This window comes from Marinobacterium aestuariivivens (genome assembly GCF_042661465.1).
In the GTDB taxonomy this organism is placed as follows: Bacteria; Pseudomonadota; Gammaproteobacteria; order Pseudomonadales; family Balneatricaceae; genus Marinobacterium_A; species Marinobacterium_A aestuariivivens.
Genome location: NZ_JBHSWE010000001.1, coordinates 2,045,201 through 2,102,510 on the forward strand (window position 1 = coordinate 2,045,201; position 57,310 = coordinate 2,102,510).

The window sequence follows — 57,310 nt, forward strand, 5'->3', positions numbered from 1 at the left end:
CTGCTGCGTATCGCGCTCGGTGATATGTACACCGGCATCCACGGCGTCGCGGCGGTCAATGCCGCGCTCTTGGGACGGGTGCAGTCCGGCAAGGGACAGCATATCGATTTGGCGCTGTACGATACCCTGGTATCGATGCATGAATACGCCGTGCAGTGTTACACACTGTCCGGTGGTAAGGATATTCCCGAGAAGACCGGTCAGGACCTGCCCACATCGACGCTGTACGGCGCATTCGCGGCGCAGGACGGTGATCTTGTGATCGCGGCTCAGGTGGATGACGCCTGGAAGCGCCTGGCCACGCTGATCGGAGAGCAGCTCGGGCAACCCGAGTTTGCCGTCGACAACCGATTCCATACCTCGGCGGGTCGTAACGAACATCGCCTCGACATCCTGCCCGTGGTGCGCCAGTGGGTGGCGAGTAAAACGGTCGGGCAGTGTCTCGCTGACCTGGAAGCGATCGATGTTCCCTGCGCCAAGGTGCAGACCATCGACGAGGTGATGGCCGATCCCCAGATCCAGGCACGCGGCATGCTGATCGAACAGGAACACCCGGTGGTGGGTAAGGTGCAACTGGCGAACCTGCCGTTCCGCTTTTCAGGCTGCGATACCAACCCGCAGAGACCGGCACCGCTGCTGGGCCAGCATAATTGCGAGATTGCGCAGGGGCTGGGGTATGACTTGAACCAGATCGACGAGCTGTTTGCAGACGGTGTGCTGTACAGCGAGCCGACTGTCAGTGAGCTTTGAACACAATTAGAGGATAAGTAGCGATGAGCGATAAATACGGACTGATCGGCAATCCACTGAGCCATACCAAATCACCGATGATTCATGGCACCTTTGCCTCCGACAGCAAGCAGTATCTGACCTATACCGCGATCGAAGCCGAGACGGATGCCTTTGTCGCTACCGTTGACCAGTTTCGGGCTGCGGGGGCTGTGGACTGAACGTTACCGCGCCGTTCAAGGTGGAGGCGTTTGAATACGCGACCGACCTGTCAGAACGGGCACGCCTGGCGGGTGCCGTCAATGCCCTGAAATTCGAGGGAGAGCGTATCTACGCCGATAACTTCGACGGCGTCGGCCTGGTCAACGATATCCAGCGCAACTTAGGTTTCAGTTTAGAGGGGCGGCGCGTGCTGCTGCTGGGCGCCGGTGGCGCTGCGCGCGGCGCGGTGTTGCCCATTCTGGAGCAGTCGCCGGCGACGCTGGTGATTGCCAACCGCACGCTGCAACGCGCAGAAGCCTTGAAGATGCAGTTTGCCGGTGACGACCGGATTCAGGTCTGCCGCTTGCAGGATCTGGCCGAGCAGAAGTTCGACGTGGTACTGAACGCGACCTCCGCCAGCTTACGCGGGGAGCTGCCGGCGGTCCGGGCGGATATTTTCTCTCCTGATGGGCTGGCTTATGAATTGGCGTACGGCAAAGGGCTAACACCTTTCCTGCGCCTGGCCAAAGGCGCTGGTGTCACCCAGCTTGCGGATGGCGTCGGCATGTTGGTGGAGCAGGCGGCCGAAGCGTTCGAGTGGTGGCGTGGCGTACGGCCAGACACCAAACCGATGATCGAGGCGTTGACCATACCGCTGGTCTGAGCATCACCTTATTCGGATACCCCTGCGCGGTTGCTACCACGCAGGGCGCTTTGAGACATGCGGCTAGTTCAGGTCGGTCATCCTTTCCCCCGAGGCTCCCGAGGCCATGTCTTCATAGACATGGTTCCCCTCTACCCCAGCGCCGATCAACGCATCGCGTTGCAGACCCATCGCCTGGGACCCGTACGACTTGGACACCCGCATGTAACCGATCAGCAAAATAGCCCTTGTCACATAAACGTTCGATTATGTGACATTCTTCTGCATAGCAGTCTCTACTTGAAAATTCGTCACATAACCCGTTATTTATTGTATGACTCGCAAATATATAAATTTGATCATTCTGTGACACCAACCGACAGCAAGTGGGTACCGCCATCCTTGGCAACAGATGGACTAGTGCAACCGCGTCCGCAACCAAGTGTTCGCAGCCTTCCGGCCCGCATTCTCGCGCTGATACTCCTTCAGGTCTGGCGCAGCAGCGGCTGCCAGCCATTGGTTCCGGTACTCGGCCAAAAGCTGGTGGCGATCGTTAATGGACCGGAACGCCAGCAACTGATCGACAAATACCCGGTCGTCCCAGAGCAGCGACAAGTCAAGGTCGGCGGCGTGCTGCAGAAAGGGCAGCGGAAGATCGATATCGAGTTGCTGGCGCAGCTCCTCGATCAACCGCTGCTTGTTGGCCAGGATGAAGTTACGCTGCTCTTCGGTCAGCGGTTGCGCCGAGCCAACCAGCAGCCGCTCACCTTCCAGACGCAACTCGATGCCATGTTCGGCGATCACTGAGGCCAGTCCCATTAGAACGCCTCCCAGGTCCTGGTTTCACGCTTGCCATTTACCACCGGTAGCGCTGGTATCGGCAGTAGCACCTCAGTAACGGCTGGGGCTTGGGCCGCTACCGCCTCCCGATCCAGGCCGGTAGCACTGGTAGCGGATTGGCTACTGCCCATCAATGCGTTACCACCAGCTACCACCGATTCGTTGCCCGTCGTAGCACCGGTATCCTGCTTCGTTCCTGCGCTGATACGGGTGTTACCGTTGCTACCAACTGCTTCGACAAGACTGGAGAGAATCGCTGCTTTGACCGACACAACAGTCACACACTGACCCTCGACTCGAATGACGCTGCTCAGACCCTTGGAAATATGCAGCAGCCCCGCATCGAGCAGAGCTCGCTTTACCTTGGTGGCATCAGCGCCAGCACAGGCCTCCCTGAAGGCTGCAGGCGTGAAGTGATATAGCTGATCACGCTTCCATCCCGCACGGTCACGCGGCGGCGGCGCCTCGCAACTCGTTTCGAACCGGCTTTCCTGCGCCATCACAAAGTTCGCCACAGCACAGATACCGCGATCGGTATCCGACACGGTGGACACCTGACCCAACCAGATTGCATAAGCAAGACGGACGCACTCCATAATCTGTTCTTCCGTCCAGGGCAGCACCTGGGCACGCGCGGCCAGACACCCCGTATGCAGCACCAAACCGAATCGCTTGCGTGCCCGTACGGCAATGGGAGATGCTGCCGGCCCGAGCAGCGACAGATCGAGCTTCTTCCAGCCCGACGCCAGGTCTGCGACACGCCTCAAAAACTCCGGCCCCGCGTGGCCGTAGTGGTCGGCGCAGTGCTCTTTCATGGCGTCAGCCTGGTCGCCGTCCGCGAACAGGGCGGGGGCATAATCCAGATTGATATCGATCATGCGCACCAGCTGCCCGCCCTTGGCCTTGCCGCCTCCCTGCTCGATGAAGTCGGACACCGCCAGCTCACCGGCGCTCAGGATCGAGACACGCCAGCTTTTGGAGTCGCGGAGGCCCCCAGTCTGTTCACTGCGATCACGTCCCGTTCCGGAGATGATGCGGTAGATGGTGCGACCGAACTCCCGGGTATCCCCTCGCCGATCTCGTCGACCACCATCGGCAGATCGTTGTGTAGTTCGGCTTTGGCTTCCAAGGCGTTGGCAGTAGCGTTCCAGCGGCTGATATAGGTTTCGGCGCCACCCGCCCGCTGCGGATCCACCCCGCTCCCCCAGCAGCTTGCCGCAGCCTGCAGAGCAGTAGTTTTGCCTCGAGATGTCTCATCATAGATATGGAACCCGCCTGCCTCGACGCCCACTGGGTAGCGAACCGGCGCGCTAAGGCTGGCGCAGATCAGGAAGCGAACCATCGGTGAGGCATCCAGTACCCCGGCCTGCCACTGCTCGAGAGTACCGTTTCGGCGCATGGCGCGGGCATGATTCGACAGCCCAGTCGGTTGATAGACGATGCTCTCTCCTGCTGGCGCATTAATCGTCTCGTTCGGCAGGACAAAGGCATTTCGCAGCCAGCCGGTGCAGCTCGCTGCCACGAGGCGCTGCTGAACATTGAACATCGCCAGGTAGGTCAGCAACTTGCGTTCTTTCCCCGGCACAATCGGCAAACCACCGTCAGCCAAACGCTGTGCTAATTCGGTACCCTGAGCATGGAACAGACGCTTCGGGATGGCGATCTCGTGGGGGCGGTCATCCTGATCCAGCCACCAGACCAGCACGCCCCAGTTGTTGCCTTCGGTATCCCGCGTGCCGGCCTTCACGGTTACCGGCTTCGTGGTGATCGTTTCGCTCTTGTCGTCATCCCCAAGCAGTTGGACCCCTTGTTGTTGCAGACATAGCCTTTAGGGATGTGCTCAAACCTCTCTTTCGGCTGCAGCTGAATCAAGTTGCTCAAGCCGCCACCTCCTGCGCACGCTCGCACTGCGCGATGTCATTGAAATCCGAGCAACGGCACCCATTACCGCACGATTCCGGCCAGGTGAGGCTTGCGCCGACTGCGGCGGCAGCCTCCCGCCCTTTGGTGATTCCGGGGTTACCGCCCGTTTGACGGTCGTTGTCGGCACAGATCGTGATCTTACCTACCTGGTCGGTCAGAGCAGTGCAAACGGCCAGCAGATTGCCAGCATTCATGGCACAGACAGTCGGCAGGCCGCTGTGCTGGTGGACGGTAGCTCCGGTCGCCATGCCTTCGCAGACGTATACCGAATCGCCGTCCAGCGGTCCGAACAGGGCAAAGCAGCCTTTGACCCGACCGTGAGCAAGGAAGCGCTTGGTGCCATCGGGGAAGATTCGCTGCAGGTTCCAGATCTCACCGTCAGCGTCGATCAGCGGCACCAGCAGCGTATCGCCTACCTGGCGCAGGTGATGCGGCCGGATCTTCTTGCGGATCAGATAGGGGTGCAGGGGATTCGCGTTGGTGGATTTGTTCCAGAGCTTTTTGGCGGCGATGGCAGTTTGTTGCTGGCGCCGCTCAACCTCGGCTTCACGCTGCTGACGCATTCGCCGCAAGCGGTCGCTATATTCCACTCGCTCGGTTGCGGTCATCGTCTCCGGTGCACGAGCAGACCAGGTGCCGGTACTGCCAACTCGCCAGCTGCCGAAGGCGCCGGCGGGGAAGCCATCGGTGTACAGCACGTACCAGCCATTTCGCGTGCCGTGCTTGTCACCATCGACGTGGACACGGTGAATCTGGCCATCATCGAGCGGCAACTCGCTGATGACCAGGCCGTGTTCTTCCATATAACGCTGAAAGGCCGAACGGAGTTCAATGACCGCCATCATGCCAGTCCTCCCACTTGAGCGAAGTACAAAAACACCAAGGCCATTTCCGGGGCCATTCCGGCCAGCCGCGGCACCAGCACAACCAACTGGTGTCGCATGCTCCCTACGGAGGTAAGAGCTTTCTTCAGCAATGGTCACCTCCCTTAGGCTGCGGTCTGCGCGGTGCAGTTGCCCTTCGGCAGCTCCGCCACCCAGGCGTCCAGATCGGTCCTGGTGTATAGCACTGTCCGCCCCATCTTGATGTAGGCCGGCGCGGCCCTGCCGCACAGGATGCCGGTGACGCGGGACTTACGGAGCGTGGACTCCGCCACCAGCAGGTAATTTGCTGCGGCCTGGGACTTGAGGTGATTGTTCGGTGTGGTTGCGCTATGCATCGTTGCGTACTCCTTAGTTGATATTTGCAACAGGAGCACTATCCGGTGATGCAGTTGATGAAGGTTCCAGCTGGAAAATCAGAGGACAGAGAAGTTGGTGAGATAATGATGTTAGCGGACGAGCTGGAGCCCGCGTTTGATACGTTCGCTGAGCGAGGACTTGGACAACCCTTGCATGTCTTCGGTGATGTGCGGGGCCAACAACACTTCATAGCCCCGACTGACATTGGGCTTTTCAGCATCGCCAAATTGCTTACCACCCTGATGGGCAAGTGCCTTGGCCATAATAGCAATCGTCTTCAAGTGGCCATCCTCAACTCTCGGCGACATTTCCAAGGGTGTATCCGATCGCTCGTTGATGAATCGCTGAAGCTCGCTTTGGCGAATAACAAGCATTGCATCATCCGGTATCCTCTCGATCGGAAAGTAGCCAACGTCTCGGCTATAGGTCTGCAGAGAGGCCACGATTTGACGGGTTTCATCTAGCAATAGCACGTCATCGAGCGTATTCAGCTCGACCGCCGGCCCATCAAGCTCATCCATGAGCCTCCTTTCGATGTCCAGCCTCTCGGCGCCGTACAGAGAAAGGTCCCATACACCCGATATGGGGTGAACCTTCGAGTAGTCTATCTCGACCACAGCGGAGTCATCAGGCACGAGCATGCCCGACAGGGTGGCGCCTGTGCTCGCATCGGATGGATAGCGCTCGGAAATGAAGCCTGCAAGGGCACACCTGTTATCCTCGGACAGAGGCCTCCCAATCTGAGCAGCCCTGATCACTTCTCTGATCGATTCCGGTATGTCTTCGTTCATGGTGGGCAGGTAGTCAGAACCGGCGTGAATCCAGACCGCCGCCTGATCGACAGGGACCACTGCGCCCAGACGCGCATAACCATGGTTTACAAGATTGACAGACAGTTTTAGCTGCCCTTCGAGCGCGAACTGGAACAGATCTGCCTCGGTAACATCTTCCTCGAACACTTCCGACAACTGTGCAGCAGCCTTCTGTAGCGTTACCCATTTCTTTAGTGTGTGCAGCCGACTCTTCGACATTGCGTCTTACAACCCCTGAGCGATTAAAAATCAAACACATATCGACCATATCAGACGAGGCAGGGATTGCATGCAGTAGCTGTTGCTGAAAGCTTCAGGCGAAGCTCACCACGTTTCCGGAATTGGAGTCGGGGCTTAGAACATGGGCGGTCAACCAGCGCTCCCACTTCTGCATCGCGGCACGTTTTTCCCGCCAGTAGTCGTAACGATCGTAGTGCTTGCCACTAACGTCACTGACCGCGTGATTCTGCAGGTGATCACGGATCTCCTTACTGATTCCGGCCTTGCCCATTAGCGTTTTGACTGTACGCCGAATGTCTCGAGCCGTGAAGTGCTCTACATCGACGCCACTACGCAGCCTGGATACCTGGTTGGCCACAACGCTGACACGAGCATAGATATCAGACTTGGGATCACGGCGGAGGGAGGGGAAAAGCGCCTCCTCGCCGAGCCGTCCACCCACAAGCGGCAACAGTTCGGCGATCGCATACTGATTCAAGGGAATCAGGTTCGGCGCGCCGGTTTTCGTTTCGATCATATAGATGGCGCACTCTTTCAGATCCACATCCTTCACGGTCAGCCGCAGCAGCTCGGCCGGGTGGAAACCAGTACAGACCATCAGTCGGAACAGGGAAGAATAGACACTGCTCATATGCTCGGGCGCAGCGTGCCAAACCGTTGATAGCTCCTCGGCACTTAGATTGCGGGACAACGCCCGCTCCCACCTCTTCTGAGCCGGCACGCGGGCTACTGGGTTGTGATGGATTTCGAAGCACAGGCCCACCTTGCTGCGTAGCGTCGGGTTGTAGTCGTACTTCAGACCAACATTGAAAGCGGCATGGAGATCACCTCGGGTGCGATTGACATGCGTCGTAATACCCTTGGCGATCATGGCCGCCAGGATGTCCGCAATGCTGTCGCTGGTAATCTGATTCGCCTTGCGCATGGCAAGTTCGGGGTAGGGGTCCAACACATATCGATGCAGAGCGTCGTCAACCTTCTTCCAGGACGAGCGCCCCTCCGATTGCATCTTGTCTACATAAACCTTGCAGAGGTCTGCCAAAGTACCCAGTGAATCCGCACGCTCTTTGGCGCGCTTAGCCGCCTCCTCAGCGGCTTCACGCTCGGCACGCTCCTGCTCGAGCCTGAACTTGAGATCACTCACTTCGCTGGCTTTCACGGCCAGCTCTCCCGCCTTCTTGCGGGCCGCCGCCAACGGTAGCTGGGGATAGGTGCCAAGCTTGACGTTGGTCTCTTTCTCACCCTTCTGGCGCTTGCGGTAATAGAACTCCTTGGCGCCTGTGCTTTTCTTGCACCAGATCACCAGTGACCCGCCCAGTTCTACCGACTCGCTGCGTCGGTCGCCGTCCGTCATGCCCCTGATCTGAGTATCGGTCAGCCTGCCCATGCAATTCTCCTGTTGGTCTAAGCGCGACTTCCAAAGGGAACCAGGTTCCCCCTCAGGTTCCCTTTCGCAGAATACTGCCGCGCACAATCAGGAACAACAAGAAATAAACAGGCCGAATACTTTTGTTTTATTTCAATGCCTTATGATGTTTACGCTTGTTCTTGGTTGTTGATGGAAATTGACACTTTTAGAGTTTCCGATCCTGTTGGTCGGGGGTTCGAATCCCTCCGGGGCGCCATCTTTTCCAAGTCAGCCACTGCATCAAGCTCACTGCCTTAACGTAATCGTGCTCCATCGCCCGGAGGGTGAGAAGCCCCGATGGGTTCGAGTCGAGCGCAGCGAGACAACGTTGCCGAAGGCAACGGCCCGCAGGGCGAGGCGTAGCCGAGTAATCCCTCCGGGCGCGCCATCTTTTCCTTCTCTTGCAAGTCCTTGATTGCCTTCGGGCAGCGCTACGCCATCCTTCTGGGCCACGGGCGCGCGGTTGTCTCTGTTCTATCTTTTCCGTTGCGACTGGTCACGATCTGATCACACTGGATCAGTTTGTCGCATCAAAGCGCTCAACTTGAGGTTATCCCGATCTGGTTGGTGATCGTCTGCCCTTCATTGCTTAGCCGCAGCCTACGGGGCCTTTCTGCCGGTGCGTCTTTTTCTACCGAAACAAATGTGAGTTATCTCATTCACCGCTGATTTATCGATAACGTCATCTCGGCCGCCCGGTCGAGCGATGAGGACGGGCAGCGGAAGTCGAAACGGCGTTCGTTGTAGGCCTGTCGCCCGTCATCACCTGGTTCGTCGTAGCGTCGGCATGGATGCTGGTTACTCGACCGGAGGGTGCGTCGCCAATCGTGACACTGCCGATAGTGGTTTCCTTGATCGTGGGATCTATACTTTTTATCTAGCCGAATAAGGAGTTTGCCCCATGCCTAGCAAAAGAATCAGGCTGCAGATTCCGATCCTTGCGCTGAGCTGTCTGATCGTCGCCGGTGTCGAGCAACAAGCGACAGCAGCAGATCAGGGCGTGGATCAAACCCAGAGCACGGAACAGGAACGGCCGGATACGCCGGCAGGGGTGCCGCTCTACGACAACCTCGGGGACCACCACTACCCCATCAGCACCGATATTCCGCAAGCACAGGTCTATTTCGACCAGGGACTGCGCCTGTATTACGCCTTCAACCATGCCGAGGCGATTCGGGCATTCCGCGAAGCGCAGAGACTGGACCCGCAATGTGCAATGTGCTGGTGGGCCGAAGCACTTGCCTGGGGCCCCAACATCAACCTGCCCATGGATGAGCCTTCGGGCCGGGCGGCCTATGCGGCAGTGCAGGGGGCGCTAGCCCGGCGAGAACATGCCAGCGAAAGGGAACAGGCCATGATCGACGCGCTGGCGGTTCGCTATGCAAAGGAACCTCCGGAGGATCGTGCGCAGCTGGATCAAGCCTATGCAGACGCGATGGCCCGGGTGGCCGCGACCTATCCAGACGATCACGACATCAAGGTGCTGTACGCCGAGTCGCTGATGGACCTCCGTCCCTGGGATTACTGGGAGGAGGACGGCACCCCGAAACCCGGTATCGCCGAGGCATTGAAAAATCTCGAGACTGTCATCGAAAAGAACCGGAATCATCCGGGCGCGTGCCACTTTTTCATCCATGCGGTGGAAAAGCTCTACCCCGAGCGTGCCGTGGCCTGTGCCGAACGCCTCGCCAACCTGATGCCGGGCGCGGGTCACCTGGTACATATGCCGGGGCATATCTACATCCGGGTCGGGCGCTACCAGGATGCCGTCAAGGCCAACCAGCATGCGATACACGCGGACGAGACCTACATCCGCGACCAGAATCCGGCCACGGGCATGTACACCGCCGGCTATTACCCGCACAACTATGATTTCCTCGCCTTCGCCACAATGATGATTGGCCAGAGCGAGGCCTCTATCGAGGCCGCGGAAAAGGTCACTGCGCTGCTCCCCAGGAACTGTTCGGCGCGCCCGGGATGGACTTCCTGCAACACTGGTCCAGCCGCCCCTGGCTGATGCGAATCCGCTTTGCGCGCTGGGACGAGATACTCGACACCCCGGCACCGGATGCGGCTTTACCACACTCGACAGCGATGTGGCACTATGCCCGCGGCCGTGCCTTTGCAGCCACCGGCGATAGTGAAGCGGCTGCAGCCGAACTTGACGCGCTGAGAAAAATCCTGTCGAGCAATGCGCTTGAGGGCGTCAAGATGGAGTTCAATCAGTCAACCGACCTGTTGCGCATAGCCGAAAAAGTACTGGCCGGCTGGGTGGATGCGGCGGCTGGTCGATTCGATGAAGCGGAAAGTAACCTGCGCGAGGCCGTCGCTCGTGAAGACCGTTTGCTGTACGGCGAACCACCGGAGTGGACCATCCCTACTCGCCAGGATCTCGGCGCCCTGTTGCTGAAAGCCGATCGTTACCAGAAGGCGGAACAGGCGTTTCGCGAGGATCTTGCACGCTTTCCCCAAAACGGCTGGTCCCTGTATGGCCTGGCAACGGCACTCAGAGAGCAAGACAGGGAGGCTGAGGCGGCGGCTGTCGAGGCCGATTTCAGGGAAGTCTGGAAAACCGCGGATGTGGACTTGTAAGTCCTTGATTGCCTTTTGGGCCCCGCCCAGGCCACGGGCGCGCAAGGTAGCACTCGGAAACGACATCAAAGTGTTCGATGGCGGGTGACCAGCCCGGCATGCGGCTAAACCCGAAGCGCTTGTCCCTCTGCTCCAGCACCCGGCCCGCAGTATCACCTTCATCAGCCTGCAACAGTCCCGGCCGATAATCCCGGGTTTTGAATTCGGCGCCGCCCGCTCGGACGAGGGCCCGGCAACGCAGAGCGAGGTATTCAGGGTGGGGCAACCGCAATCCGGCAAGCACGGCAAAACCACGGGCGGTATCGTCCACCCGCTTCGCTCGGGCATCAACCGCTTCTGGAACAGGCTCCTCCAATGGGGGCAGCGGGCTCTCGAAGAGCACAACGAGCTGTGTCGATGGGAGCAAGAGAGCGAGAGGCCGCTCGCGCGCGACCGCTGACGGGCAGCCAGAAACTCCAGCCTCTCGGCACCCGCCAATCCCACGCCTCAGTTCACCGCAGCCCGCGAATTCTCGCTCGACGTATAACATCCGTCCTGAACAATTCCGCGTTCAATATCACCATTGTTATGGCAATTACGAGCTCGATCCTTGGCGTGCAGCCCAGGGGAGCCGCGAACAAGTCCCAACGAGTCTCTGACTTTCAGCGCGAGCCGGGCTCGCGTTGCATCTTTGAAGGCATGTTGGGCGCCTGTCGAGATGCTGCACAAAGAGTCCGGCTCGCGCCAATGGCGACACATCAAGCCTGCCGGTACAGGTAAGTTCTGATTAATCAATCACTTAACAGCACTATTGCGTTGACGTGGGTACCGATGCACCTGGATGAACCCTGCGATAGCTTCATCGGTGCCGACCGGAAACCGAAACGGCAGCACTGGCGAGCCAACGTAACCGAGATGTTACATGGCACCTGTGTTCAGCCACTCGATCCGATTGTTATACTGCTTCGAGCCTTCGAGAAGGCCCGATACTAATAACAACAACAGCAGTGAAACGCATGCCGGACGCGCACAAGAAGCATATCGTGGTCGTCGATGACGACAGCGAAATCAGGGACCTGTTATCGGAGTATCTCGGAGTTCAGAACTTCCGCGTCAGCGTCGCTGCCGATGCCGTGGAGCTGGACCGGATCCTGGCATCCGGAATTCCGGACCTGATCGTCCTCGATATCATGCTGCCGGGCGAAGACGGCTTTTCCATCTGCCGGCGTCTCGTTACCCAGGCCCAGATACCCATTCTGATGCTGACCGCCAATTCAGACGATACGGATCGCATCATCGGCCTTGAGCTGGGCGCCGACGATTACATGGAAAAGCCTTTCAACCCCCGGGTACTGCTGGCCCGCATTCGTGCCATCCTGAGGCGGGCCGATCCCGAGACGGCTCCACTCGTTGCACCTCAAGGCAAGCATACGGCGCTTGGGGACTGGACCCTCGACCATCAAAGCCGGGTTCTGCTCTCGAAGACCGGTCAACGCTGGAATATTTCGGGTTCCGACTTCAACCTGCTGATGATCCTGATCGAAAACCGTAACCGGGTTGTCAGCCGCGAAACGCTCTATCACTCGATCAAGGGCCGGGAGCCGTCCCCGTACGATCGCAGCCTGGACGTACAGATTTCCCGCATCCGACAACGTCTGGGCGACGACGGCAAGAACCCCCGACTGATCAAAACCATAAGAGGTGTCGGGTATGTTTTGGCCGAGCAACTGGAAGCTCGATAAAACGCGGCTTTTGTCCTGGCTGATTCCGGACTCCCATCGCGGCCGGATACTGCTGATCATGCTGCTTGGCCTGCTGATGACCCAGTTGGCGAGCTACTGGGCATGGCGTCACCAGGTCCAGGCGGGGCAGATCGACCTTGTGGACAAAGTGTCCAACAACGTTGCCTATTCCGTAGCCTCGACGGTCAAGTTCTTTACCGATCTTCCCAGGCAATACCGGCACATGGTGCTGGACCAGCTGCGGAAAATGGGGGGACCCGCTTCTATGTCAGCCTCAACAGGGAGCGGATCCTCATACACGAAGTCGGGCTGGACCCGCAGAAAAAGCAAGTGGTCGACAAATTCCGCAATGTCCTGAGCAGCGAACTGACCTACCAGCAGCTCTGGGTGCAGTTTTCGGAGCCCGAGACCCTGCATGTGCATACCAACGACACCCTGCTGACGGAGATTCCCGAACGCTGGTCGCAACGTCTGCTGATCGATGACCTTTCACCGCCGATCCTGGTCATTCAGCTACAGCTTGCCGAAGGAGAGTGGCTGTATGTGGCAACCCTGCTGCCGGTCCCGGACTTTCTCGCGGACATGCAGTTGAGGAGTCCTCAGACCCTGGCGTACCTGCTGGTCTTTCTGGCAGGGGTGATCGGGTTGTCTTTCCTGGTGATCCGGCAGCAGACGCGCCCTCTCACCTTCATGCTTCGGGCAGCTGAAGAACTGGGGCAGGATATCGGCCATGATCCGATTCCGGAAACCGGCTCCCGGGAAATACGCGCCACCGCCCGAGTCTTCAATCAGATGCAGGCGCGGATCCAGACCTACCTGAGCGATCGCGAACATTTCTTCACCGCCATGTCCCACGACCTGAAAACGCCCATCACTCGCATGCGCATTCGCACGGAGCTGTTGGAAAAACCGCAGCATCGAATCAAATTCACCCGCGACCTGGATGAGGTGGAGCAGATGGTGCGGGGCGCCTTGCAGGCCCTCAGGGACACCCACTACGAAGAGGACGCATTGGCGACGGATTTGTCGCAACTGATCGAGGACGTGATCGAGGACGTGGCCGGGCAGGCCCATCCGATTAGCCTGAATGGCTCGGCCGCCCCCTCAAGGTCAAACCCCTGTTGCTTAAGCGGGCACTGACCAATCTGATGGAAAACGCCATTTTCTATGGCGAACGCTGCGATATCCGGCTCACCGAGCGCGAAGATATCGTCAATATTGAAATTCGGGACTACGGGCCCGGAATCCCCGAAGCGGAACGGGAGCGGGTATTCAAGCCGTTCGTGCGTCTGGAGCCCTCCCGTAGCCGCAATACCGGCGGTAGCGGACTGGGGTTGGGCATTGCCCGCAATATCATGCACGCCCATGGCGGCGAACTACGCCTGGACAATCACAACGATGGAGGCCTTGTCGTTAACCTTCTGTTACCCAGGAAGAATCAATGAGACCCAACGGTCAATCCCGGGTTGCCGGCCATGCATGCAGGGCACCGGTAAAGGCCCCGACGTTATGTAACATCCTGTAACGCATCGGCCTAACTCTTTCTTACCCAAGGTTACGTGACTTCGGTACAGCGGGAATCGATAGTAATAGCAGGCCAAGGCACTCAGACCGGGATCCCACCGCCTTTGACCTGGCACTCAAACACGATTCTGCGAGGAAGCAAGTCATGAAAACAATAACAAGAATGTTGGCGGGCGCAGCCCTGGCAACAGCCATTTCCACCCAGGGATATGCCGGCAATGTTGAAGTGCTGCATTACTGGACATCCGGTAGCGAAGCCGAAGCCCTGTCCGTGCTCAAGGAGATGATGGAGTCCGAAGGCCATCACTGGACCGACTTTGCGGTATCCGGCGGTGGCGGCGAGACGGCCATGACGGTACTCAAGGCGCGTGCCATTTCCGGCAATCCCCCTCGGCTTCCATGATAGCCGGACCGGAAATCCAGCAGTGGGCGGAGCTGGGCGTACTGGCCAATATCGATGCTGTCGCAGACAGTAACGGCTGGGACAAACTGCTACCGCCGGCCATCGCCGATATCCATAAATTTGACGGTCACTACGTGGCCGTGCCGGTGAATGTGCACCGCATCAACTGGATGTGGATCAACAAGTCGATCCTGAACGAGGTCAACGGCGGCCGCGTGCCCGAGAACTGGGACGATTTCTTCAGTTTTCTGGATAACGCCAGGAATGCCGGCTATACCGCCCTTGCCCATGGCGGACAGGACTGGCAGGACGCCACGGTATTCGAGCAGGTGGCACTGGGCACCGGCGGCGCGGACTGGTACCAGCAGGCGTTTGTGCAGCTGGACCCCGAGGCGCTGGCAAGCCCGAAAATGATCGAGGCGCTGTCCACCTTCAAGAAACTCAGAAGCTACATGGACGCCGGCATGCCCGGACGGGACTGGAACCTTGCCACCTCCCTGGTCATAGAGGGCAAGGCCGCCGTGCAGATCATGGGCGACTGGGCCAAGGGGAGTTCAGCGCCGCCGGCAAAACGCCGAACAAGGACTACCTCTGTGCCGCCGTTCCCGGCACAACGGATGCCTTTACGTTCAATGTCGACGCTTTCATGATGTTCGGGCAGGAGGGCGAAGACAGCAGGGCCCAGCAAGACCTGGCGAGATTGCTGATGTCGGAACGTTTCCAGGAAGAGTTCAATCTGCAAAAGGGTTCCATCCCGGTGCGGCAGGATGTCCCGCTATCACGTTATGACGACTGCGCCAGGCTCTCCAACCGCGACCTCAAGGCATCGGCAGCCAATCACAAGCTGCTGCCAAGCTTCGCCCATGCCATGGCGATGCAGCCGCAGGTCAGTGGAGCCGTCTTCGACGTCGTAACCCACTACTTCAACGACGATGCCATAAGCGCCGAAGTGGCCGCCCGTGCCATGGCTACCGCCATCAAGGCGGCCCAGTAGCCTTCTTTCGAGGGTTCGATCCGGCCCCGCCCGGGGCCGGATAGTCCGGCACCTGTACGGCAACATTCTCACCGGTTTCAGTGCACCCGACCGGTTCGCGACACCGTCGCGGACCTGACGGGATCGCTGTGCCCGATTTCAGCGCTCGAGGGGCTGAATACGCAGTTGCAGCCCCATCGACTTTCAACTCAGACTGAGAGACTGGTCATGACCACCAAAGCTACCTCAGTAAGTCTGCAGCCAGCCGCCATGCCTTCCAAGTGGCGGGATCGCCTGCAGGACCTCTTACCCAAGCTCATGCTAGGTCCCAGCATGCTGCTCACCCTGGTATTTATCTACGGATTTATCGTCTGGTCCGCAGTGCTGTCTTTTACCAAGTCCAGACTGCTCCCCGATTATGAATTTGTCGGCTTTGCCAACTACGACAGGCTCTTCGACCTCGAGCGTTGGCAGGTCGCCTACAGCAACCTGATCCTGTTCGCGCTGCTGTTTATCGGCATCAGCATCCTGCTGGGTACATTGCTGGCCGTTTTCCTGGACCAGAAAATCCGCCTGGAAGGCGCCCTGCGGACCATCTACCTCTATCCCATGGCCCTGTCACTCATCGTCACCGGTACCGCCTGGAAATGGATCCTCAACCCGGAGACCGGCCTCGAAAAGCTGATGCATGACTTGGGTTATACCGGCTTCGAGTTCAACTGGCTGGTGAGTTCGGACATGGCCATCTACACCGTGGTCATTGCCGCGGTCTGGCAAGCTTCCGGCTTCGTGATGGCGATGATGCTGGCCGGTCTCAGGGGCATCGACAGTTCCATTATCAAGGCGGCACAGATCGATGGCGCCGGTCTGGCAACGATCTACTGGCGCATTATCCTGCCGATCATGCGGCCGATCTATTTCAGCGCCTTCATCATCCTGTCACACCTGGCGATCAAGAGCTTCGACCTGGTACTGGCATTGACGGCCGGCGGCCCGGGATTCTCCAGCGATCTGCCCGCTACCTTCATGTACCAGTACACCTTTGCCAGAAGCGAAATCGGCATCGGCACCGCCAGCGCGATGATCACGTTGATGGGCTTTCTGGCCATCCTGATTCCCTACCTGTACAGCGAACTGCGAGGCACACGCCATGACTAATCCGATCACCCGCTATTCGGAGCATGCCGGTCGCGTAGCGCTCTATGCGACGCTGTTTGCCCTGGCCGCCTATTTCCTGATGCCCCTACTGGTGATGCTCTTTGCGTCCCTCAAGGAGTTGTCCGAAATCCGCGCCGGCAACCTGATCATGCCGCCCATGCAACCGACTTTCGCCCCTGGATCAAGGCCTGGTCGGCCGCCTGCACCGGTATCGACTGCGCGGGCATCGGCAGCTATTTCTGGAACTCCATCCTGATAACCGTCCCCGCGGTGCTACTGTCGTCCGCCATCGGTGCGATCAATGGTTATGTCCTGGCGCAATGGCGCTTTCGCGGCAGCGAGGCGTTCTTCTTTCTGCTGTTAATCGGCTGCTTCATTCCATTCCAGGCGGTGCTGCTGCCGATGGCTCAGACCCTGGGCTGGCTTGGGCTGTCCAACTCCGTCGCGGGATTGATCCTGGTGCACACCATTTATGGCATCCCCTTCACCACCCTGTTTTACCGCAACTATTACGTGGGGATTCCCAGCGAACTGATCAGTGCCGCCAGACTCGATGGCGCCGGCTTCTTTGCCATCTTCCAGCGCATCGTACTGCCGCTTTCCGGACCGATCATCGTGGTCACGCTGATCTGGGAGTTCACCAATATCTGGAATGACTTCCTGTTCGGCGTGATCTATTCCGGCCCGGACTCCAAGCCCGTGACCGTGGCACTGAACAACCTGGTCAATACCAGCACCGGCGTGAAGGAATACAACACCGATATGGCGGCCGCGATCATCGCCGCCCTGCCCACCATTATCGTCTACGTGATTTCCGGCAAGTATTTCCTGCGCGGGCTGATGGCGGGCGCCGTCAAGGGCTGAGCCCCGCTCGACAGAAGCCCTCAGGTGGCAACGGACCAACAAGAACAGGAGCAAGTCCAAATGGCACAGTTACATATCGACAACGTTTCAAAACAGTACGGCGTCACCCCGGTCCTGCACGATATCGATATCAAGATCGATTCCGGCGAATTCCTGGTGCTGATCGGCCCATCCGGCTGTGGCAAATCGACACTGCTCAACAGTATCGCCGGCCTGGACACCATCAGTAAGGGTGAAATTCGCATCGACGACAATGCGGTGACCCACCTTAGCCCCAAGGACCGGGATATTGCGATGGTATTCCAGTCCTATGCCCTTTATCCGAGCATGACCGTTTACGGCAATATCGCCTTCGGCCTGGAGATGAAGAAGGTCCCCAAAGCCGCAATCAGAGCAGAGGTCGACCGTGTCGCCAAGCTGCTGAAAATCGACCACCTGCTGGATCGCAGGCCCGCCGAACTGTCCGGGGGACAGCGCCAGCGCGTCGCGATGGGCCGGGCCCTGGCGAGGGAACCGAAAATCTATCTGTTCGACGAGCCCCTGAGCAACCTGGACGCCAAGCTGCGCGTACAGATGCGCACCGAAATCAAGAAACTACATCACCGGCTCGGTACGACCATCGTCTATGTCACGCATGACCAGATCGAAGCGATGACGCTGGCGGACCGGATCGCGGTCCTGAAAGACGGCAAACTGCAGCAACTGGGCACTCCCGCCGAAATCTACGGCAATCCCGCAAACATGTTCGTGGCCGGTTTCATGGGATCGCCGCAGATCAACTTCATCCGCGCCCGGGTCGTCGGCAAGGACCGGGCCGTTGGCCTCGAGATGAGCGGCTCTTCCGGTCTGGCGGAGACCGTCGTACTGCCCCCCAGGCTCCGGATCTCGACAACCGGATCGGACAGACAGTGATCATGGGCGTGCGGCCGGAACACATCGCCGAACAGGCGACGGCGGAGCCGCATAACGATCAGCCCACATCAGGACAGTGGCTCGTCCGGAACGCCATCGATGTGATCGAGCCCACAGGCCCCGATACGCTCATCGTGACCCGTATCAACGGCCAGGAAGTGACAGGGCGCACGAGCGCTGAGACCCGGGTCTCACCGGGCGATCATCTGCTGCTGCGGGTCGATCTCAACCAGGCGGTGTTTTTCGATCCCGAATCCGAACAGCGCATTTACTGACAATCTCGCCATTGGGCTCTTATCCATTCAATGTCACGGAGAAGGTATGCAGGTAATTATTGCCGGTTCGCCCGGCGAGGTGGCCAGCCTCGCAGCGGACCGAATCGAACGACTACTGGCTAGGCATAAGGCGGCGGTTCTGGGATTGGCGACCGGCAGTACGCCCATCGCCCTCTATCAGGAGCTGATTGCTCGCTACCATCGCAATCAACTGTCGTTCCGGGAGGTCACCACCTTCAACCTGGACGAGTACGTGGGGCTGGCTCCGGAGCATCCTCAGAGCTATCGCACGTTCATGCAACGCCAGCTATTCGACCGGATCGATATCGATCCGCGCAACACCCATATCCCGAACGGGCAGCACTGCCCGACCGAGGAAGCCGCTGCCTACGAAACCCGGATTCGCAGTCTGGGAGGCATCGATTTGCAGGTACTGGGCCTGGGCCGCAACGGCCATATCGGTTTCAACGAGCCCTGTTCCAGCCTGCATTCCCGGACACGGATCAAAACCCTGGCCGAGGCGACAGTGCGCGACAACAGCCGTTTCTTCGAACCCGGCGAGTTCATGCCCAAACTGGCCATCACCATGGGGATCGCGACCATCCTGGAGGCTCGGCAGATACTGTTACTGGCCACCGGCTCGGCCAAGGCTGAAGCCGTCAGGACGATGGTAGAGGGGCCTCTTTCGGCGAGCTGTCCTGCATCGGCGCTGCAACAGCACCCCAATACGCTGGTCATCGTCGACAGCGAAGCCGGCTCGCAGCTGTCGCAGTGCGAGTACCACCGGCGGGTCAAAATCGAAACCGACCGGCTGATGGATGCAGAGAGAAGCAGGCCATGATCCGGTTGATCGAAACCGGCCTGGAATCCAGTCCTTCGGGCAGACATGAATATCTCGTCGGTATCGACGGCGGCGGTACGGCCTGCCGGGCCCGCCTTGCCGATATGGACCTGAGGATACTGGGGACCGGCCAGGCCGGTCCCGCCAACGCTTTCCTGGAACTGGACAGGGTAAGGCAGTCGATCCTGGAAGCGGTCACCCATGCCGTGCTGGATGCCGGCCTGTCCACCGATGACTTCTGCCGTTTGCATGTAGGCATGGCACTGGCGGGCGGCGACGACCCCAGCGTCCGTCAGGCCCTGACCCAGGTGCCCTGGTCATTTGCCTCGGTATGCATCGAGTCGGATGCTTACGGCGCCTGCCTGGGCGCCTATGAGGGCGCTGATGGCGCCATTCAAATTGTCGGCACCGGCTCCTGCGGGCTGTTACTGCAAGATAGCCGGATAAACAAGGTCGGCGGTCATGAGTTCCCCATTTCCGACCTGGGCAGCGGAGCCGTGCTGGGACTGGAAGCCATTCGCAAAACGCTGCTGGCCCATGACGGCGTTATTGCACCCAGTGAACTGACCGATTCGATTTATCGGCAGTTCGACGGCGATATAGACGCCATCGTGCACTGGTCCAAAACGGCACTCCCTGCCGATTATGGCCTTTTCGCGCGGCAACTTTTTGACTGCGCAGAAAACGGCGATCCGCTGGCTGCTGCTATCGTCGAGCAGGGCGTCCGCGATGTCGCCGGGCTTATCCAGGCGCTGTGTGACCGCGGTGCAACCCGGGTAGCGCTGATGGGCTCGGTCGCCCAGCGCATGAAGCCGAATTTGCAGCAGGCATTTGGCGAACTGATCGTGGAACCGCGCCAGGATGCCGTATATGGCGCACTGCTGATGGCAAGAGATTCGGCCGGCGGATAAATCCTTTCGGCAGGAGGTTGTGGATATTCTCTGTGCTGTGCTCCTGCCTGATTCAACGGACGCCCCACGGGCGTTCTCCTTTCTGCATTTCCCCGGGCGGTATCGCTGTACCGCCCATTCGACCACAATGGCAGGACGGACTCAGCCCGCTGTACCAGCCTCAGCCCTTGACAGGGCCCCCATATCCGTCAGTGCGTAACGACCAGGTACTTGCTTTCGCACCATCCAGTGGCAACAGTTATCCACCTGCGGCGGAAGCCATAACCGACTAAGCGTCCGTCCGCTCTGGAGGGTCAGCAGAGCCTTGATGAACACCATATGGGTGACGACCAGTATTTCCTGCCCCTGGTACTGTCTGACAATATTGTTAAAAGCTTGCGACACGCGGGACATAAACTCCGAAAAACTCTCGCCACCTTCCGTCCGGCGGTAGAGATCGGGACGGTGCCAGAAATGCCAGTAATTCTCGGGATCGCGGCGTTTGATGTCCTGCTTGGCCTGTCCTTCCCAGGCGCCCAAGCCTATTTCCCGCAGCTCGTCCCGGGTCTGCAACGGAATGACGCGCCCCTCCAGTATCATTTTTGCGGTCTGCTGCGTTCTGCCGCTGCTGCTGCAAAGTGCATGATCGAAGCTGTATTGAGCCAGTTTGTCGCCGAGCTGGGTCGCCTGGCGTTTACCGAGTTCTGTCAGGGGCGAGTTCAGTTGCCCCTGCATGCGTCCTTGCAGGTTCCACTCGGTTTCCCCGTGCCGCACCAGATGTATGATCGCCATTTGTCGTCTCCAAAGGCCGAGAGCCTTCGGCTCCAGAAGCCTCCCGATCGAGATTGAAAACCCGCCATCAGCAGCCTGCTGACGGCAGGCGTCGTCAGTTTAAAGAGGCAAGCCGAGGCCCTTGCGAACCTCTGCGCGGGCTTCTTCAAAATCCGCCTTGAAAGCAGGGTTGTCCTGCACCATCACCGCGCAGATGGCGCCGAGCATGCGGCCGGCTTCAACGTCGCTGAGATAATGCACGCCTCCGATCATGCGACCAAAGGATTTTTCCCAGCCACGTTGCATGATTTCCTCACGCTTTTCGGGAATCATGTCGGCCAGCACGATAGCGGTGAAATGGGCAAATGCGGAGTGGCCGCTGGGGTAGGAGCCGTAATTCTTGAACTCGCTGACCGCCTGGATATCACTGTTTTTCGACCCTGGCCGCTCACGATTCCATTTGCCTTTGCCCTGTTTGTTCAGGTTGCTTTCGGTCTTGTAAACCTGCTTGAAAAACTGCTTGGCGATCGGAAAGTTGTCTTCGTTCCATTCCGGCCCCAGAATATTGGCCCAGCGAAACACACTCTGCTCGGAATCATCCCGAGCCTGCTTCTCCATCTCCGGCGTACGCAGCTCCTGCCAGCGCACCACTGTGCGCATGTCCTCTTCGTCGTAAAGGCCCTGCGGCGGCGGCGGCAGGAAGCGGGTCGAGTCGAATTCGGCCGGATCGATATAGACCTTGACCCCTTTGACGATCACAGCCCCCTCCATGACGTCGGAAGCCACCGCGGGAACCGTTGCCACCGAGGTCAGGCAAGCCACCAGCACGGCCGAGCGAAGATTTTTGTCCAACATCGAGATTATTCTTTTCATTATTTTAAACTCCAATTAAATATCCATAGCAGGCCCCATCGGTCTCGATGGGCGATTTTCTGAAGACGTGATTTATCTTTTTCTTTCCCAGTACCTCCTTTGCTTTATCGCTTATGTGACTGGCATGGTTCTAAATCTCGATCGCCTCAGAGTCTTCGCCTGAATCAGCCTGCCGCCCGATTACCGCAGGCCCCGAGTAGGGCGCGCACTCCTCGAGCTCTTCTTCGATACGCAGCAGACGGTTGTACTTGGCGACACGGTCGGAGCGGCACAAAGACCCTGTCTTGATCTGGCCGGCGGCGGTACCGACCGCCAGGTCCGCGATGGTGCTGTCTTCGGTCTCGCCGGAGCGGTGCGAGATCACCGCGGTGTAGCCGGCGCCCTTGGCCATCCTGATCGCATCCAGGGTCTCGGACAGCGAACCGATCTGGTTGAACTTGATCAGGATGGAGTTGCCGATGCACTTCTCGATACCTTCCTTAAGGAGCCTGGTGTTGGTGACGAATAGATCGTCGCCGACCAGCTGCACCTTGCTGCCGATCTTGCGGGTCAGGTAAGCCCAGCCAGCCCAGTCGGACTCGTCCAGACCGTCTTCGATCGAGACGATCGGGTAGGTTTCGGTCAGCTGTGCCAGGAAGTCGCTGAAGCCTTCGGAGTCGAAGACCTTGCCTTCCCCGGCCAGGTCGTACTTGCCGTCCTTGTAGAATTCGGAGGCGGCGCAGTCCAGCGCCAGGGTGACGTCCTTGCCGAGCGCGTAACCGGCCTTCTCGACCGCTTCGCGGATCACCACCAGGGCTTCCTCGTTGGACCCCAGGTTCGGCGCGAAACCACCTTCGTCACCGACAGCGGTGTTCAGGCCGCGGGCCTTGAGCACGGCTTTCAGCGCGTGGAAGATCTCGGCACCGCAGCGCAGGGCTTCGGCGAAGCTCGGGCTGCCGACCGGCTGTACCATGAATTCTTGGATATCGACGTTGTTGTCGGCATGCTCGCCGCCGTTGAGGATGTTCATCATCGGCACCGGCATCGAGTACTGACCGGCGGTACCGTTCAGTTCGGCGATATGGGCATACAGCGCAATGCCCTTCTCGGCTGCTGCAGCCTTGGCTGTCGCCAGGGAGACCGCGAGGATGGCGTTGGCGCCGAACTTCGACTTGTTCTCGGTGCCGTCGAGCGCCAGCATCTTGTTGTCCAGCGCGCGCTGGTCGGCCGCATCCATGCCTAGCAGCGCGTCACGGATCGGACCGTTGACGGCCGCAACTGCCTTCAACACGCCCTTGCCCAGGTAACGGGACTTGTCGCCGTCACGCAGCTCGAGGGCTTCGCGGGAACCGGTGGATGCGCCGGACGGCACGCAGGCGCTGCCGATCACACCGGAAGCCATGATCACGTCGGCTTCGACGGTCGGGTTGCCGCGCGAGTCGATCACCTCGCGCGCCCTGATATCAACGATCTCTCTCATTTCTTGCTCCCTTGATCCGCCATGTCCAGGCTCACTGAATGTTGTCGCCGACGGTGAGGATTTTCAGCGTATTGGTGCCGCCCTGGGCGTTGACGTAATTGCCCTTGGTGACGATGACACGATCGCCCGGGGCCACCACCCCCAGCCGTTCGAGTTCGGCGACAGCCTGAGCATTCACCTCCTCGTTCGGCAGCTGGTCGCTGTTAAAAGACACCGACTGCACACCGCGGAATAGGCTGACCCGGCTCTGGGTACGCGGATTGCCGGAGAAGGCAAAGATCGGCAACGGCGAGCGGATACGCGACATCACCAACGGCGTATAGCCGCTCTCGGTCATGCAGATGATGCCCTTGACGCCTTCCAAATGGTTGGCCGCATACATAGCCGACAACGCGACAGACTCGTCGATACCGCTGCATTGCTGGTGGACACGGTGTTTTGACTTGCGGCTGCCAGGATGGCGCTCGGCACCGCGGATCACCCGGTCCATCGCCGCCACCGCGGCCACCGGATAGCGACCCGACGCGGTTTCCGCCGACAGCATCACCGCGTCGGTGCCGTCCAGTACCGCGTTGGCGACATCAAAGACCTCGGCGCGGGTGGGCTGCGGGTTTTGGATCATCGACTCCATCATCTGGGTGGCGGTAATCACCACCTTGTTCGACTTGCGCGCCCGATCGATGAGGTGTTTTTGTACCGCCATCAGCTCGGCGTCGCCGATTTCGACGCCGAGATCGCCGCGCGCCACCATCACGCCGTCCGCGCATTGAATGATCTGTTCCAGCACCGTTGGGTCATTGACGGTTTCCGCCCGCTCGATCTTGGCGATCAGGCCGGCCTGTCCGCCGGCCTGTTCCAGCAGCGCCCGGGCCTGCTCGATATCGGCAGCGGCACGGGGAAAGGAGACAGCCAGGTAGTCGACGCCGATCTGGGCGGCGGTACGAATATCCCGACGATCCTTGTCCGTCAGGGCGGCGGCGGAAAGACCTCCCCCAGACGGTTGATGCCCTTGTTGTTCGATAGGGTGCCGCCCATCGTCACCAGGCAGTGCAGGGCGCCGTCGCCGATGCTTTCGATCTCCAGTTGCAGGCGGCCGTCGTCCAGCAGCAGCTGATCACCCGGACGGCAGTCGTCAGCAAGCTGTGGATAATCGACGCCAACCCGTGAGCGGTCGCCGGCGCCTTTGTCGAGACGGGTATCCAGCACAAAACGATCGCCCTCGCCCAGCGGGATACTGCCGGAGCGGAAGCGGGCGATGCGGATCTTCGGTCCCTGGAGATCGCCCAGTATCGCCACATAAAGGCCGTGCCGGGCGGCCAGCGTTCTGACCCGCTCAGCCCGGGCCTGATGGTCTGCCGGCTGACCATGGGAGAAGTTCAGACGTACCACATTGACGCCGGCGAGCAGCAGCTGCTCCAGCACTCCGGAATCGTCGGTGGCAGGGCCGAGGGTGGCCACGATTTTGGTTCTTCTTGTCATGATTGGGTCTCTGTAAGGAAGCCTCTTGCGCGTGCCAAAGCCCCCGCAGGGGTTGTTAGGGGCCCTTGTACTGCGGTTCAGGCCGTTACCAGGACAGTCTGTTCCATGGCCACATTCAGGGAGACCTCCGCGCCCTCCTCGATGTGCTGTTTGCCGGTGCTGTGCAGCTCGTCGACCGCCACCAGGTGGCCGCAGACATCGATGCCGTAGCGGATCAGGCTGCCGAGAAACTCACGATAGACCACCTTGCCACGGAGGCAGAAGCTGCTGGCCGAAGGCGTCTCGCCACGCTGAATGCTGGTGTTCTGGGGCCGGAACACCAGGCTGCCCGGTCCGCTCTGGGCGGATCCGATCGGCAACTGGAGGCCGTTGCGGCTGACAAACAGCGGCCCCTGTTGCGAGGCCTTTATTTCACCGTCGAGAATATTTGCGGAACCGAGGAAGTCGGCGACAAAGCGGTTGTCGGGACGGTCGTAAAGCTCCAGTGGCCGGCCCACCTGCTGAATCACGCCGTCGCTGAGCACCGCCATGCGATCGGAGGTGGTATTGGCTTCTTCCTGGTCATGGGTGACGAAAATCGTCGTCAGCCCAAGCTTGCGCTGCAGTTTGAGGATATCCCGGCGCATCTGCACCCGCAGGTTGGCATCCAGGTTGGAGAGGGGCTCGTCCAGCAGCAGGACCCGCGGTTCGACCACCACGGTGCGGGCCAGCGCAATCCGCTGCTGCTGGCCTCCGGACAGTTCCGATGGCCGGCGTCCAGCCAATGGCAGCAGGCCGACGAGATCCAGCGCCTCGCTGACCCGGCGGTCGATCTCCTGCGGCGGGACTTTGCGCTCTTCCAACCCAAAGGCAACGTTTTTACGTACGGTCATATGGGGCCAAAGGGCATAGCTCTGGAAAACCATGCCGACATTTCGCTGCCAGGGCGGAAGGTGGGTGATGTCCTGATCGCCGATCAGGATGCGGCCGCTCGGGGCCGGGCCGAAACCGGCGATCGCCCGCAGCAGAGTCGACTTGCCGGAACCTGAGGGGCCGAGGAAGGCGAAGAACTCGCCCGGCTCGATATTCAGGTTGACCCCCTTCAGCACCTCGGTATCGCCAAAGTGGAGGCAAACATTTTCGATCTTGACGCCTTTGGACTGACTCTTGATAGACATGACATTTGCTCCCTTCAGGATTCGCTGCAGCCGGCGCAATCGCGCTTGCTGCGTTCAATGATTTTGTGTGAAGCGAAGGTGCCGAGTCCGACGATAACCACGGCGATAATGCCCAGGGCAGCGCCTGGCCCGCGCCCGGCGGCGGACTGCATGAAGACGTAGATGCCGTAGGCCAGCGGGGCGTCGGTCTCACTGGATACCAGCATGATGGTGGCCGAAAGCTCGACCGCCGCGGTCGCGAAGCTGGTGACGAAGCCGGCCAGGATGCCGCCGCTCATCAGTGGCACGACGATCTTGCGAATAGTGCGCTGCTTGGTGGCGCCGAGGCTTTCCGCCGCCTCCTCGAGCGACACCGATACCTGTTGCAGGGCCGCGACGCAGGCCCGCAGGGCATAGGGCAGCCTGCGCACCGCCAGGGCAATCACGATCACGCCCCAAAAGGTCGCCAGCGGAACATCACTGAATGGCATTTCCACACCGTAGAACATCCGCAGGTAGCCGATGCCGAGCACCACGCCGGGAACTGCGACGGCGCCCATGGCGATGAAGTCCAGCGCCTTGCCGCCCCAGATCTTGGTTCTCCAGACCACATAGGCAATGGCGGTGCCGAGGATGACATCGATCAGCCCGGCGAGGCCCGCATAGAGTAGGGTGTTGGTGATAAAGCCCAGTGCCCCGTTAAAAACCTCCGCATAGTGCGCCAGAGTGAAGCCGTCGGGCAGCGGGCTAAAGGACCATACCGAGCCGATGGACAGCAGGAATAGCGCCATGTGGGGCGCCAGCACGAAGGCCAGAATAGCCAGTATCACGGCGTAACAGCCGATACGTTCCCAGCGGCTCAGGTCCCGTTTCAGCAGGCCGCCGCCGCCTTTCTGGGTGGTGGCGTAGTCCTTGCCCTTCATTGCCAGGAAGGAGACCCAGAGGGAAAACACCGAGAACAGCACCAGGATGACCGAGATCACATAGCCGATCGGGTCGGAGATGCCCACCGAGCTGATCCGCAGGTAAGCCTGGGGCGCCAGCATGTTGTTGACGTTGAGCAGCAGCGGCGTGCCGAGATCGTCGAAGACCTTGAGAAACACCAGCGAGGCACCGGCCAGGTAACCCGGCATCCCCAGCGGAAAGACGATGCGGCGGAACAGACGCATGCCGCTCGAGCCCAGATTCAGCGCCGCTTCTTCCATGGAGCGGTCAATATTCTGCAGACTGGCGGACAGGTTGATCAGGATAAAAGGGAAGAAATGCACCGACTGCACCAAGATCACGCCGTTCAGCCCATCCATAAAGGGCAGGGTAAAGCCGAAGTACTGATCCAGCAGCAGGTTGACGCTGCCGTTGCCGCCGAAAAACAGCTGCATCGCCACCGCGCCTACGAAGGGCGGCATGATCAGCGGAATAACGCCCAGGGTCTGAATCAATGCGGAGCCGGCAAAATTGAAGCGAGTTGTGAAATAGGCCAGCGGCATGGCGATGAGGGTGGCAAAGACCACCGACATGGCCGAGACGTAGAATGAGTTGACGAAGGACTCCCGAAACAGGGCGGCGTTGAAAAAGTCGATAAAGTTATTGATGGTCAGGGCGCCAGTATTCGGGTCCTGAAAGGCCACATAAATGACTTTGGTCACCGGCAGTATCAGCACCACCATCAGGAACAACCCGATCAGCGCAGCGACCATACTGGGCCCCCACTGGGTTGCAGAGAAATCCGGCAGGCGAAGGCTGCCTTTACGAGAAGCGGATACGCTTGTCATATAAAACCTCAACGTATTCGGGAAGCGTCATCGGAACAGCCCATGCAGGCTGTTCCGTTTTCAGCCAAGAAGGTTTTCAGCGGAACCCTTTACAGCAACTCTTGGGCCTGCTCGGCCAGCGCGGCCGCTTCACGATAGTTGTTGCGGGCGAACTCGTCCCACATCGCTTCGATTTCGGCCTGGCGGCCAGTGGTCTTGTCGGTCGCCTTCTTGCGGCTGCTGGTGAAGGCGGCAAGAAACTCTGGATCCGCGGCTTTGTCTTCCGTCACGGGAATCTGGGCGATCAGATCCTTGGCTCTGCCAACCATCTGCGCAGCCTCGACATTGGGCGACTTGGCCAACATCGCTTCGGCATCGTGAATCTGCTTGGTCGCCCGACGCAGATCGTCCATGCGATAGGTGATCATCACGTCGAAAAGGGCATTCACCAGGTTGTAGCGACTCTTGGAGGTATCCAAGTCGAAGTGCAGCGAAGCGCTGAGCTCGCCGTCATTGAAGGGGTTTGGGAAGCCGGCCGGCGCCTTTTCGTAGGTTTTTGGATTCACCGGCAGGCGCCGGATCTTCGGGTCCAGTAGTAGTTCCTGTCCCTTGTCGGAGAGCAGGAATTCGATGAAATCGACCGCCGACTCGCGATTTGGCGCATTTTTGACAATGCCGATATTGGCCGGTACCAGCGCCGTGGTCGAAGGATATTTGAACTCCACCGGGAAGCCCGCGCCCTTGGAGGACAGGCCGAAGAAATCGATCACCACGCCAATGCCGAAATTGCCGCTGTTGACGCCGTCGGGAACCCCGAAACTGCGCTCTGTGACCGACTTGAAGTTGCCCGCCATGCGTTTGAGCGTGGCCCAGCCTTCGTTCCAGCCTTCGCCCTGCAGGATGGTTTCCACCGTCAGATGAGTGGTGCCGGAACGGGAAGGGGCCGACATTCCCACATGCTCAAAGTAGACCGGTTTTTCCAGATCGCTCCACTCGGCGGGGGCCGGCAGGTTCTTGGCTTTCAGATAGCGCTCGTTCCACATGATGCCATAGCCGGCAGCGGCAAAGCCCGAGTAATAGCCGTCCGGATCGTGAATCGGGAAAGCGCCGATGGTCTCGGGGATGCCCGTGGCCCGGGTCCGGTACTGCTCCAACAGCTCCTTACCCTTCAGCACCTCGAAGGCGTCCGGGGCCGACGCCCAAAACAAGTCGCTCTTGTTGTTACCGGCGGTTTCTTCGATGTACTTGATGCTGGCGCTGGTTTTCTTGTTCAGCACTTCCAGCTCAATCCCGGGATTCTCGGCTTCGAACGCCGCCTTGAAGATTTTGGTCAGATCGGACGGAAAGGAGGTGACGACGACCAGCTTGCCGTCCGCCGCCAGGGCAAGGGGCGACAGGCTCCCGACCGCAGCCGCCAGGGCGGAAACAGCCATCAGTTTTCTCGATTGGAAGAACAGTTTTTTCATTATTGTTAGCTCCTTGGTTGTTCAAGAATCCCCGTCTAGTGCGGGAGACAGCCTGATTAACAGCAAGGGCTGTACCAAGTCACAAAAAAACCATTATCTTATTGAATATAAATAACTTTATATTTTTAGAGAAAGACAGATCGACAGAAGTTGGGTCAACTGTAACACGCTCCGGAAAGAACTGACGTGTCACTTTTGACCCGTCAGCCGGATCCCCACGAATACCTTGAGAGAGCTAGTCCCCGTCGACCGCAAAGCGGGCCTTTTCGATGCCATGGCGCTGCATTCTCAGATACATTTTCTTGCGCGGAATGCCCAGTTGCTCGGCCGCGTCAGTGATCCGCCCTTCGCTACGCGTCAGTGCTTCGCACAGCAAGCGTTTCTCGTAAGCCGCCAACTGCTCTGGCAGACTGGCCAAGGTGCCGCCCTCGTTCGACGTAGCGAGGCCGGACCCGCGGGATGCCAGACGGGTGGAGATGCCAAGCACGAAACGTTCAGCCTCGTGCTGCAACTCACGCACATTGCCCGGCCAGTTGCTGGCCATCAGCGCACTGACCTGATCCCCGTTGAGGGACGGTACCGGGCGGTTGAAGCGCTGGGCGGCGGGCTCGAGAAAACAGCGGAACAGCAAAGGCACATCGTCCAGCCGCTCCCGCAGCGGCGGAATGGCGATGGTGGCGACGTTCAGGCGGTAATAGAGGTCTTCGCGGAACTCCCCGGCGGCTGAGGCCTCCAGCAGATCGCGCTTGGTGGCGGCCACCACCCGCACGTCCACCGGGATGCTCTCGTTGCCGCCCAAGCGCTCGAGACAGCGTTCCTGCAGGACCCGCAGCATCTTGATCTGCAGATGCATCGGCATGCTTTCGAGCTCGTCGAGAAACAGGGTTCCGCCATGGGCGTACTCGACCTTGCCGATACGGCGTTTATGCGCACCGGTAAAGGCACCGGCCTCGTGGCCGAAGAGTTCGCTTTCGATCACCGATTCCGGCAGGGCACCACAGTTAAGGGCAACAAACTTGCCGTCGCGACGATGACTAAAGTCGTGCAGGGTACGTGCGATCAGCTCCTTGCCGGTCCCCGTCTCGCCGAAGAGCAGCACATCTACATCGGCATCGGCGATATTGGTGATCAGCGCCCGCAACTGAACCATGGCGGGACTGTCTCCGAGGATCCGCGATTCCATCCGGCTGCGGCCACTGAGCTGCTGCTTCAGACTGCGGTTCTCCAGGATCAGGGCGCGGGTCTGCAAGGCACGCTTGACCTCTTCCAACAGATGATCCGGGGCCACGGGCTTTTCGATAAAGTCATAGGCGCCGGACTTCACCGCCTCCACGGCCATGCCGATATCGCCATGCCCCGTGACCAGTATCACCGGCAGTTCGGGGTCCCGCCGGCGCACCTGCTGCAAAAGCTCCAAGCCATCCATCCCCGGCATTTTAATATCACTGAGGACGATGCCCGGATAGTCCTCGCCGAGCCATTCCAAGGCATCCTCCGCCCGTTCGAAGGACTCCACCGCCATGCCCGCCAGCTCCAGCGTCAGCCGCGCAGCCTCCCGGACTTCCGGTTCGTCCTCGATCAACAGGACCTGTCTGTCGCTCTCTGTCGTCATATTGTTGTGTGCTTCAGGGTCAAATGAATCCGGGTACCTTGCCCCGGCTGGCTTTCCACCTTCAACTCGCCGCCGAACTCACGGATGATTTTCTGCGATATCGACATGCCCAGCCCCTGGCCCGTCGCCTTGGTGGTGAAGAAGGGGTCAAACATCTGGGCCATCACCTCGTCCGACATGCCGGTCCCGCTGTCGCAGACTCTCAGGATCAGCCGTTCGCCATCTTCGTGGCTGTCAATGACCAGCTGCGGTTGCTGCGTTCCTTCCATGGCGTCGAGCGCATTCCCCAGCAGATTGACGATCACCTGCTCCAGCCGAATCTGATCGCCCAAGACCTCGGGCAAGCTGCGGCTTTCATCCCACACCAGCCGGCAATCCATACGCCTAATACGCTGGCCGAACAGCGACAGCGCACTGTTGATCACTTCGGTCAGGTTTACCGGCTCCAGTACGTCTGCGGCACGGCGCGAAAACACCTTGAGATGATTGATGATCTTGGCCATCTTGTCAGCCAGCTTCTCGGTCTTCTCGAGGCAGGTCCGGGCCTCGTCGCCGCGATCCAGCTCCAGCAACTGCAGGGCATTGTGCGCACTGTAGCGGATGGCGCTGAGGGGCTGGTTGAGTTCATGCACAATGCTCGCCGAGAGCTGGCCCAGGCTGGCCAGTTTCGTCGCCTGAATCAACTCCTGATGAGCACTGCGCAGCTCCGCTTCGGTTCGCTGCCGCTCATGAACTTCGCTGACCAGTCGCTGGTTGGCACTTTGCAGATCAGCGGTGCGTTCGGCGATACGCTGTTCCAGAATCGCCTGGGCTTCGTGCCGCTCGGTGGCGTCCACCAGCGTCAGCAGGAATTTCCGGCTCTGGCGCCGGTGATAGACCCCGAGACTGAGATCCAGCGGAAACTGGCTGCCGTCCTGGCGTCGGCCGACCATTTCCAATACCTGGGGCACCGCAGTGTCTGCCAGCCCCTCAAGATCCAGCACCTCACGGCAGTGCTGTTCTAGAAATACCTCGTCGAACCGCCGGCCGATCACCTGTGCGTCTTCGATGCCAAAGAGCTGGCCGGCATTGGGATTGAAAAACTCGATAATGCCCCGGTCGTCAGTGCTGACCAGCCCGACCAAGGCATTGTCGATGATGGACTGGGCATTGGCATTCTCTACCTGGATGGCGGTATTTCTGAACACCACCAGCGCCTTGGCCATCTCGGTAATCTCGTCACTGCCCCGATCGTCGATCTCGACCTCGAGGTTGCCGGTGGCGATAGCCGCCATATGGTTGCGCAGCCGGTTCAGGCGTCCCAGCAGATTGCGCCCAACATAGAACCAACCCACCACGAAGGCCACCAGCAGTCCCAGCATCAACATCACGACCAGCAGGGCCCGGCCGCGCTCGACCGACCGCTTGGCCTGGGCGGAAGCCTGCAAAGCGGCGGTCTCCGAGCGGCTGACCTGCTCGGAGATGAAGCGCTTGAGTTCGCGGATCAGGTCTTTGCTCTCGTTAAGCAGATCCATGTTGCGCTGCTGCAGACCGAGTTCTTTCAGTCGCAGCCCTGGCAGGCTGTCGTCGCCGCCCGAAAATTTCAGAATGGCATCTACCGCCTGGCGCAGCGAAATGGTGCTTTCTTCAGTCTGCAGCAGCAGCAGGCTTTCCCGCAATCGGTCTTCGATCTCCCCCAGGTACTGGAGGGTGTGACTGATATCCATGGCGGTCTGCTGGCTGGCACCGCGCAATGTGAGTCCCACGGCCAGATTGGCATCGGCATTCACCTGCATCAGCACATCGCGAATCCGTATGGCATGGAGAATCGACTGTTTGACCTGGGCGGCATTGCGCAGGTTTTCGCTGCTGACCAGCCGCTCCATCGCGACCTGGGTATTGAAGCGGCTGTCCTCGAGAATCGGCTCGATCTCGTCCAGAAAGCCGGCGTGGGTCCAGCGCAGGGATTCCGAACGCTCGCGATTCAGTCTACGCAGGTCGAAGCCCTGGCTGACATTCTCGTTCAGAGACTGCAGATTGCGACGTATGCTTGCCAGCAATTCGACCACCGGCCGCGGCAGACCCGCAGACGCTGCCGCCCCTGCCGGCTCAGGCGGCAACAGCGTTTCCAGCTGTTGCATCTGCGTCTCCAACTCGACCCAGATGCTCTCCTGTTCCCAACTGGAGCTGGCCGTCAGCAAGCGCGGCGCCGTGGCGATAATCAGCCCGCCGGTTTCGGCAAAATGTGCCGCCTTTGAAATCACTGGCAGCTGGTGTTCACTGATGTCCTGCATCCGCTCACTGACATGACTGAAGGCCAGCCAGGCGGAAACCGCGACCAGCAGTGTGGCCAAGGTCACGACCAGAAAGGCCCCGAAGACCTTCAGGCCGATCCGGCTATAGCCCCAGCGCCTTGAAGCGCTGTGTAGCGGCGAATCCATCAATCCGCCCCCTCTTCAGTTGCATCCTGCACCGCCCGGCGGTCGGCAATCCCGCGTAACAGTCGCAGCGCCTGCTCGAGCCGATCCGCAGATTCCCGGCGCCAACGGTCCTGCTGCCGTTGCTGCTCGGACGTCAGCGGGATACCCGGCTGGTAACGCGCGAACTGACCAAGCAAGCGCTCATCGCCGAGTTGTTCAGCGGAAAACGGCACTGTCGTCGCCAGTTCCCGGGCCCGCGCCAGATCGGCCTGCCATTTAGGGTTACTGTCGTCGGCAAGCCTCATCGCTGTCTCGTGGTAGCGATGCCAGAAATGCTGCAACTCCTGCAACCGGAAGGTGATCAGCTGGTCGAACAGTGCGTTCACCAGCTCGTAGCGCAGCCGCGACTGCTGGGCATCGTAGTCGTATCTCTCCGTAATCAGAGGCTGGTGCCGGCTCAGAGGATGATCGGGCACGCCGGCCAGTATCCGGCCATCGATGGGATAACGACTCAGCTCCGGCTGTAGCAGCACTTGCTGTCCCTGCGCCGACAACAAATAGCGCAGGAACAGACGGCCATTGTCCGGTACCGAGGCGCCACGGATCAGCGCGGCACAGACCGGCAGCACGCTGGTCGGGGCTGGATAGCCAAGACGTATCTGCGGATTGCGGGGCTGTAACGACAGGGCAAAAAAGTCGATCACCAGACCGACACCGAAGCGCTCCTTCAATACCCCTGGCGGACACCGAAACTACGCGCCGTGACCGTCGCCAAATTGCCGGCAAGCTCCAGCCAGTAAGCCCAGCCGGCATCCCAGCCCCGCTGCTGCAGAAGCGTCTCGACCAGAACATGTGTAGTCCCCGAGCGGGTCGGTGACGACATGCCGATATGACCGTGAAAACCGGGGTCCAGCAGGTCATTCCAGGCGACAGGTGCCTGCAGCCGGTAGCGCTGCAGATAATCGTCGTTCCACATCAGTCCGTATCCGGAATGGGCGAAACTGACATAGGGCAGCGACGGCGGTGTGGTAGCGGTAGCGGCCTGATAGGGCAACAGCAGGCCGCGCTCCGTCAGCCATTCGAAAGCATCGACGGCGCTGGCCATGAACAGATCCGGTACCGGTTTCATGCCCTTCTCGAGATGGCTGAGGGCTGCCGATGTTTTCTTGTTGATGAAGCGCACCTCGATATCCGGGTACTGCCGCTCGAAGGCGCTCTTGAACTGCTGGCTGACGGGTTCGGAAAAAGAGGTCAGGATAATGAGTTGCTGCTGGGCCGCCGACACAACGGGGGAAAGCAGCAGCATAGACAATAGCCACGCCCGCAGCCGCGGATACGTTACCTGTAAGATCACGGATGGCTCCCGATGATTATTATTATGAGCGTCCTGCATATCCGGCGAAAATGAACGCCTTGGGTTCCTGCACGCCAGTGCCCCGGATTATTAGCCCAGCTGCCTGCACCTGGTCAACCGAATGCGTTTTTTCGTTATTAGCCCGGCGGGTTGATACATGAAATATACCAGCTTCATCATTGGCCGCTGGCCAATGCGAACGCTACAGAAACCAGCTTGTCCGCGCACCTGCGCTCGTTTTAGTGGCGTGACCGCTCGTACGCTTCCATGCGTACGCGGTATACCGTACATCTTGTACAAAGCGGACAATTAAGTAGGGGCACCTATTTGTCCGCGAGGTTAATATTGGCGTTTATCAGCCGGTACCGATGGCCGCGTCTCATCCAAACTGTCTGCGGATGACCTCGATAAACTCCCGTACATCGATTGTCTGCAACGACGAGCTGCGCGTCAGGATACCGATCTCGCGATAGATATCGGGCGCCGAGACTTCGCGAAATACCAGGTCCGGTATGCACAGCGCTTCAACCGCGCAACGGAGCACGACTGCCAGGCCGTCGCCCTTGCGCACCAGCATCAGGGCGCCAAGGATCGACTGGATCTGGTGAAACCAGTTCAGGCGAATGTGTTCGTCATCCATGGCGCACTGGATCTTCAGCCAGTTACCGCTTTGCTGGATGTTATAGGCCACCGGGTAATGTTTCAGCTCGCTCCACTTCAGATCGGGCTGCTCCACAAACGGGTGCGCCCGGTTGCCCCCAGGAATTCCTGTATCAGCCGCTCGAATTCCACTTCCGGATTGGCGGCCGGCAACATGCCGATGCCGACATCGAGGGAACCGCGCGTGATTTCCTGGAACCCACGCTACCGGTCGCGCTGAAGCGGCAGCATGTCATCGCTGTCGACAGGATTGAGCCCACACCAACCCCGATCAGGTGGCAGGGTTGCCTCGAGCAGGGTATCCAGCCCTGCCGGTTGAGCTGACCAGGGGTAACGTCTGTATCCGGTACCGTCTAGAGGCAACCCGTTCGACAGCCGAGACCTGGCCTGTGCCGCCGGTGGTGCCAGGCGATTCGGCGCCGCGCCCTGGGCCTGGACGACATCTGAGTGCGGTTCCATGCATATAGCTATTAACTATCAATACATTTTATATAATTGATTTCTATGCAGATACTGTCGTCGATAACATAGCTCCTGTTTCCAAGACATACCGTCAACCAAGGAGCTAACACAGATGAGCCATTCTCTGATCAACACCGAAATCAAGCCCTTCCAGGCCACCGCTTTCCAGAACGGCGAATTCGTCGAAGTCACCGAAGCCAGCCTGAAAGGCCAGTGGTCCGTGGTCTTCTTCTACCCGGCCGACTTCACCTTCGTCTGTCCGACGGAGCTGGGCGACCTGGCCGATCACTATGAAGAGCTGAAGGCCCGTGGCGTCGAGGTGTATGCGGTATCGACCGACACCCACTTCACCCACAAGGCGTGGCACGACACCTCCGAAACCATCGGCAAGATCCAGTTCCCGATGATCGGCGATCCGACCGGCACCATCACCCGCAACTTCGGCGTGATGATCGAGGAAGCGGGCCTGGCCGAGCGTGGCACCTTCGTCATCGACCCGGAAGGCAAGATCCAGATCATCGAAATCAACGCCGGCGGCATCGGCCGCGACGCCAGCGAGCTGGTGCGCAAGATCAAGGCCGCCCAGTACGTTGCCGCTCATCCGGGTGAAGTCTGCCCGGCGAAGTGGAAAGAGGGTGAAGAGACCCTGGCGCCGTCACTGGACCTGGTCGGCAAGATCTAAGCAGCAAGCTGCACACCCGTAGGATGGGTGAAACGACGCTTTCGCAGAAAATATCCGGCCCCTGTATGGACCGGGCGTCGTGTAACCCATCTTGCGGTGCCGGTTTAGACAGAGTGATGGGTTACGCCGCAATACCTTCTGTGCACATCGATAGAGCAGTGCCATTGCGGCTACACCCATCCTACATGCTTTCTTTTAGGGACGGACACTCCGATGCTGGACTCGAATCTGAAACAACAGCTGACCACCTACCTGCAGAACATCAAGACCCCGGTCGAGCTCAGTCTTTCGCTCGACGACAGCGCCAAGGCCCGTGAGCTGTCCTCGCTGGCCCGCGAGATCGTGGAACTCTCGGACCGCATCACCCTGACCGAGAACGGCACCGCCAGCGGCCGGGTCCCGAGCCTCGGCGTCGCGCCGGCAGGCCAGGCCCCGCGCGTGGAATTCGCCGGTGTGCCTATGGGTCACGAATTCACCTCCCTGGTACTGGCGCTGCTGCAGGCCGGCGGCCATCCAGCCAAGGCCGAAGCGGCCCTGCTGGACCAGGTACGCAATCTCGAAGGCGAATACCGCTTCGAAACCTTTATTTCGCTGTCATGCCAGAACTGCCCGGACGTCGTCCAGGCACTGAACCTGATGGCGGTGCTGAACCCCAACATCAGCCATGTGATGATCGACGGCGCCCTGTTCCAGGACGAAGTCGGCAAACGCAACGTCATGGCCGTGCCGTCGGTGTTCCTGAACGGCGAGCCCTTCGGCCAGGGCCGTATGACGCTGGCCGAAATCGTCAACAAGGTCGATACCGGTGCCGCCGCCCGCCAGGCCGAAGCCCTGGCAGAGAAGGCTCCTTACGACGTGCTGGTCGTCGGCGGCGGCCCCGCCGGCGCCGCAGCGGCGATCTACGCCGCACGCAAGGGCATCCGTACCGGTGTCGTCGCGGACCGCTTCGGCGGCCAGGTGATGGACACCGTCGGCATCGAGAATTTCATCTCAGTCAGGGCCACCGAAGGCCCGAAGCTGGCGGCCAACCTCGAGCAGCACGTGCTCGACTACGACGTCGACCTGATGACCGCCCAGCAGGCCCGCAAGCTGAGCCGCAAGGCGCTGGTCGAAATCGAACTGGAAAACGGCGCCGTGCTGAAGAGCCGCTCGGTGATCCTCGCCACCGGCGCCCGCTGGCGCGAACTGAACGTGCCCGGCGAGCAGGAATACCGCGGCAAGGGCGTGGCCTACTGCCCGCACTGCGACGGCCCGCTGTTCAAGGGCAGGAAGGTGGCCGTGATCGGCGGCGGCAATTCCGGCATCGAGGCCGCGATCGACCTGGCCGGCATCGTCGAGCACGTCACGGTGCTGGAATTCGGCGGCGAACTGCGCGCCGACGAGGTGCTGCAGCGCAAGGCGCGCTCGATGACCAATATCGAGATCATCACCTCGGCCCAGACCACCGAGGTGCTCGGCGACGGCCAGAGGGTCAGCGGCCTGCGCTATACCGATCGCAACTCGGGCGAGAGCCGCGATATCGCCCTGGCCGGCATCTTCGTGCAGATTGGCTTGGTGCCGAACACCGAGTGGCTCAAGGGCGACATCGAGCTGAGCCGCCACGGCGAGATCGTGGTCGGCAGCCGCGGCGAGACCTCGGTACCCGGCGTCTTCGCCGCCGGCGATGTCACCACGGTGCCGTACAAGCAGATCATCATCTCGATGGGCGCCGGCGCCACCGCCGCGCTTGGCGCCTTCGACTACCTGATCCGCGAATCGGTGGATGACACCGAACAGGCCGCCTGATACCAGGCCAACTGATCCTCCAGCCTTTTCATCGCGCATCCTTGATGACCGGGCCCTTCGGGGCCTATTTTTTTTGATTGCATTTATAGACAATCGGTCTAATATGGTCACCATGAACGAGACAGTATCCAGGCCCCGCCGCGGACGACCACCCAAGGTGGCGCGCGACTATGACGATACCCGCGAGGAACTGCTGCGCCACGGCATGGCCGTGCTGACAGAGCAGGGCTTCGGCAATGCCGGCATCGACGGCATCCTGCGCGCCGTCGGCGTGCCCAAGGGGTCCTTCTATCACTATTTCGCCAGCAAGGAGGCGTTCGGCCTCGCGGTGCTGGAGCGCTACGACCGCTATTTCGCCGCCAAGCTGGACCGTCATCTGCTCGATGCCAGCCTTCCGCCGCTGCAGCGCATTCGTCGTTTCGCCGAGGAAGCCCGTGACGGCATGGCGAAGTACGCCTATGCCCGTGGTTGTCTGGCCGGCAACCTCGGTCAGGAAGTCGGACAATTGCCGGACAGCTTTCGCAGCCGCGTCAGTGCCATTTTCGACAGCTGGCAGGATCGGCTGGCGACTTGTTTGCAGGAAGCTCAGGCCAACGGCGAGCTGGCTGCCGAAGCGGACTGCCAGACACTGGCGGAATATTTCTGGATAGGCTGGGAAGGCGCGGTGATGCGGGCACGCCTGGCCACCAGCGACCGGCCGATCGAACTCTTCATCGAGCAGTTCCTGACTGGGCTGCCGCGGTGATGTCTGTATCACAGGGAATTTCGAACGAGGCCCATCACGCCTAACGTTCAGGAAGTCCCCCTTTCGGTGCGGCTCGTTTCACTCACCGGCACCCTGCACCAGGACCGCCAGTCGGACGGGCGCCATTTTGCACAGCCATTTATAGACGACAAGTCTAAAAGGAGCGAAAAATGTTCAAGGGCATACTGATCGAGAAAGACGACAACGGTTACCGGGCCGAACTCAAGGAGCTCGCCGAATTGCAGCTGCCTGAAGGCGAGGTGCTGGTGCGTGTCGAGTACAGCACCCTCAACTACAAGGACGGCCTGGCCATTACCGGCAAGTCGCCGGTGGTGCGGCGCTTCCCGATGGTACCGGGCGTCGACCTGGCCGGCACGGTCGAGGACAGCAGCGATCCGGCCTTCAAGCCGGGCGATCGCGTCGTGCTCAACGGCTGGGGCGTTGGTGAAGTGCACTGGGGCGGCCTGGCCGAAAAGGCCCGTCTCAAGAGCGAGTGGCTGATGCCGCTGCCTGAGGGTCTGAGCGTCCGCCAGGCCATGGCCGTCGGCACCGCCGGCTATACCGCCATGCTCTGCGTGATGGCCCTGGAGCGCCAGGGCGTCACGCCCGACCAGGGCGAGGTACTGGTGACCGGTGCCAACGGCGGCGTCGGCAGCTTCGCCGTCCAGCTGCTGGCGAAGCTGGGCTACCGCGTCGTCGCCTCGACCGGACGGCCACAGGAAGCCGACTACCTCAAGAGCCTCGGCGCGGCCGAAATCATCGACCGTGCCGAGCTGTCGGAGCCGGGCAAGCCGCTGCAGAGGGAACGCTGGGCCGGCGCCATCGATTCGGTCGGCAGCCATACCCTCGCCAATGTCTGTGCCGGCACCCGCTATGGCGGTGCCGTTGCGGCCTGCGGTCTGGCCCAGGGCATGGATTTCCCGGCCACCGTCGCCCCCTTCATCCTGCGCGGCGTCACCCTGGCCGGCGTCGACTCCGTGATGTGCCCGATGCCGAAGCGCGTCGAAGCCTGGAACCGGCTGGCAGGGCTGGTCGATGCCCCGGCTCTGGACAACATCGCCCATGAGATCGGTCTCGAACAGGCGATCGACACCGCCCGCGACCTGCTCGACGGCAAGGTCCGCGGCCGGGTAATCGTGAAGGTTGCGCAAGCCTGAGGCGTTCAGGATGCCGATAGACATGTAGGTTGGGTCAAGTCGCGCAGCGACGGACCCAACACAAGACCCCGCAACAACTCAATTCTACCCCGCCGGAGCCCGATAGCACCGGCGGAATTCGCTCCGTTCATTCCGCCCTACCACTTACCACTTGTACTTTTTTTAACCTTGAATTAGATTATACGAATATGCACTAAGCTTATTCCATAAAAGAATTTAAGGAGTAGCGGTTATGCGCCCGATCGTGACTCACTTCTTCGACGAACCGACCTTCACCTTCAGTTACGTGGTACAGGATCCGGAATCCCGGCACTGCGCCATCGTCGACTCGGTACTCGATTTCGACTACGCCGCCGGCCGCACCTCGACCGGCTCGGCCGATGCCATCCTCGACTTTATCGCGCGCGAGGGTCTCGAGGTCGACTGGATCCTCGAGACCCATGTCCATGCCGATCATCTCTCCGCGGCCCAGTACCTGCGGCAGAAAACCGGCGGCAAGATCGGCATCGGCAGCCATATCCGCACCGTGCAGGATACCTTCGGCAGGATCTTCAACGCCGGCACCGAGTTCGCCCACGACGGCAGTCAGTTCGATCGGCTGTTCGACGATGGCGACCGTATCCGCATCGGCAGCCTCGAAGGCCACGCCATCCATACCCCCGGCCATACGCCGGCCTGCATGACCTATGTGTTCGGCGATGCCGCCTTCGTCGGCGACACCCTGTTCATGCCGGATTACGGCACCGCGCGCTGCGATTTCCCGGGCGGCGACGCCGCGACTCTCTACCGCTCGATCCGGAAACTCTTCGCCCTGCCCGGCGAGACCCGGCTGTTCATGTGCCACGACTACAAGGCCCCGGGACGCGACGACTACCTGCATGAAACCACGGTCGAGGCCGAACGCCGGCACAACATCCATGTGCACGAAGGCATCAGCGAAGGCGATTTCGTGCGCATGCGCACCGAGCGTGACCGGACCCTGGACATGCCGCGGCTGATCCTGCCGTCGGTACAGGTCAACATGCGTGCCGGCCAGCTGCCGCCGGCAGAGGAAAACGGCCAGATCTACCTGAAAGTGCCGGTCAACCTGCTCTGATCCGAGACTGCAACCCACAAGAATTCCGAGGTGCATGATGGACGTTCGACAGCTTAGCCCCTTTATCAGCGTCAGCCCGCAGCTCGCCCCGGCCGATGTCGGCCTTGCCGCCTCGATGGGCTTCAAGGCGATCATCGGCAACCGTCCGGAGCGGGAAAGCGAGGACCAGCCGGCCAACGACGAGATCCGCGCCGCCTGCGAACGCCATGGACTGGCCTGGCACTACCTGCCGGTGGTTTCGGGCCGGATCGAAGATCCCGATGTCGCCGCCTTCCGCGCGCTGATGAACGAAGTGCGCGGCCCGGTGCTGGCGTTCTGCCGCACCGGCACCCGCAGCGCCACCCTCTGGGCGCTGAGCGAGGCGCCGCGACTGGACGCGGAGGCTATCCTGCGCGCCACCGCCACGGCCGGCTATGACCTCGGCGCCCAGCGCGAACGCATCCAGGCCCTCGCAGGCGAAGGCGGCGCGCCGCTGCAGGTCGCCGGCAAGCGCCACGATGTGCTGATCGTCGGCGGTGGCGCCGGTGGCCAGTCGGTCGCCAGCAGCCTGCTGAAGCGCCAGCCGGACCTCGACATCGCCATCGTCGAACCGCGCACCGAACACTACTATCAGCCCGGCTGGACCCTGGTTGGCGGCGGCGTCTTCGAGCGCCGCGAAACGGTGCGGCCGATGGCCGAGGTGATGCCGAAAGGGGTGAAATGGTACCAGGCCGCCGCCGCCGCTTTCCGGCCGGAGCAGCAGCTACTGGTGCTCGAGGACGGCGAGTGCCTGGGCTATCGCATCCTGGTCGTCGCGCCGGGCCTGCAGCTCGACTGGGACGCCATTGCAGGCCTGCGCGAGACCCTGGGCCAGAACGGCGTCACGTCCAACTACCTGTTCGATCTGGCGCCCTATACCTGGAGCTGGTGCAGAACACCCGCAAGGACCGCGCCCTCTTCACCCAGCCGCCGATGCCGATCAAGTGCGCCGGTGCGCCGCAGAAGGCGATGTACCGGCCTGCGACCACTGGAAACGACAGCAGCGGCTGGGCGATCTCGAGGTTGAGTTCTGCACCGCCGGTGCCGCGCTGTTCGGCGTCGCCGACTATGTGCCGGCGCTGATGGAATACGTCGAACGATACGGCATCCAGCTCAATTTCCAGCACAACCTGATCGCCGTCGACGGCCCGAACCGCTGTGCCACCTTCAAGGTGACCGATGCCGAAGGCCAGACCCGCGAGATCGAGAAACCCTTCGACATGCTGCATGTCTGCCCGGTGCAGAAAGCCCCGGCGTTCATCAGCCAGAGTCCGCTGGCCGATGCCGCCGGCTGGATCGAGCTCGATCCGGAAACCCTGCAGCACAAGCGCTATGGCGATGTCTTTGGCCTCGGCGATGCCGGCAACACCCCCAACGCCAAGACCGCAGCGGCCGTGCGCAAGCAGGCACCGGTGGTGGCCGAGAACGTGCTGCGGGCGCTGCTGGGCGAAGCGCCGCGCGCCATCTACGATGGCTACGGCTCCTGTCCGCTGACGGTGGAACGCGGCAAGATCGTGCTGGCCGAATTCGGCTACGGCGGCAAGCTGCAGCCGACCTTCCCGACCTGGCTGGTCGACGGCCGCCGTCCAAGCCGGCTGTCCTGGCTGCTGAAGGAGAAGCTGCTGCCCTGGATCTACTGGAACGGCATGCTGAAAGGCCGCGAATGGCTGGCGCAGCCGCAGATCCTGGCCCACAACCCGGCGCAGCATGACGCGGCGGCGGCCTGCGATTTCGGCGACCGGAAACAGGGAATCTGAGATGCTCGAACGCTACCTACCGATCCTCGGCTGGCTGCGCCATTACGACCGAGGCATGCTGACCAGCGATCTGGTCGCGGCGCTGATCGTGACCGTGATGCTGATCCCCCAGTCGCTGGCCTATGCACTGCTGGCCGGCCTGCCGGCCGAGGTGGGTCTCTATGCCAGCATCCTGCCGCTGGTCGCCTACGCGATCTTCGGCACCAGTCGAACCCTCGCGGTCGGGCCGGTCGCGGTAGTCTCGCTGATGACGGCGGCCGCCATCGGCAACCTGGCCCTGCCGGGCACCGAAGCCTATCTCGCGGCAGCCATTGCGCTGGCCTTTATCTCGGGCCTGCTGCTGATGCTGATGGGGATTCTGCGGCTCGGGATGCTGGCGAATTTTCTCAGCCACCCGGTGATCTCGGCCTTTATCACCGCGTCCGGCCTGATCATCGCCGCCAGTCAGCTCAAGCATATCTTCGGCGTCGATGCCGGCGGCGACAACCTGCTGGAAATCCTGCTGGCACTGGGCTGGCAGCTCGACCAGAGCAACCTGCCGACACTGATCATCGGTGCCGGTGCCGTCGCCTTCCTGTTCTGGGTCCGCAGCCGGCTCAAGCCGCTGCTGGTACGGGCCGGCCTGTCGTCCCGGCTGGCCGACCTGCTGGCCAAGGCCGGTCCCGTACTGGCGGTGGCGGTCACGACCCGGCAACCGCCGGCGGCGGCCTGGTGGAGCAGGGCGTGCGGGTCGTCGGCGAGGTCCCCGGGGACTGCCCTCGATCGGTCTGCCGCTGTTCGATGCCGATCTCTGGCAACAGCTGTTCATCTCGGCGCTGCTGATCAGCGTGGTCGGCTTCGTCGAATCGGTGTCGGTGGCCCAGACCCTGGCGGCCAAGCGGCGCCAGCGCATCTGCCCGGACCAGGAACTGATCGCGCTGGGCGGTGCCAATATCGCCTCGTCCCTGTCCGGCGGCTTCCCGGTGACCGGGGGCTTCTCGCGCTCGGTGGTCAATTTCGATGCCGGCGCCGAAACCCCGGCCGCCGGCGCCTTCACCGCCATCGGCATTGCCCTGGTCACGCTGCTGCTGACGCCGCTGATCCACTATCTGCCGAAGGCCACGCTGGCGGCGACCATCATCGTCGCGGTGCTGTCGCTGGTCGATTTCGGCGCCCTTAAGCGCACCTGGAACTACTCGCGCAGCGACTTCATCGCCATGCTGGCGACGCTGCTGCTGACCCTGGTCGAGGGCGTCGAGCTTGGCATCATCGCCGGCGTCGGGCTGTCGCTGCTGCTGTATCTGTACCGCACCAGCCAGCCCCACAGCGCCCTGGTCGGCCGGATGCCGGGCAGCGAGCACTTTCGCAACGTCGAGCGCCACCCGGTCGAGACCGATCCGCGCATCCTGACGCTGCGCATCGACGAGAGCCTCTATTTCGCCAATGCGCGCTTCCTCGAGGACCGGATAGAAGCGCTGGTCGCGGAAAACCCGCGGGTCGAGCACTTCGTGCTGATGTGCCCGGCGGTCAACCTGATTGACGCCTCGGCACTGGAAAGCCTCGAGGCGATCAACCAGCGCCTGAAGGACAGCGGCGTGCGCTTCCACCTGTCCGAGGTCAAGGGACCGGTGATGGACGCCCTCAAGCGCAGCCACTTCCTGGACGACCTGACCGGCGAGGTGTTCCTGAGCCAGTACGAGGCCTGGCACCGGCTGCACCAGCCTCCGACAGGCTGCGGAACCGGGCCTGTTCTGCCGGCGACACCGGCGTCGCAACGGGAACAGTCGACTGCGCCCTGACACCCTCGGGTGACGCTCAGGGGCAAGCAACCCTCCGCAGTCTGGCGTGCAATGGGGAATCGTGCCGGAATTTGTCAGGGAGGCCCCCATGAGCAGTAAAGATCCCCTGTTGCAGCCGTACCAGCTCAAGCACCTGCGTCTGCGCAACCGCATTATGTCGACGGCCCACGAGCCGGCCTATTCCGAAGACGGCATGCCCAAGGACCGCTACCGTCTCTATCACGTCGAGAAGGCCAAAGGCGGCATCGCCCTGACGATGACCGCCGGCTCCGCGCTGGTCTCGCGCGACTCGCCGCCGGCGTTCGGCAACCTGCATGCCTACAGGGACGAGATCGTGCCCTGGCTCAGGCGCCTGACCGACGACTGCCACGAGCACGATACCGCGGTGATGATTCAGCTGACCCACCTGGGCCGGCGCACCAGCTGGAGCAGCGGCGACTGGCTGCCGGTGCTATCGCCGTCGCCGTTGCGCGAGCCCGCGCACCGCGCCTTTCCGAAGCAGATGGAAGACTGGGATATCGAACGCATCGTCGCCGACTATGCCAGCGCCGCCCAGCGCATGCAGGCCGCCGGCCTCGACGGTATCGAGATCGAAGCCTACGGCCACCTGATGGACGCCTTCTGGTCGCCGGCGACCAACAGGCGCGACGACGACTTCGGCGGCTCCCTCGACAACCGGCTGCGCTTCACCCGCCTGGTGTTGGATGCGATCCGCGCCTCGGTGGGCCCGGACTTCATCGTCGGCGTGCGCATGGTCGCCGACGAGCAGCTCGACAGAGGGCTGAGCCGGGACGAGGGCGTCGAGATCGCCCGGCGCCTGGCCGCCGACGGCCAGGTCGACTTCCTCAACATCATCCGCGGCCATATCGACACCGATGCGGGCCTGGTCAAGGTGATCCCGACCCTCGGCATGCCCTCGGCGCCGCATCTGGACTTCTCCGGCCAGGTCCGCGAGGCGGCCGGCATTCCGGTGTTCCATGCCGCCCGCATCGGCGATGTCGCCACCGCGCGCCACGCCGTCGCCGAAGGCAAGCTGGACATGGTCGGCATGACCCGCGCCCATCTCGCCGACCCCCATATCGTGCGCAAGATCGAAGCCGGCCGCGAAGACGAGATCCGTCCCTGCGTCGGCGCCACCTACTGCCTCGACCGTATCTACCAGGGCGGCGAGGCGCTGTGCATCCACAACGCCGCCACCGGCCGCGAACAGACCGAGCCGCACATCATCGCCCGCTCCAGCGGCCCGCGGAAGAAGGTCGTGGTGATCGGCGCCGGTCCCGCCGGCCTCGAGGCGGCGCGGGTCAGCGCCGAGCGCGGCCACGCGGTGATCGTGCTGGAGGCGCTGCCCGATGCCGGCGGCCAGGTCGCGCTGGCGTCACTGGGCCACCGTCGTTCCGAGCTGATCGGCATCGTCGACTGGCGCCTGGCGCAGTGCGACAAGCTCGGCGTCGAGTTCCGCTACAACTGCTATGCCGAAGCCTCGGACGTGCTGGCGGAAAACCCGGACATCGTCATCGTCGCCACCGGTGGGCTGCCCGACACCGAGTGCCTGCAGAGCGGCAGCGAACTGGTCGCCAGCAGCTGGGACCTGCTGTCGGACAGCATCAGCCCGCGCGGCGAGGTGCTGCTGTTCGACGACAATGGCGGTCACCCCGGCATGCAGGCGGCCGAGAAGCTGGCGCAGGCGGGTTGCAGGCTCGAGATCGTCACGCCGGAACGCTTCTTCGCTCCCGATATCGGCGGCCTCAATCACGTCGCCTATGCGGAAGTGTTCGAGGCCCACGATGTCCGGATCACGCTGAACAAGCGGCTGCTCAAGGTCGAGCGCCACAACGGCCGGCTGCTCTGCACCCTCGGCAGCGACTACAGCGACCGTACCTGGACCCGCGAAGTCGATGCGGTGGTGGTCGAGCACGGCACCGTGGCGCTGGACGAGCTCTACCTCGAGCTCAAGCCCCAGGCCCGCAATGAGGGCGCCGTCGACTACGAGGCGCTGGTACGGGGCGAGCCCCAGCAGTTGACGCGCAACGAGTCGGGCGACTTCCAGCTGTTCCGCATCGGCGATGCGGTCTCGTCGCGCAATATCCATGCGGCCATTTACGATGCGCTGCGGCTGTGCAAGACCTTCTGACCGCCTCACGAGTCCGCGCCCCCTGTAGGGCGCGGGCTCATGCCTGGCCCTGCTCCTGCATCAGCTTCACCGCCTGCTGGGCCGCATCCTGGAAGGGGTGAAGACCAGGGTCGCCCCTGCCGCGCGCAGGGCGTCCCGCTCGACGATATTCTGTGTCGAGATGGCGATTTCGCCCCCGAATCCCTGCCTTTTCAAGCCGTTTAGCAGCACCAGCCGCGGATCGTCGTGGGTCACCCCCAGGTCGTGCTGCGGCAGTGTGGACACCACCCAGCGCACGCCGTCCAGCGGCAGCATGTCGAGAAACTCCTGGTCCCCGGCATCGCCGTAAATGGCGCTCCAGCCGGCCCTGCGCCAGCGCTTGACGCTGTCCGGATTGAAATCGACCAGCAGCAGCCGGTAACCGGCGTCGCGCAGGTTTTCCGCAATGGCGCTGCCGTAACGCCCGGTGCCGAACAGAATGACGTCGTATTGTCTGTTACGCAGCGCCGCCTGGCTCGCCGCCTCCTCGCGGTGCAACAGCTTGCGCTCGAACGGCCCGAGGGCCGGTTCGAGCCAACGGTACAGTGTCTGCGAATAGGTGATCATGTAGACCGACAGCGCGATGGTGATCAGGCCGACCAGGGTCACGATGCCGAGCGCCTCGCTGCCGACATGCCCGAGCGAAAACCCCATGGCGATGAAAATCAGCGAAAACTCGCTGATCTGCGCCACCGTCAGCCCGGCCAGGAAGCCGGTACGTTTGCGAAAACCCATCACCCCCATGATCACCATCACGATCAGCGGGTTGCCGATCAGCACGAACAGCGAGAACACCGCGGCCGGATACAGCTGCTCGCCGATCAGTCCGAGGTCGAGATGAATCCCCAGGGCGATGAAAAAGAACAGCAGCAGAAAGTCACGCAGCGAACTCAAGCGCGACACTATGGCTTCGCGGAACGGCGTCGAGGCCAGGGAGACGCCGGCCAGCAGTCCTCCGAGCTCCTTGCTGAAGCCGAAATGATCCCCCAGGGCCGCCAGCAGCGCGGCCCAGCCGATCGCGAACAGCAGCAGCAACTCCGCCGAGTGGGCCATGCGCTGCAACAGCGCCACCGCGACGTAGCGCATGAAGAGTCCCAGCAGCCCCAGCATCACCAGGATCGACAGCAGCAGGCTGCCGAGATAGCTCCACAGCGGCTCATCACCATGGCCGCCGATGCCGAAGGCGGACAGCACCATCATCGCCAGCACCACCACCAGGTCCTGCACGATCAGAAAGCCGAGGGCGATGCGGCCGTGCAGCGAGTCGACCTCTTTCTTGTCCGACAGCAGCTTGACGATGATGATGGTGCTGGAAAAGGTCAGGGCGACGGCGATGTAGAGCGAACTCAGCGCACCCAGCCCCAGCGCCAGGCCGATCAGGAAGCCCAGGACCGAGGTGAAGATCACCTGCCCGAGGCCGGTCGCCAGCGAGATGGCGCCCAGGGTACGGATCAGCTTGAGGTCCAGCTTCAGGCCCACCAGGAACAGCAGCACCGCCACCCCCAGCTCGGCCAGCAGCTGAATGTTCTCGCGCGACTGGACGATATCGAACACCGAGGGCCCGGCGAGGATGCCGACGGCGATGAAGCTGACGATCATCGGCTGGCGCAGACGCTGGCCGACGAACCCCACCAGCGCCGCCAGAAACAGCAATGCCGTGAGCTCGTTGAAGGGCGTCGCATGCAACAGACTGATGTCCATAGAGACCTCTCCGTTCGCCCGGCTCGATCGCCGCATCGCCTCTTTTATCGGGCCTCGCTCCGCACCGGCGATGTGAAACCGGGTGGTTTCAGGGCCAGCAGGCTGCACCCTATCTTCCGCACCAGGTTCTCGGCGGTATTGCCTATGACGAATCCGGGGATGCCGGTGCGGGCGACGGTGCCCATGACCAGGAGATCAATGCCCTGGGCGGCAACATAGTCGGGAATGAGTTGATCGGCCGGCCCCTGGGATGATGAATGCTGGGACGGGTGTTCAGGTCCGCGAGGCGAATCAGCTTTGCGAGTTCAGCCCGGTGCCGGCACCGCTCCTCCGTCACGGCCTGCTGCAGCTGCCCGTCGTCCGATCCACTGGCAAATACATGATTTCGCAGATACCCCTCCAGCGCGTAATCCCAGCAGGACAGGACACTGAGGCGAGCGCCCAGCAAGTCGGCAATGCCGTCGGCCAGCTGCAGCAGATGACGGGCCAGCAGCCCCTCTTTCGACTCCCGCGGGTCGATGGCCACCGCCACCTGAAAGCTGCCGCTTTCGGTACCGCCCCTGGGCCGGTGCAGCCAGAGCGGAACTGGACACTTGCGCAGCAAGCCCATGTCCAGAGCCTGGAAGCCCCGCCCATCGGTACCCGAGGCGGCGGCTTTGATGACCAGGTCATGGCCGTTGCGCAGCACTTCCTGAACGATGCGCACATCCGGCGCATGACCGCCCTCGACGCGCACCGATACAGGCCCAGAAGGCGCCGGCGCTCCGGTCGCCTGGGCCTGTTGCAGACAGGTCTCGGCCTGCTGCGCGAGAAACGCTTCGAAGGCGGGCAGATAGGTGGAGCTGGCATCGGGCACACCGGAGTGCACGACCAGAATATCCAGGCTTGAGGCGTTGGCGCCAGCCAGCACCAGTGCCTGTTTCATGGCCTCCAGATCGCCGTCCCGTCCCTCGCTGACGAAAAGTATTCGCTTAAACACCCTGGCCTCCGGTTCCGTGCTGCTATGCCGATTGATATCAGCGAATGCCTACAGTTTAGGAGCAAGGCATAAAAACGATATGAGAGGGATCAACGAAAGCTGCTGGGCAGCTGCGGATACCGGCCCCGATGCATGTCCTTGCAGTTCATCGCGACTGCCGGCTCTTCTCCGCCTGCCAGTCGCGGACCTTCTGCGGCCAGCGACTCTTAATATAGGCCAGCACGGCCCAGATCTCGTCATCACTGAGCCGGCCGCCGAAGCCCGGCATATCGCTCTCGTAATCCGGCGGCGCCCAGGGCGGCACCATGCCGTCGCGAATGATGCCGAACAGCATCCGGTCCGGATGGTGCCAGGTATGGCCGTTCTGGTTGTGGGGCGGCGCCGGCATGCGCCCGCTGGGCAGCCGCTTCTGCCAGTCCGGCTGGCCCTGCAACTGGCCGCCGTGGCAACTGGCACAGCTGGCCTCGTAGACCGTCTTGCCGGTCGCCACCTGGGCGGCATCGGAGGGGTCGGCCCGACCGCTGTCGGCCGGCCACCACTGCAGCGCCAGGCTGGCGACGATCACCGACAGGCCGATGACCAGCACCAGCCAGGACAGCAGACGCGAACGTCCGCGGGATACCTTGCTCATCCCGGTCTCCTATTCGGTCGCGTAGACTTTGGGCATGCCGCCGTTCAGCTCGTAGATGCTGAACGGCCCCGACTTGGCGCCACCCATGCCGGGGGAGCCGGCCGGCATGCCGGGCAGGGCGATGCCGCGGATATCGGGGCGCTCGGTGAGCAGCCGGCGGATTGACGCCACCGGTACATGACCCTCGATGACATAGCCGTCGATGAGAAGGGTATGGCAGCTTTCCAGCGCCTGGGGCACGTCCTGCTCGCGCTTGAAGGCGCTGAGGCGGTCGCTCTCGATCACCTCGATCTCGAAGCCCTGGGCGCGCAGGTAGTCGGCATGGCCGCTGCAGCAGCCACACTGGGGGTTCTTGTACAGGGTGCCGGTCGGGGCTTCGCCGGCCTGGAGCAGCCCGGCCAGGGACAGGCCCAGTGCCAGGACAAGGGAGTTCAGTTTTTTCATGATGCGGATTCCACGGGTTTATCGCACCGCCGCTGCAGTGCGAGGTCGACTTGTTGATTTCCGGCCGCAACAGGGCAGACCGGAGAAGTATCAGACGGGAATCGGCATCCGGGGAGGCTGAGGCTCCGGCGCGGTACCGGGGCCGGGATGGTAGAGGGGAATCTGCGCATGCTCGGCACCCGGAGCGGCAACGGCACCGGGCGGGCTGTCACTGCCGACCATGGCCGCCATGGTACTGCAGACACCGTCGGTGCAGTCCGGCATCAGGGAGGTTTCACCGCAGTCGTCGCAGTGTAACGATTGCGACATCAGCATGCTGTCCGCCGTGGCCGCATCGACGCCCGGCCGCACCTGCGCCAGCTGCAAGGACAGCGCCAGCATCAGGACGATCAGCATCAGGGCCGCCAGCGGGCGGTAGGCACGGAGGTTCTTCATCACCCGGATTAAAGCACGGGTTCCCGGCAGCGACAAGGCACCGCCCGCCACCGCCAGCGGCGCTCGGCGCACTTACGCCTTACGATTCACGTAATAGTAATTCTGGATATCGTGCTCGAGCTGGTGCACCTCGGTGCGCCCGAATCCTGCTTCCTGCAGCATGCTCAGTGCCAGCTCGCGCCCCCAGACGGTCCCGAGCCCGCGTCCGCCCTGGCCCAGCGATACCGACATGCAGTGCATGCAGGAGATCGCGTAGAGGGTCGGCGCCAGCGGATGGCCGACATTGTTCTCGAGGCGGCTCGAAGCGGCGATATCGACCATCAGGAAGACGCCGTCCACCTTCAGGGCCTCGTTCACCACCGCCAGTACCCGCTCCGGCCGGGCCTGATCATGGATCGCATCGAAGGCCGTCACCAGATCGAAGCGGTCGCGATCGTCGAGCCGGCTGACATCACGTACGGCGAACTCGATATTGCCCAGCTGCAACCGGTCGGCTTCGCCCCGGGCATTGCCGACCGCCTCGTGCGACAGGTCGTAGCCGACGAAGCGGCTGGCCGGATAGCGTTGCGCCATGGCGATCAGGGCCCGGCCGGAGCCGCAGCCGAGATCGAGCACCTCGATGCCGTCGCGCAGACGCGCGTCGAGGCCATCCACCAGCGGCAGGATATGGGAGAAGAGGTTCATCACCACGGACTGGCCGCTGTCCTCGGCCATTACCCGGTGAAAGCCGGGATACTCCTCGTAGCGAAGGCCCCCGCCCTTACGGAAGCACTCCAGAATACCGCCCTCGACCGTGCCGAGCATCGGCATGAACTGGGCCACGACGGCGAGGTTGTTGGGGCTGGCGTCGCGGGTCAGAAAGGCCGCATGGGAAGGCGGCAGGTGGTAGAGCGCCGCATCGGGGTCGTACACCAGGATCCCGGACACCACCATGGCCCCCAGCCACTCCCGAACATAACGTTCATTAAGACCGGCCCGTTCGGCGATCGCCTCGCTGGTCGCCGGCTCCAGGCCGGCCAGGGTGTCGAACAGGCCGCTCTGATGTCCCAGCGACAGCATCTGGTTGATGGCAGCACCGTTGATGATATCGAGCACTTTTTCGGCAAAGGCCTCTTCGGGCAGTATCTGAGCACAAAGACGACACATGGGCTTTTCCTCCAGCCTGGGTTCCGGTTTCGGGGCGACACCTCGCCATCCCGCACATGCATCCTGTACCCGGAGTGTCAAACAAAGGCCGTCGTGACCGTCAACACAGCGTCAAAACCGGTGCATCGCAGCCGGCCGACCTTTCGTCCCAGCCGGTGTCGTAATAGCATGAAGCAAGATGACAACGGGACAAGAAGGTGGCCGGACTCAGACTCACCCTGCTTGGCGGCTTCGAGCTGACCGATACCCGCGGCAAGAGCCGCCCGATTCGCAGCAAGAAGGCGATGGCCCTGCTGGCCTATCTGGTGCTGTCGCCGGGCAATCAGCGACGCGAACGCATCGCCGCCCTGCTGTGGCCAGACAGCGACGAGGCCCAGGCCCGCCACAGTCTGCGCCAGGCGCTGGTCAGCCTGCGCAAGGTGCTGGGCGAAACCGCCCTCATCACCGATGCCGAAAACCTGTGTCTCGACCCCGGCTGCATCGATGCCGATACCACCCGCTTCAACAGGCTGCTCGGGCTTCGGGAGGCCGACGCCTGGTCCGAAGCCGCCACGCTCTGCGGCGGCGAGTTGCTCGAAGGCTTCCAGAGCCGCAGCTATCCGTTCGAGGACTGGCTGCAGCTGCAGCGTGAACATTACCGCCGCAAGGCGCTGGATCTGCTGCAGCAACTGCTCGACGAGTATATCGGGCAGAACCAGTTCAGCAAGGCACTCCATCTCGGTGCCCGACTGTTGATGCTGGACCCGCTGCGCGAGGACGTGCACCGCCAGTTGATGCAACTCTATGCCCAGCAGGGCCAATACAACCATGCGTTCCGGCAGTACCAGCTCTGCCGCAGCCTGCTGCGCCGCGAACTCGACATGGAACCGGACCAGAATACGCGCAACCTCTACCAGCTGCTGCAACATCGCCGTCAGCAGTTGAGCCGGGCCTCGCCCAGCCGTCCCCCGAAACGCCCGAAGCACCGGCACCCAGTACCGAAACCAAGGTTCTGACCGTGCTGGCCGTGCAACTGCACGACGACGCCCTGCTCCTGCCCGGGCAGGAGTCGACGCTGGCAAGCCTGTGCAACGGCTTTGGCGGCACAATGCTGGACAGCGGACAGGGGGATCTGCGGCTGGTGCTGTTCGGCCTGCCGAAGGTGCGGGCCGATGACAGCGAACGCGCCCTGCGCTGTGCGCTGCAGCTGCTCGACTGGGCTGCGGAACAGGCACTGTCGCTGGCCATCGGCCTCGGCCAGGGTCCGTTGCAGCTGCAGCATCCACAACCCGAGCAGCCGCCGCGGAGCGCAACGGGCCCCGCGCTTCAGGAGAGCCGGCGCCTGGTCGTATTGGCCGACGGGCCGGGACTCTGGATCGGCGAAGCCCTGTACCGGGCCTACCGGCCCCACCTCGAGGCCCGCCGCTGTGTCACCACCGGCGGCTGGCAGGTCAGCGGCTACCGCCCGCAACCGGCCGGCATCACCCCTTTTGTCGGCAGGCGCCTGGAACTGCAGCAGCTCGGGCTCTATCTGCAGGGCGTGCACGAGGCGGGATGCGCCCATATCGTCTATATCCGCGGCGACGCCGGCATCGGCAAGAGCCGCCTGCTGGAACAGCTGGGCAAGCGTGCCGAAGCCGAGGGGTTTCAACACCGGGAACCGAGGTGCTGCCCACGGCACAGCACAGCGACCACTATCCACTGCAACAGCTGATACGGGAGCTGCTGGCGCTGCTGCTGCTGCAGCCGGTCGAGCGCGGCCGGCTCGGAGCCGCCGTCGATGACTATCAACGCCGCTTCGGACCCTTGCCGGGACTGCCCGAACTGGCGGGACTGGCCACCGACGGACAGACACCGGGAGCGGAGTCCCCGTCACAGCATGCCGCCCTGGAAACACTGCTGAACCAGCTCAGCCCCTCGGCGCCCTTGCTGATCACCATCGAGGACATACACTGGGCCGATGCCGCCACCATGGCCGCCCTGACGGCACTGGCCCGGGCGGGCGCCGGCTGTCCGCTGCTGCTGGTGCTGACCAGCCGCTTCGAAGGCCACCCGTTCAGTCCGCATTGGCGTTCCAGTCTCGGCGAGCTGCCCCTGCTGACCCTGGATCTGACGCCGCTGCGGACGGACGACACGCAGCAGCTGATCCGGGCCCTGGGCCTCGATCCCGACAGCGAGATGGCGCAGCGCTGCCAGCAACGCGCCGGAGGCAATCCCCTGTTCCTCGAGCAATTGCTCTGTTTCGGCGAAGGGCAGACCGGCAGCGAGCTGCCGCTGCGCATCGCCAGCCTGGTCGCCGCACGCGTCGACAGTCTCGACGCACCCGCGCGACGCCTGGTCCGGCTGGCGGCGGTCCTCGGCCAGCAGTTCGGCAGCGAGGACCTGCTGACACTGGGCGATGCCGAACCGGCACTGATCGAGCGGCTGATACAACAGCGTCTGCTGCGCCTGCGCGACGGGCAGTTGCAGTTCGCCCATGCACTGTTGCAGGAGAGCCTCTACGCCCAGCTCGGCCGCCAGGAGCGGCAGGAAGCCCACTACCGTGCGGCACGTTTCTATGCCGGCCGCTCGCGGGTGCGCGAAGCCGAACACCTGATCCATGCCGGCGACGCACAGGCGGTACCCCGTACCCTCGAGGCGATCGCCCAACTGCTCGAACACCAGCATCCGCAGCGCGCGCTCTGGTTTTGCGAACAGGTACTGCCGCTGGCTGTCGACGAAGAACGCTGGGCACTGCACCAGCAGCAGGCAGAAGCCCTGACCCGGCTGGGTCGGATAGACGAGGCGATCGCGGCCTTCGACCAGGCGATCAGCCTCAGCGACGAACCGGCGCGCCAGGTCGACAGCTGGCTCGGCATCGCCAATGCACAGACCATCCAGGACCAGTTCGACGAGGCGCTGCAGTCGCTCGACCACGCAGCCCGCCTGAGCGATGGCCTGTCGTGCCAGCAGCAGGCGCGCCTGCATATTACCCGCGGCCGCATTCTGTTTACCCTGGGCCGGCAGGAGGACTGCCTTGACGCCAGCCTGCGGGCTCAGGAGCAGGCCCGCCGCTGCGATGATCCGCGCTGGCGCGTGCGGGCACTCAGTGGCGTCGGCGACGGCTATTACATGCTGGGACAGATGGGCCAGGCCTGCGACCACTTCCGTCGGGCCATCGAAGAAGCGCTGACCCGGGACCTGCTCAGCGAAGCGGTCAACAACTACGCGATGGTCGCCACCTGCCAGCTGTACCAGCTCGACACCGGGGCCGCGCTGCAGAGCCTGGCCACCGCCGAGCGGCTGTCGAAGCGCCGTCCGGAGCCCCGCTCCGGCATGTTGCTGCTGAGCCTGCAGGGACTGCTGCACCACTTCGCACGGCGCGACCGCGGAGCCGCCAGGGACTGCTTCAGTGCCAGCCTGCACCTGGCCCGGCAGCTCGGCGCCCGCCGTTTTATCGTCGACGGCCATGCACAACTGGCCTACATGGCGCAACAGGAGGGCGACCGGTCCGGTTTCGAGCAGCATATCGCGGCCGCCGACGCCAGCCTCGAACCCGGCGCCCGCCACTTCGTACAGCCCTGGTTGCGCGCCATAGAGGCCATGGGCCAGACCGATGCCGCGACGCGGCACGAGCGAATGGCCCAGGCGCTGGCGCTGCTGACACCGGAATGCCTGCCCCACTGCCACCTGCATGTGCATCAGCTGCAGATCGACCTCGCCCTGGCCGACCAGGATCTGGCGGCACTGCGCGAGGGCTGCGATGCCCTGCTCGCCTATGCCCGCGGCCGGGACCTGCGCTGGGCGCATTTCTACGCCGACCGCGCCCTGGCGCTGGCCGAGGGCCGGATCGACGCCGGCCGGCTCGAACAGGAGCTGCGCCAGACCGGCCTGCTGCATTGCCTGAGCTGGCTGCGGTAGCGTTTTACCGCTGCCGGGTTCCCGGATTGCCTGCAAGCGCCCCCGCCCGTACATTGAAGGCCCGACTTCTCCCGATTGACGCTGGATTGACGCCGCGCCGCACCGCACCTTGACGCCAGCCCGTCAGACTGCATGCAAACGGGAGGCTGACCATGACGAATTCACGAACGCTGCGCCACGAGCTGGCGCGAACCCTGGCCATTGCGGCCCCGCTGACCCTGGCGTCACTGCTGTCGATGGGCATCGCCATTACCGATGTGCTCATGATGGCCTGGCTCGGCACCGCGGAACTCGCGGCCGGCGCCGCCGTCAGCGACTTCTATTCGATCGTTTTCTATCTTGGCGGCGGCGTTATCGGCGCCCTTTCTGCACTGCTGGCCGAATGCCGGGGCGCTGGCCGGGAGCGGGAAGTGGCGGGCTGGATCGGCCAGAGCTTCCAGCTGGCCCTGCTGCTGACCCTGCCCTGCGCCCTGTTGATCAGCCTGTCACCGCGATTGCTGGCGCAGATCGGAGCGGAGCCCGCCATCGTCGATGCCGCCTCCGATTATGCGCCGATGATGGCGCTGACCTGCGCCCTGCTACTGCTGGTCCGCGTCTGGCACCAGTGTTTCGCTGCCTGGGAACAGACCCGGGTCATCCTGGGCGGAATGCTGCTCAGCCTACCGCTCAATGCCCTGGGCAACTACGGACTGATGTACGGACGCTGGGGCCTGCCGGAAATGGGGTTGGCCGGCATCGGTCTGTCGTCCGCACTCTGCGCCGCCGTCCTGCTGGTCTGGCTCAGCCTGATGGCCCACCGGGCCAGCTGGTATCGCCCCGTCGGCCGGGCACTGCTGCAGGTGCACCGGGCGCGTTTGCAAAAACTGCTGCGTCTGGGGCTGCCGATCGGCATGACCAGTCTGGGCGAAACCGGCATCTTCCTGCTGGCGACGCTGCTGATCGCCGGCTTCGGCATCGACCAGCTTGCGGCCCATACCCTGACGCTGCGCCTGGCCGGTGTGCTCTATGCCGTTCCGCTGGGTTTGGCGCAGGCGGCCACGGTCAGGGCCGGACTGGCCCTTGGCGCGGGCGACTCCGGCCGGATGCACCGGGTGCTGAGGGTCCAGCTGTGGCTGGCGCTGCTCTGGGGTCTGCCGCTGGCGCTGCTGCTGGCCGGCGGGCGGGAATCCCTGATTATCTGGCTGCTGCCGCAGGCCGAACGCGGGCTGCCGCTGTTCGAAATTGCCGCAGCGCTGCTGTTGCTGCTGGCCGTAGCGCAGCCGGCGGACAGCCTGGCCACCCAGACGACCGGTTATCTGCGCGGCTTGCAGGATACC

General features: G+C 62.0%; 52 protein-coding genes, 1 other RNA gene and 4 pseudogenes (2 of these 57 cut by a window edge). 31 read left to right on the plus strand and 26 right to left on the minus strand.

All coding sequences use genetic code 11. From position 1 onward, the window contains the following. The 3 genes in view from ACFQDL_RS10670 to aroE are tightly spaced (at most 23 nt apart) and all read left to right on the plus strand, a layout consistent with a single transcriptional unit that may run on beyond the window. Positions 1-750, plus strand: partial view of a CaiB/BaiF CoA transferase family protein gene (locus tag ACFQDL_RS10670; RefSeq protein WP_379908999.1) — the 3' portion only. Its footprint begins 495 nt before the window's first position; 750 of the gene's 1,245 nt are visible here — the last part of the coding sequence; the start codon falls outside the window, past its left edge; its stop codon occupies positions 748-750. Between the two features lie 23 nt (positions 751-773). Continuing rightward, entirely contained in the window at positions 774-950 is a 177-nt protein-coding gene (locus ACFQDL_RS10675; RefSeq protein WP_379909000.1) for a hypothetical protein, read from the plus strand. A 20-nt stretch (positions 951-970) separates the two neighbouring features. After that, the gene (aroE, locus tag ACFQDL_RS10680; RefSeq protein WP_379909001.1) at positions 971-1,594 is read left to right on the plus strand and encodes a shikimate dehydrogenase; all 624 of its coding nucleotides are present in this window, start codon (positions 971-973) and stop codon (positions 1,592-1,594) included. Positions 1,595-1,990: 396 nt separating this feature from the next. Here the strand turns inward: aroE and ACFQDL_RS10690 are convergent, their stop codons facing one another. From ACFQDL_RS10690 to ACFQDL_RS10720, 7 genes are all read right to left on the minus strand, one after another. Beyond that, entirely contained in the window at positions 1,991-2,392 is a 402-nt protein-coding gene (locus ACFQDL_RS10690; protein ID WP_379909002.1) for a hypothetical protein, read from the minus strand. Further along, positions 2,392-3,348, minus strand: a complete 957-nt coding sequence (locus ACFQDL_RS10695; protein WP_379909003.1) for a hypothetical protein — start codon at positions 3,346-3,348, stop codon at positions 2,392-2,394. The genes ACFQDL_RS10690 and ACFQDL_RS10695 overlap by 1 nt, the downstream gene beginning before the upstream one ends. A gap of 17 nt (positions 3,349-3,365) precedes the next feature. Then, positions 3,366-4,232, minus strand: a complete 867-nt coding sequence (locus ACFQDL_RS10700) for a DUF927 domain-containing protein (protein ID WP_379913011.1) — start codon at positions 4,230-4,232, stop codon at positions 3,366-3,368. 58 nt (positions 4,233-4,290) lie between these two features. Continuing rightward, complete coding sequence (locus ACFQDL_RS10705; protein WP_379909004.1) at positions 4,291-5,181, minus strand: toprim domain-containing protein; 891 nt, start codon at positions 5,179-5,181, stop codon at positions 4,291-4,293. 143 nt (positions 5,182-5,324) lie between these two features. Next, positions 5,325-5,555 (minus strand): hypothetical protein, encoded by a 231-nt coding sequence (locus ACFQDL_RS10710; RefSeq protein WP_379909005.1) that lies wholly within the window; start codon positions 5,553-5,555, stop codon positions 5,325-5,327. A 111-nt stretch (positions 5,556-5,666) separates the two neighbouring features. Continuing rightward, a complete protein-coding gene (locus ACFQDL_RS10715; RefSeq protein ID WP_379909007.1) occupies positions 5,667-6,608 on the minus strand; it encodes a hypothetical protein in 942 nt (313 codons plus the stop codon). 94 nt (positions 6,609-6,702) lie between these two features. Next, positions 6,703-8,016: a tyrosine-type recombinase/integrase gene (locus ACFQDL_RS10720; RefSeq protein ID WP_379909008.1), complete on the minus strand. Its 1,314-nt coding sequence runs from the start codon at positions 8,014-8,016 to the stop codon at positions 6,703-6,705. Between the two features lie 285 nt (positions 8,017-8,301). Here ACFQDL_RS10720 and ACFQDL_RS10725 point away from each other — a divergent pair. The 15 genes and pseudogenes from ACFQDL_RS10725 (at position 8,302) to ACFQDL_RS10795 (ending at position 20,211) form a co-directional block, all read left to right on the plus strand. Next, positions 8,302-8,425: non-coding RNA, RtT sRNA (locus tag ACFQDL_RS10725), on the plus strand. Between the two features lie 513 nt (positions 8,426-8,938). Further along, positions 8,939-10,054: a tetratricopeptide repeat protein gene (locus tag ACFQDL_RS10730; protein ID WP_379909009.1), complete on the plus strand. Its 1,116-nt coding sequence runs from the start codon at positions 8,939-8,941 to the stop codon at positions 10,052-10,054. After that, positions 10,015-10,629 (plus strand): tetratricopeptide repeat protein, encoded by a 615-nt coding sequence (locus ACFQDL_RS10735; RefSeq protein WP_379909010.1) that lies wholly within the window; start codon positions 10,015-10,017, stop codon positions 10,627-10,629. The genes ACFQDL_RS10730 and ACFQDL_RS10735 overlap by 40 nt, the downstream gene beginning before the upstream one ends. A gap of 995 nt (positions 10,630-11,624) precedes the next feature. Then, on the plus strand, positions 11,625-12,350 hold the full coding sequence (locus tag ACFQDL_RS10740) for a response regulator (RefSeq protein ID WP_379909011.1): 726 nt from the start codon (positions 11,625-11,627) through the stop codon (positions 12,348-12,350). Next, positions 12,319-12,708 (plus strand): hypothetical protein, encoded by a 390-nt coding sequence (locus tag ACFQDL_RS10745; RefSeq protein WP_379909012.1) that lies wholly within the window; start codon positions 12,319-12,321, stop codon positions 12,706-12,708. Before ACFQDL_RS10740 ends, ACFQDL_RS10745 begins: the two co-directional genes overlap by 32 nt. Further along, positions 12,681-13,490, plus strand: coding sequence for a histidine kinase dimerization/phospho-acceptor domain-containing protein (locus ACFQDL_RS10750; protein ID WP_379909013.1), 810 nt, complete (start codon positions 12,681-12,683; stop codon positions 13,488-13,490). The genes ACFQDL_RS10745 and ACFQDL_RS10750 overlap by 28 nt, the downstream gene beginning before the upstream one ends. Continuing rightward, positions 13,472-13,795: a sensor histidine kinase gene (locus tag ACFQDL_RS10755; protein WP_379909014.1), complete on the plus strand. Its 324-nt coding sequence runs from the start codon at positions 13,472-13,474 to the stop codon at positions 13,793-13,795. The genes ACFQDL_RS10750 and ACFQDL_RS10755 overlap by 19 nt, the downstream gene beginning before the upstream one ends. Before the next feature lie 224 nt (positions 13,796-14,019). Beyond that, complete coding sequence (locus tag ACFQDL_RS10760) at positions 14,020-14,277, plus strand: hypothetical protein (protein WP_379909015.1); 258 nt, start codon at positions 14,020-14,022, stop codon at positions 14,275-14,277. Beyond that, positions 14,274-14,927: an ABC transporter substrate-binding protein gene (locus tag ACFQDL_RS10765; RefSeq protein WP_379909016.1), complete on the plus strand. Its 654-nt coding sequence runs from the start codon at positions 14,274-14,276 to the stop codon at positions 14,925-14,927. The genes ACFQDL_RS10760 and ACFQDL_RS10765 overlap by 4 nt, the downstream gene beginning before the upstream one ends. Beyond that, entirely contained in the window at positions 14,924-15,271 is a 348-nt protein-coding gene (locus tag ACFQDL_RS10770; RefSeq protein WP_379909017.1) for a hypothetical protein, read from the plus strand. Before ACFQDL_RS10765 ends, ACFQDL_RS10770 begins: the two co-directional genes overlap by 4 nt. A gap of 207 nt (positions 15,272-15,478) precedes the next feature. Next, positions 15,479-16,408 (plus strand): carbohydrate ABC transporter permease, encoded by a 930-nt coding sequence (locus ACFQDL_RS10775; RefSeq protein WP_379909018.1) that lies wholly within the window; start codon positions 15,479-15,481, stop codon positions 16,406-16,408. Continuing rightward, a pseudogene (locus ACFQDL_RS10780) lies at positions 16,401-17,272 on the plus strand (carbohydrate ABC transporter permease). The gene ACFQDL_RS10775 and the pseudogene ACFQDL_RS10780 overlap by 8 nt, the downstream one beginning before the upstream one ends. 60 nt (positions 17,273-17,332) lie before the next feature. Next, positions 17,333-18,459: pseudogene (locus ACFQDL_RS10785) on the plus strand (ABC transporter ATP-binding protein). Between the two features lie 46 nt (positions 18,460-18,505). Then, positions 18,506-19,300 (plus strand): glucosamine-6-phosphate deaminase, encoded by a 795-nt coding sequence (gene nagB, locus ACFQDL_RS10790; protein ID WP_379909019.1) that lies wholly within the window; start codon positions 18,506-18,508, stop codon positions 19,298-19,300. Then, positions 19,297-20,211 carry a glucosamine kinase nucleotide-binding domain-containing protein gene (locus ACFQDL_RS10795; RefSeq protein ID WP_379909020.1) on the plus strand — a complete coding sequence of 305 codons (915 nt, stop codon included), beginning with the start codon at positions 19,297-19,299 and terminating at the stop codon, positions 20,209-20,211. Before nagB ends, ACFQDL_RS10795 begins: the two co-directional genes overlap by 4 nt. A gap of 141 nt (positions 20,212-20,352) precedes the next feature. On the opposite strand, the gene ACFQDL_RS10800 is transcribed toward ACFQDL_RS10795, so the two are convergent. The 12 genes and pseudogenes from ACFQDL_RS10800 to ACFQDL_RS10855 form a co-directional block, all read right to left on the minus strand. Next, positions 20,353-20,982 carry a histidine phosphatase family protein gene (locus ACFQDL_RS10800; RefSeq protein ID WP_379909022.1) on the minus strand — a complete coding sequence of 210 codons (630 nt, stop codon included), beginning with the start codon at positions 20,980-20,982 and terminating at the stop codon, positions 20,353-20,355. Between the two features lie 99 nt (positions 20,983-21,081). Then, positions 21,082-21,834: an acid phosphatase gene (locus ACFQDL_RS10805; RefSeq protein ID WP_379909023.1), complete on the minus strand. Its 753-nt coding sequence runs from the start codon at positions 21,832-21,834 to the stop codon at positions 21,082-21,084. Positions 21,835-21,964: 130 nt separating this feature from the next. Beyond that, on the minus strand, positions 21,965-23,293 hold the full coding sequence (gene eno / locus ACFQDL_RS10810; RefSeq protein ID WP_379909025.1) for a phosphopyruvate hydratase: 1,329 nt from the start codon (positions 23,291-23,293) through the stop codon (positions 21,965-21,967). Between the two features lie 31 nt (positions 23,294-23,324). Then, positions 23,325-24,772, minus strand: a pseudogene (gene pyk / locus ACFQDL_RS10815) (pyruvate kinase). 77 nt (positions 24,773-24,849) lie between these two features. Then, entirely contained in the window at positions 24,850-25,929 is a 1,080-nt protein-coding gene (locus ACFQDL_RS10820) for an ABC transporter ATP-binding protein (RefSeq protein WP_379909026.1), read from the minus strand. A gap of 14 nt (positions 25,930-25,943) precedes the next feature. Continuing rightward, positions 25,944-27,605: an ABC transporter permease gene (locus ACFQDL_RS10825; RefSeq protein WP_379909027.1), complete on the minus strand. Its 1,662-nt coding sequence runs from the start codon at positions 27,603-27,605 to the stop codon at positions 25,944-25,946. 164 nt (positions 27,606-27,769) lie between these two features. Further along, positions 27,770-29,125: an ABC transporter substrate-binding protein gene (locus ACFQDL_RS10830; protein WP_379909028.1), complete on the minus strand. Its 1,356-nt coding sequence runs from the start codon at positions 29,123-29,125 to the stop codon at positions 27,770-27,772. 235 nt (positions 29,126-29,360) lie between these two features. Beyond that, positions 29,361-30,737, minus strand: coding sequence for a sigma-54-dependent transcriptional regulator (locus ACFQDL_RS10835; RefSeq protein WP_379909029.1), 1,377 nt, complete (start codon positions 30,735-30,737; stop codon positions 29,361-29,363). After that, positions 30,734-33,157, minus strand: a complete 2,424-nt coding sequence (locus ACFQDL_RS10840; protein ID WP_379909030.1) for an ATP-binding protein — start codon at positions 33,155-33,157, stop codon at positions 30,734-30,736. Before ACFQDL_RS10840 ends, ACFQDL_RS10835 begins: the two co-directional genes overlap by 4 nt. Beyond that, positions 33,157-33,840: a hypothetical protein gene (locus tag ACFQDL_RS10845; protein WP_379909031.1), complete on the minus strand. Its 684-nt coding sequence runs from the start codon at positions 33,838-33,840 to the stop codon at positions 33,157-33,159. Before ACFQDL_RS10845 ends, ACFQDL_RS10840 begins: the two co-directional genes overlap by 1 nt. Positions 33,841-33,863: 23 nt before the next feature. Then, a complete protein-coding gene (locus ACFQDL_RS10850; protein ID WP_379909032.1) occupies positions 33,864-34,442 on the minus strand; it encodes an ABC transporter substrate-binding protein in 579 nt (192 codons plus the stop codon). A gap of 427 nt (positions 34,443-34,869) precedes the next feature. After that, positions 34,870-35,277 carry a LysR substrate-binding domain-containing protein gene (locus tag ACFQDL_RS10855; protein WP_379913013.1) on the minus strand — a complete coding sequence of 136 codons (408 nt, stop codon included), beginning with the start codon at positions 35,275-35,277 and terminating at the stop codon, positions 34,870-34,872. A gap of 459 nt (positions 35,278-35,736) precedes the next feature. Here ACFQDL_RS10855 and ahpC point away from each other — a divergent pair, with 459 nt between their 5' ends. From ahpC to ACFQDL_RS10900, 9 genes and pseudogenes are all read left to right on the plus strand, one after another. Next, positions 35,737-36,294 carry an alkyl hydroperoxide reductase subunit C gene (gene ahpC, locus ACFQDL_RS10860; RefSeq protein ID WP_465264015.1) on the plus strand — a complete coding sequence of 186 codons (558 nt, stop codon included), beginning with the start codon at positions 35,737-35,739 and terminating at the stop codon, positions 36,292-36,294. Positions 36,295-36,507: 213 nt separating this feature from the next. Further along, entirely contained in the window at positions 36,508-38,079 is a 1,572-nt protein-coding gene (gene ahpF, locus ACFQDL_RS10865) for an alkyl hydroperoxide reductase subunit F (protein ID WP_379909034.1), read from the plus strand. Between the two features lie 112 nt (positions 38,080-38,191). Next, positions 38,192-38,824 (plus strand): acrylate utilization transcriptional regulator AcuR, encoded by a 633-nt coding sequence (gene acuR, locus ACFQDL_RS10870; protein WP_465263957.1) that lies wholly within the window; start codon positions 38,192-38,194, stop codon positions 38,822-38,824. Between the two features lie 170 nt (positions 38,825-38,994). Next, on the plus strand, positions 38,995-39,981 hold the full coding sequence (gene acuI, locus ACFQDL_RS10875) for an acrylyl-CoA reductase (NADPH) (RefSeq protein WP_379909036.1): 987 nt from the start codon (positions 38,995-38,997) through the stop codon (positions 39,979-39,981). A 232-nt stretch (positions 39,982-40,213) separates the two neighbouring features. Beyond that, positions 40,214-41,077: an MBL fold metallo-hydrolase gene (locus tag ACFQDL_RS10880; RefSeq protein WP_379909037.1), complete on the plus strand. Its 864-nt coding sequence runs from the start codon at positions 40,214-40,216 to the stop codon at positions 41,075-41,077. Between the two features lie 34 nt (positions 41,078-41,111). Continuing rightward, positions 41,112-42,122: a bifunctional protein tyrosine phosphatase family protein/NAD(P)/FAD-dependent oxidoreductase gene (locus ACFQDL_RS10885; RefSeq protein WP_379909038.1), complete on the plus strand. Its 1,011-nt coding sequence runs from the start codon at positions 41,112-41,114 to the stop codon at positions 42,120-42,122. Then, positions 42,040-42,852: an NAD(P)/FAD-dependent oxidoreductase gene (locus ACFQDL_RS10890; RefSeq protein WP_379909039.1), complete on the plus strand. Its 813-nt coding sequence runs from the start codon at positions 42,040-42,042 to the stop codon at positions 42,850-42,852. Before ACFQDL_RS10885 ends, ACFQDL_RS10890 begins: the two co-directional genes overlap by 83 nt. 1 nt (position 42,853) lies before the next feature. Continuing rightward, positions 42,854-44,630: pseudogene (locus ACFQDL_RS10895) on the plus strand (SulP family inorganic anion transporter). A gap of 88 nt (positions 44,631-44,718) precedes the next feature. Further along, positions 44,719-46,761: an oxidoreductase gene (locus tag ACFQDL_RS10900; protein ID WP_379909040.1), complete on the plus strand. Its 2,043-nt coding sequence runs from the start codon at positions 44,719-44,721 to the stop codon at positions 46,759-46,761. Positions 46,762-46,827: 66 nt separating this feature from the next. On the opposite strand, the gene ACFQDL_RS10905 is transcribed toward ACFQDL_RS10900, so the two are convergent. From ACFQDL_RS10905 to ACFQDL_RS10935, 7 genes are all read right to left on the minus strand, one after another. Then, positions 46,828-48,480 carry a cation:proton antiporter gene (locus ACFQDL_RS10905; RefSeq protein ID WP_379909041.1) on the minus strand — a complete coding sequence of 551 codons (1,653 nt, stop codon included), beginning with the start codon at positions 48,478-48,480 and terminating at the stop codon, positions 46,828-46,830. Positions 48,481-48,524: 44 nt separating this feature from the next. Continuing rightward, positions 48,525-48,707 carry a universal stress protein gene (locus ACFQDL_RS10910; RefSeq protein ID WP_379913015.1) on the minus strand — a complete coding sequence of 61 codons (183 nt, stop codon included), beginning with the start codon at positions 48,705-48,707 and terminating at the stop codon, positions 48,525-48,527. Beyond that, complete coding sequence (locus ACFQDL_RS10915; protein ID WP_379909043.1) at positions 48,623-49,459, minus strand: universal stress protein; 837 nt, start codon at positions 49,457-49,459, stop codon at positions 48,623-48,625. Before ACFQDL_RS10915 ends, ACFQDL_RS10910 begins: the two co-directional genes overlap by 85 nt. A gap of 145 nt (positions 49,460-49,604) precedes the next feature. Beyond that, positions 49,605-50,090, minus strand: coding sequence for a c-type cytochrome (locus ACFQDL_RS10920; RefSeq protein WP_379909044.1), 486 nt, complete (start codon positions 50,088-50,090; stop codon positions 49,605-49,607). 9 nt (positions 50,091-50,099) lie between these two features. Beyond that, positions 50,100-50,534: a DUF411 domain-containing protein gene (locus tag ACFQDL_RS10925; protein WP_379909045.1), complete on the minus strand. Its 435-nt coding sequence runs from the start codon at positions 50,532-50,534 to the stop codon at positions 50,100-50,102. Positions 50,535-50,624: 90 nt separating this feature from the next. Beyond that, the gene (locus tag ACFQDL_RS10930; protein WP_379909046.1) at positions 50,625-51,041 is read right to left on the minus strand and encodes a hypothetical protein; all 417 of its coding nucleotides are present in this window, start codon (positions 51,039-51,041) and stop codon (positions 50,625-50,627) included. Continuing rightward, positions 51,042-52,115, minus strand: coding sequence for a class I SAM-dependent methyltransferase (locus ACFQDL_RS10935; protein WP_379909047.1), 1,074 nt, complete (start codon positions 52,113-52,115; stop codon positions 51,042-51,044). It abuts the gene before it with no gap. A gap of 197 nt (positions 52,116-52,312) precedes the next feature. Here ACFQDL_RS10935 and ACFQDL_RS10940 point away from each other — a divergent pair, with 197 nt between their 5' ends. The 4 genes from ACFQDL_RS10940 to ACFQDL_RS10955 all read left to right on the plus strand — a co-directional run. Further along, positions 52,313-53,110, plus strand: coding sequence for an AfsR/SARP family transcriptional regulator (locus ACFQDL_RS10940; protein ID WP_379909048.1), 798 nt, complete (start codon positions 52,313-52,315; stop codon positions 53,108-53,110). 2 nt (positions 53,111-53,112) lie between these two features. Beyond that, positions 53,113-53,808 carry an AAA family ATPase gene (locus ACFQDL_RS10945; RefSeq protein WP_379909049.1) on the plus strand — a complete coding sequence of 232 codons (696 nt, stop codon included), beginning with the start codon at positions 53,113-53,115 and terminating at the stop codon, positions 53,806-53,808. Continuing rightward, positions 53,760-55,994: an AAA family ATPase gene (locus ACFQDL_RS10950; RefSeq protein WP_379909051.1), complete on the plus strand. Its 2,235-nt coding sequence runs from the start codon at positions 53,760-53,762 to the stop codon at positions 55,992-55,994. The genes ACFQDL_RS10945 and ACFQDL_RS10950 overlap by 49 nt, the downstream gene beginning before the upstream one ends. A gap of 152 nt (positions 55,995-56,146) precedes the next feature. Further along, on the plus strand, positions 56,147-57,310 hold the 5' portion of the coding sequence (locus ACFQDL_RS10955; protein WP_379909052.1) for an MATE family efflux transporter. Its footprint extends 207 nt past the window's final position; 1,164 of the gene's 1,371 nt are visible here — the first part of the coding sequence; it begins with the start codon at positions 56,147-56,149; the stop codon falls past the right edge of the window.

What these genes read in the sequence shown, in the direction of transcription:
- ACFQDL_RS10675 (WP_379909000.1), top strand. Translation starts at nt 774, where the DNA reads ATGAGCGATAAATACGGACTGATCGGCAATCCACTGAGCCATACCAAA.
- ACFQDL_RS10690 (WP_379909002.1), bottom strand. Translation starts at nt 2,392, where the DNA reads ATGGGACTGGCCTCAGTGATCGCCGAACATGGCATCGAGTTGCGTCTG.
- ACFQDL_RS10705 (WP_379909004.1), bottom strand. Translation starts at nt 5,181, where the DNA reads ATGATGGCGGTCATTGAACTCCGTTCGGCCTTTCAGCGTTATATGGAA.
- ACFQDL_RS10710 (WP_379909005.1), bottom strand. Translation starts at nt 5,555, where the DNA reads ATGCATAGCGCAACCACACCGAACAATCACCTCAAGTCCCAGGCCGCA.
- ACFQDL_RS10715 (WP_379909007.1), bottom strand. Translation starts at nt 6,608, where the DNA reads ATGTCGAAGAGTCGGCTGCACACACTAAAGAAATGGGTAACGCTACAG.
- ACFQDL_RS10720 (WP_379909008.1), bottom strand. Translation starts at nt 8,016, where the DNA reads ATGGGCAGGCTGACCGATACTCAGATCAGGGGCATGACGGACGGCGAC.
- ACFQDL_RS10730 (WP_379909009.1), top strand. Translation starts at nt 8,939, where the DNA reads ATGCCTAGCAAAAGAATCAGGCTGCAGATTCCGATCCTTGCGCTGAGC.
- ACFQDL_RS10735 (WP_379909010.1), top strand. Translation starts at nt 10,015, where the DNA reads ATGGACTTCCTGCAACACTGGTCCAGCCGCCCCTGGCTGATGCGAATC.
- ACFQDL_RS10740 (WP_379909011.1), top strand. Translation starts at nt 11,625, where the DNA reads ATGCCGGACGCGCACAAGAAGCATATCGTGGTCGTCGATGACGACAGC.
- ACFQDL_RS10745 (WP_379909012.1), top strand. Translation starts at nt 12,319, where the DNA reads ATGTTTTGGCCGAGCAACTGGAAGCTCGATAAAACGCGGCTTTTGTCC.
- ACFQDL_RS10760 (WP_379909015.1), top strand. Translation starts at nt 14,020, where the DNA reads ATGAAAACAATAACAAGAATGTTGGCGGGCGCAGCCCTGGCAACAGCC.
- ACFQDL_RS10765 (WP_379909016.1), top strand. Translation starts at nt 14,274, where the DNA reads ATGATAGCCGGACCGGAAATCCAGCAGTGGGCGGAGCTGGGCGTACTG.
- ACFQDL_RS10770 (WP_379909017.1), top strand. Translation starts at nt 14,924, where the DNA reads ATGATGTTCGGGCAGGAGGGCGAAGACAGCAGGGCCCAGCAAGACCTG.
- ACFQDL_RS10775 (WP_379909018.1), top strand. Translation starts at nt 15,479, where the DNA reads ATGACCACCAAAGCTACCTCAGTAAGTCTGCAGCCAGCCGCCATGCCT.
- nagB (WP_379909019.1), top strand. Translation starts at nt 18,506, where the DNA reads ATGCAGGTAATTATTGCCGGTTCGCCCGGCGAGGTGGCCAGCCTCGCA.
- ACFQDL_RS10795 (WP_379909020.1), top strand. Translation starts at nt 19,297, where the DNA reads ATGATCCGGTTGATCGAAACCGGCCTGGAATCCAGTCCTTCGGGCAGA.
- ACFQDL_RS10800 (WP_379909022.1), bottom strand. Translation starts at nt 20,982, where the DNA reads ATGGCGATCATACATCTGGTGCGGCACGGGGAAACCGAGTGGAACCTG.
- ACFQDL_RS10805 (WP_379909023.1), bottom strand. Translation starts at nt 21,834, where the DNA reads ATGAAAAGAATAATCTCGATGTTGGACAAAAATCTTCGCTCGGCCGTG.
- eno (WP_379909025.1), bottom strand. Translation starts at nt 23,293, where the DNA reads ATGAGAGAGATCGTTGATATCAGGGCGCGCGAGGTGATCGACTCGCGC.
- ACFQDL_RS10820 (WP_379909026.1), bottom strand. Translation starts at nt 25,929, where the DNA reads ATGTCTATCAAGAGTCAGTCCAAAGGCGTCAAGATCGAAAATGTTTGC.
- ACFQDL_RS10825 (WP_379909027.1), bottom strand. Translation starts at nt 27,605, where the DNA reads ATGGTCGCTGCGCTGATCGGGTTGTTCCTGATGGTGGTGCTGATACTG.
- ACFQDL_RS10830 (WP_379909028.1), bottom strand. Translation starts at nt 29,125, where the DNA reads ATGAAAAAACTGTTCTTCCAATCGAGAAAACTGATGGCTGTTTCCGCC.
- ACFQDL_RS10835 (WP_379909029.1), bottom strand. Translation starts at nt 30,737, where the DNA reads ATGACGACAGAGAGCGACAGACAGGTCCTGTTGATCGAGGACGAACCG.
- ACFQDL_RS10840 (WP_379909030.1), bottom strand. Translation starts at nt 33,157, where the DNA reads ATGGATTCGCCGCTACACAGCGCTTCAAGGCGCTGGGGCTATAGCCGG.
- ACFQDL_RS10850 (WP_379909032.1), bottom strand. Translation starts at nt 34,442, where the DNA reads ATGCTGCTGCTTTCCCCCGTTGTGTCGGCGGCCCAGCAGCAACTCATT.
- ahpF (WP_379909034.1), top strand. Translation starts at nt 36,508, where the DNA reads ATGCTGGACTCGAATCTGAAACAACAGCTGACCACCTACCTGCAGAAC.
- acuR (WP_465263957.1), top strand. Translation starts at nt 38,192, where the DNA reads ATGAACGAGACAGTATCCAGGCCCCGCCGCGGACGACCACCCAAGGTG.
- acuI (WP_379909036.1), top strand. Translation starts at nt 38,995, where the DNA reads ATGTTCAAGGGCATACTGATCGAGAAAGACGACAACGGTTACCGGGCC.
- ACFQDL_RS10880 (WP_379909037.1), top strand. Translation starts at nt 40,214, where the DNA reads ATGCGCCCGATCGTGACTCACTTCTTCGACGAACCGACCTTCACCTTC.
- ACFQDL_RS10885 (WP_379909038.1), top strand. Translation starts at nt 41,112, where the DNA reads ATGATGGACGTTCGACAGCTTAGCCCCTTTATCAGCGTCAGCCCGCAG.
- ACFQDL_RS10900 (WP_379909040.1), top strand. Translation starts at nt 44,719, where the DNA reads ATGAGCAGTAAAGATCCCCTGTTGCAGCCGTACCAGCTCAAGCACCTG.
- ACFQDL_RS10905 (WP_379909041.1), bottom strand. Translation starts at nt 48,480, where the DNA reads ATGGACATCAGTCTGTTGCATGCGACGCCCTTCAACGAGCTCACGGCA.
- ACFQDL_RS10920 (WP_379909044.1), bottom strand. Translation starts at nt 50,090, where the DNA reads ATGAGCAAGGTATCCCGCGGACGTTCGCGTCTGCTGTCCTGGCTGGTG.
- ACFQDL_RS10925 (WP_379909045.1), bottom strand. Translation starts at nt 50,534, where the DNA reads ATGAAAAAACTGAACTCCCTTGTCCTGGCACTGGGCCTGTCCCTGGCC.
- ACFQDL_RS10935 (WP_379909047.1), bottom strand. Translation starts at nt 52,115, where the DNA reads ATGTGTCGTCTTTGTGCTCAGATACTGCCCGAAGAGGCCTTTGCCGAA.